The sequence below is a fragment of the Flavobacterium sp. C4GT6 genome (assembly GCF_036347315.1).
GTDB lineage: Bacteria > Bacteroidota > Bacteroidia > Flavobacteriales > Flavobacteriaceae > Flavobacterium.
In genome coordinates, this window is the sequence record NZ_JAZGZU010000001.1 from 115,344 (window position 1) to 173,014 (window position 57,671).

Sequence of the window (57,671 nt, forward strand, 5' to 3'; positions counted from 1 at the left end):
ATAGTTGATCTGTCCCAGCAATCCCTCCCGGTCAAAAAGCAGGTTGAAATTCTCCTGTTTGTCGGTACTGTGCGCGGATGCCCAGTTATCGGCCTCGCCGACGCTTAGCTTATCTAGAAAGCGGTAGCTGCTGTATTGTTCCATAAAGTCCTCAAAACTTTTGCTTAAAGTGAAGTTGCGGTGGCTCAGTACATTCCGGTATTCCCTTATAAAATCATCATTCACACTGCCCTTATGATACTGTTCGGTAATCATTATGAAATCCTCTTCCTCCATGATTTCAACCAGAAAATGCTTGGTGCTACTGTTGCCCTTTACAGCTTTAAGTACAGCTGTTGCCACAGGCCTTGCTATTGCGCATGCCTTTACAAGATTCACAAGCAGGTCGTCCTCATAATACCGAATATTATCGTTGATAACTGCATTGCTGATCATATCGGTTAAGACATCATTGTATTCCGGCCTTTCTTTGAATACGTTTTCCATATGCTCCAAAAAATCCTTCAGTACACTTTCCTTAAGGGAATTCTCCTTATGCCTGGCCAATAGGAACCGGTAAATACGAAGAAGCTTATCGGGATTGGTAATTCGGCAAAAATGCTCAAATAGTGTATCCTTAGTGGAATTTATCGAGCGCGTCCTGGCAGTAAATTTCCATTGCTTAAAACCAAGTGCTTTGTCGAGTATGCCCAAAAAGTAATCCAGATGATTCTCGACCGTAGCCTCAGGGACAGCCCTGAGAACAGCTCCAACCACTTCTTTGTGATCATCCTCCCTGACTATTTCTATTAGTTCGCCAAAGAATTCCCGGTCGTCACTCAGCCCCAGGCTCTTACTGAACATTATTATGTCCTCTTTAAGGTATATGTAATCTTCATCCATGTAATCAGCCGAAAGAACCTGTTTCACCAGTGTCTTGACACTTTCAATATGGTGGTGCGCCGTTTCCATTAGCGAAAGGATTTTGACCGCTGACATTCGGGCACGCCTGTGAATGCTCTCATCTGCAATTTTATTGAGCAGGTAGGTGATATTGGCTTCGGTCTGGCTGAAACGTGCGATCTGCCCGGCATCATTTATCCATAGGGTTTCCTGTTCGCAGTGCCTCTCAAAATAGCGGACCAGCAATCGTTCCTTGATATCATCACTGACCAGGTTGGCGTCGGCGTTAAAAAGCACTTCGTAATCATGTTCAGCCAGCCAGTCGGCAAGATCTGCATACACCTGCTGTGGCAGGTTCAGGTTCAGGGTAAAAGAAACAACGTTATACCAGGAGGGATGTACTTTATTGATATCGGTGTCGATGCGGATCAGCTCAAGAATCTCTTCGAACGAAAGTTCCACCATAAGGGTTGCTACAAAATATTCCTGAATGTTTTTATTTTCGAAAGCCCACGTACCATTGGTGTTTTCTTCCAGGAAAGGGTTTTTTGCCAATGCTGTGGCCTCCATTCCTGTAACTTTTTTAAGATCGGCGGCACTTAAGTTTGTTTTTTGAAGCGACTCAAAGGTGAAGGCAGCCCGTCTGGTATCCGAAATAATCCTGTCAATGTCAAAGCCGGCATCATTACGGAATTTATTATCCTCATCGTGCTTTAACCGTGAATTCACGAATTCACGAATCAGTGTGGCCTTATCGGTACGAAGGCTTTTATGCTGTAGGTAGTACTTTCCTATCAGTTCCAGATAGAAAGGATTCTCAAAGAGCTGTCGCTGCTGGCTGTAATCAAAATTTGGCTGGGTTCTCAGATCCAATCCGAATTTTTCAAAAAGGAATGGCGCCGCCTGAGAAAAGGCAACCTCGTTCAGGTAGTATTCGCTGAAGGCAGCTACCTGTTTGATGTATTTCCTATAGACATTGGTGCGGCAGCTGATAATGAACCTTATTTTGTATTTTTTGAGCTTGGTTTCGTGCTCATCGATATAAGCCCTGAGTTTGTTGGTAAAATCAGTAATGTTTTCCACCTCATCGACCCCGTCAAGAATGATAACAAGCCCAGCCGTACGCAGTGCCTGTTTGGGAAGCAACTCTTCAATGGAGCTTGACGTGTTAAAAGTTTTAAGCTGGACAAAAAAGCAAACGTTGGCTTTGCTGTTTCTGCTTTCCCATGAAGACACCGCAAAATTGCGCAGTTCGGTCGATTTGCCATAGCCAGCACCCCCCGGGAGGACAATACCCTTTTCAGCTGTCGCCAATGCCCTTTCCAGGCTGATTCCCGAGGGATTATACATCTCCATAAGACTCCGCTCCTTTGAGGGGCGTAGGGTACGCGATATTGTTATCGGGTCTTTAAGTAGCTTTCCGATATAGACTTGCCGGTCGGTCTCCTGTATGGTAACCTGGCTGAGCAGGTTATCAGAAAAGAGAAAGCTCCTGAAATTAGCGATAAGTGTACGGCGTTGTTCCGCATTGAGTACTAACGCCTCTTTGCGGTAGATTTTTTTATATAAGTCAGGATAAAGGCTGATATAGTCCTGTATCCTCTGGTCCGGTGTCAGAAAGGCTACAGAGAACAGGTTGGTTACAAGGGCTTCAAAGAAGGGCTTGTTCCTTGTAGGTTCCATAATATTACTGAAAGGCTGAAAAGGGGATAGGAATAGCGCCAGGTCGATATCCCTGTGTGTGGAAGCGAGTTGAGGAAGCTTTGTCATGGCCTCCGAGTAATTAAGCTTAGTTGTGTAGTCCTTGCACTCACAGTATATGGTAAAGGTAATGCCCTTTTGGTCAATAACCTGTATCAGGTCATCATAACCATCCTGACTTCCTGAGCGCTGTATACGTAATGTTGCTACCGACAGCCCCATTTCCTTGCAAATTCGCTCAAGAAAGTCAATGGCAACTGTTTCTAAATCTCCGCCTTTTTTCACATGTAAAAATTTACTACTAATATAAAGATTCACAGGGTCAGATTGGTGAAAGCGGATGAGATTTTATGAACAGTGAAAATCATTCTGTAACGTCGGTGAGGAGATATCAGAGGGTTAACTGTTGAAAAGTGGGAGTGAATGACTTTTCCGTAAAGTAATGTATCGGTTATTAAGGTAACAGCAGTCCCGCGCCGCAGGAAACCCCGGGAAGGTTCCCTGTGGCGCGGCGCCGCCTAAATCGGCAAGGGCAACGTCCTGAATTCTGTAAGGTTGACAAAGATACCCCGCTGCTCGGTAAAGCCCTTTCTAATAAGCTGCCACAACAGGCTGCAACCCATTTGTGTCAATACGGAGTTGATGAACAAATCCTGCTTTTCGAGGGCCTCGGCAAGGGAGCAGCTTGGCAGGTCTTCGGTATCGCCCTGTGTGAGCAGTTCGGCAAATTCTTTTGTAACCTGTGGCAGGCTGCCCACAGGTGTGAACTTTTCCGAAGCAGGCTGTTTAATACTGCCGATTGTGGAAAGGATAACCTGCCCCGTGTCCCTGCCATTCCCGAAATCCATCCAGTAGCGGGGCGTATCGGTACGGTGCGTACTTAAATCCAAATCGTTCAATACTTCCGCTATCTGGAAACGGGCTGCTGCGGTGTCCACGCAGGAAATATAAATCGCATTCCTGCCTGTTGCGGTATCGGCGGTAAACGGCTTTTCGACGGCTTTCCATGCTGTGCCGAAAAAACGATTGGTACGGGTAATGAGGGCGGTGGCTTTGGATAAGCCGACCTCGCATTCCGCAAATAACTGCCTGCCACGATTGGCATCAGATATTACATCATCATCCCACAGGCTGACCTGAAAGCCTGCGTGTCCCAATTGTTGCAGGCTGTGTGACATCCGTGCCAAGCCTGTCAGCACCTGTGAGCCTGTACCGCCTGCACCAATCAGGCATACGCTTATCGGGTTGGTCGGGTTCAATAGTTCGGGGGCTATAAAGTGGGCTTTTTTCGTTTCCATTACAATAAATTTCTAAGGGTTAGCGGTGTCGGTCTTAGGGTGTCGGTCGGAAATGGCTTTTCAGGGTCTGCCATCAGTTCTTTGTAGAGGTTAAAGAGGTTAACACCTACGGGGTTGTGTTCGTTGATGTGGTGGGAAAAATAGCTTTCAAAAAAATACCCCTGCCATGCCGTAATGAATTCCTCTAAGGTGGCAGCCGATTTAATGGCAACGTTTACATTACCCATACACACATTGCCTTTTTGGTAGAGGTTAAAGAATGGGGCATGGTATAGCGGTGTTTCCACTTTGGGCTTGGTCTTGCTTTTGAGCGCAAAAAGTTGCAGTTCCTTTTTAGTGGCTTTCCAAAGGAGCGCAGGCAGGGCGATTGTTCCATTGGCTAAGCTGAGGCTTTCGGCAAAGTACAGCTTTTGGCGTTGGGGCTTAGTGTACCATACTACGCTGCCATTGTCGGAGGGGTCAAGGTGCAGCACATTTTCAGGTAGTATGCCCTCGGGGTGCAGGAACGCCTTGCCAGCCTGCTCACGGGTGTCAAGGGCTTTGGCAAGGTTTTGTGCTTCCCTTACTGTTAACGGGTGTGGGTTTACAGGGCTTCCGCTTTCATCCATATCGTAATACTCAATGTATGGGGTGGCAAAACCACTTGCGGCAAAAACCACAAGGGCTGCTTTAGGCTGGTAGAGTGGGACGTTTGGTGTCATAATCGTAGTTGTTTAAGAGGTAACACAATTCATTCAGGAGTGGGAACAGTCGGCACTCAAAATCAAGGGTATCTTTGTCCTGCGCTTGCCTATCAAAAATGCGTTTTAGAACAGGCTCCTGTTTGGAGGTGCTTTCATTAAAGTAGGCATTTACCGATTGTTGTACGTTTTCATACAGCCACCCGTCGGTAGCTGCCACAAAGCCGATGTATTTTTCCATAGTGATACATTCGTAATCATCAAAATCATCGTTTTCATAGTCGGGCAGGCAGCTTGTATCAGCGTGTTTGTATATGGAAGTTTTAGGATAGTCCTGCCACAGCGTGTAAAATTTTTGGGCGATACTTTGGCATTCCCTATCCAAATCATCACAGGGCGTAAAGGCTTCGAGCCATTCCCCGAAGTGGTCAAAATGTACCGTGTTCCATATCCTGCGCAGCATGGTTTCACCGTAGTGCTGTGCAGCCCGTAACTGGCTTACATAGTCGTTGTAATCTGTTTGCTCCCAATCATCAGGGTCATCGGTTACCCATTCGGACACCATTTCATACTGCCAGTACAAAAAACCGTCCTCGGTGTAGTAGGGAATATTTACAGTATGGAACAGGTAGCTGAATACACAGAGCAAGAGCCGTGCGCCTTTACGGTACTTCTTGTCCTGCATCATATAATGCAGGGGTAGTACAGGAATATAAAACAACGTGTTTCCTGTATAACAGGTTTCTGTTGCCTGAACGGCAAAACTGCCGTTATCCTCCAACAGTTCCAAACCGATATGTTGGGAATACTTATTATTGAGCAGCCTGCGGGCATCGTGCAGGGCAACCTCCCTGCCGTAGGGGTAGGCAAAGCCTGTAGTGTCCACAGGTTTCACCTTATAATGTTCACATAGCAATTTTAAGCTGTGGTAAAAATCTTCCTTTTCTGTACCGCCTGCGATTGCCTGCCCTGTGTAATGTGGCAGGAAACGTGTTTTCAGAAAACCATAGGTAGCAGCCCCGCAGGGGCTGACCTCGGGCGGTCGGCAAGTACCTCTGCGGTGTCTTTCCTGCGCTGCAAGCCCATCAGGAACTCGGCTGCGTTTTTGTGCAGCAGCTTTTGCCTTTTGTTTTGGGACAGCCGTAACTGCCCCGCTAATACTTGTTGCATAGTCCATAACGTTAGGTTTTATTATCCTTTAGTCCCCATAGTGGTTTCAAAACGGTACTGCACGGTATCGTTGGTAATTTCAGGTCCTACCGCTTTTGCGGTGGTCAGTGTCGGGTAGGTATTCGCATAGAAATGCATCACGGCTTCTACGCTCCATTTCGGGTCGGGGTCGGTCAGGGTAAACTCATTCCCCTTGTCCTTCATCAGGAACACCCTCGGCAGTAGTGTGGTCTGTAGCATCTTGTTCGGTTTTAGGTTCAACATTCATTACTGCTGTGGCAGGCTGTCCTGCGCCAAAAAGGTCGGGGCTGAATTGAGCCGACAAGCTTGACCTGCGTTTTTGCATTTCCTCGGATTTGTCGGGGAACTCGGAAGTTTTGGGAACTTTTAACCACGCTTCCCTGAATTTGCCTGCTGCTTCGAGTTTATCGACTTCCACCATAATGCCGATATATTTCATTTCCTTGATTTCCTCGGGCGTGGTCGGCTTGTCCGATTTATCGGCTTTATCCACCTTTTCGGTTTTCTTCTTTTCCATTGCTGCATTTTTCCTGGCGGTTTCCTGCCCTTTCAGGTAGGCTTCCATATTCACGAGCAGTTTAGAAGTTTCAGTTAGCGGTGTGCTGACAGCATCAAAAAAGCCCTCACACAATTCCTTTGCGCTGCCTTTTATAATAAGTGGCGGTATATGGTTCTTTGCTGCATCCCCGCAGCCGTCATTTTGCACCAGTACAGAGGTGGTCAGTTGTTCCCCGTCCTTTTTGACGGTAATGTTCAGGCAGCCCTCAAAGGGTATGGCCGCGATGTGGGCAAAAAAATTCGTTACTGGCATGGCATTTATTTTTTGGGTTTACGTTGCGGTTCGGGGTTGCTTTCTATTACACGCCTAATCAGGTTCAGGGCAGTTGCGGTGTCAAAGGCATCGGCTGCGCTCATGGCAACATGGTCGAGCCTTTCAAAAATGGGCAGCACTTTTTTAAGGGTGGTTACTGCCTTGCGTTCTGTGGTCTGTGCTAATACGCTCAAAACATTTATTTTATGCTGCACCGCTTGGCGGTGCAGCGGTTAACTATCAGTTGCATTGCAGGGCAACCGCCCCGTTTTTATAGAAATCTCCGCACAGGTCAAAAGCTTTTTGCCCCCGTGCCTGTGCCGTACCACCCAAACAGATGCTTTTCAGTTTGTCCTCACCCGTTTTAAAGCTGCGTACATTTTGGTAATAGCCTGTAACGGCATTGTAGGCGCCAAACAACGTGCCTTTGGTGGTAACAAGGCTTTGCGAATCGTCAGCCATAGCGTACTCGAATGCCGCATCACAGGCATTTTTGTACATCGTTGAAAGTTCTTCGGTAGCCCCTTTCTTTAAAATGTTGTAGGTTTCTTTGTTGGGACATAGTGCCAACTGTATCAGTTGCTTCACCTGCTTATCTTCGATGCGTACGTTAGCCCACTCATTAAAGATACTTTCTAACTGCAACGACAGGTTATCAGCAACGCCCATCACTTTGTGCGCCTGTTCCAAACGTTCTTTAGCCCCTGCGGTGTGGCGTATGCGTACGACATTGGTCGCATTGCGCAACGCTGCATTAAGCGTGTTTTGGCAGACGATGCGCACAGGCGTAAAGGCTGCGGTAATTGACCCGCTGCCATCGTGGGAGGTGGTCAGGAAAATGTATTTTTCGGTTACATCGTCCCCGTTACCCACACGGATATAGCCGGGCAGCTTGGCGGTAATAAAAATGCGTTCCCCGTTGCCGAGTGCGCCTGCGGTCTCGTACAGTATGCCCTCGCCACCACCTACAATGGCATCGAAAAAGGCGAACGCATCCGCATTTTGTACGATTTGGTAGTCTTTACCCACCACACCAAACACGGTTTTGGTGTCGGTGCACATCGTGGCGTATTGGTCAGGTACGGGATAGGTGTCAAATAATCCTGCGCCTCTTGCAAAAATCGGGGCTTTGGTTACTTCATAATCCAAGCCTGCAACGGCTATGGCTTCACGGCTTGTAGGATAGTTTTCTACTATCTGCCCAAGCCCGTGCCATGCAGGCTGCTTTACGCTCATAAAGGCGTGTTGCCCTGTTGTTTCATTGAAATTTATATTATGTGCCATAATGTTACAATTTAAAGGTTAAACGGTTTTAAAATGGGAGGTCATCGTCAGGGGCTGTACCATTGGATACTACTTCGGCTTCGTACACGGGTGCTGCGCTTTCTGCGGTCTGGTTTACGGGCTGCGCTTTATCTGTGGCTGCCCCGCCACCGTGCAGGGTAATTTTGGAGGTGTGGAAGTTCAGCCCCGCCTTAGCGTTGCCTTCGCTGTCCACCCAAGCCCGTGCACTTACACGCCCCGAGAGTTCTACAATAGTTCCTTTGGTGAGGTACTGCGCTATGCCCGTGCCTATCCAGTAGGAACAGTCAAAGAATTCGGTCTGTGTGATACGTTCCCCGCTGCGCGCCTTGTAGCTGTCACTGACCGCCACGGAAAAATTCACCACCTGCCTGTTGTCGGACAGCGTACGCACCTGGGCATCCGCTGTCAGTCGTCCTGTAATTTCCATAATCGAAAGATTTTAAGTTTGACAAAATGTTCAATCTGCTTTCCCCAATCCCGCATACATTTTCCAAAAGAAAAAACGGAAAAAAAGAAAGCCAGCCCAAAGCGGGCGGTAAGGGCGCGGCGTGCTATAAGTCCCGGAGGGTGGCCCGCGCGGCAGCCGGAGCCATTATGCGCACGGAGCAACCGCCGCCTGCTAGCTTAGCTGCCTTTTTTGTCCGTTTTTGCATTGGAAATGCAACCTCTCCAAATCCTCATTTATTTTTTATCAATTTAATAGCCTGTTGGTACCATTTCAGATCTTTGTAAAATGTAATTTGATAAGTTGAAATTAATAGAAATTTATTGATGCCTTAAAAGCACAAATACAATTTTTAGGAGAGAGGTATTCCCGGATAAGAAATAGTTAAAATAAGAAATTAAATGCACAGGAAAGATAATTATCCAGTTATTCAAAAACTGATGTAGCAATGAAAGAAAGTGTTATTAGAAAGCCATGCTCAGGCCGTAAACAAAATTATGTGTTGATAAAAAATCACCTTTATTAAAGGCATTAGTTGTTTCAACAAACTTTATTTGCAGGATATTTTGTTAGGTAAAATTGTATTTTTGAACATTAGCCTTGCAGGCTTTCATTAGTATAGAATTGAGATATGGCAAAATAAAGATTGACAAGATTTTGATTTATGTGCGATCAAAAAATTTTTGTCAAGTTTTGTTGCAAGTGATCTAGAAGACCCGGATTGGGCTTCTATAATATGAAAAAAAATGTTAAATTTGCGAAGTGAGGCATGTTTTTCATAACTTTGCAGTAGCAATGAAAAAATGTTTTCATAAAATATCATCTTTTTGTTTAGCACTTATTGTGTTGTTGTCAACAGTTTCTTTTACTGTTGACAGTCATTATTGCGGCGATACTTTAGTGGATTCTTCATTGTTTGGACATGTAGAAACTTGTGGGATGGAAATTCAGCAAAGTAAGGCTTTTTCATCTGAGTGTAATATCTCCAAAAAAGATTGCTGTAATGATGTGCACGTAACCGTTAAAGGGCAGGAGACCTATAAAACGTCGTTTGATAAATTAGAAAAAAGCCAACAATTGTTTGTAGCGGCTTTTATTCACACGTATATACTTTTGTTTGTTGAACCTCAAACAGATTTCAATTCCTATAAAGATTATACCCCGCCGCCCCTGGTCAGGGATGTGCAAGTTTTAGACCAGATCTTCCTTATTTGATTTTTAAGTAATTAGTACCTGTAGTCCTGCATAAATTGTCTAGGATAGTACAGCTTGTTTATCACTTCTATAAACAAGATTTTATAATTATTTAAGAATTATATCTATGCTGAATAAATGTATTAAATTTCTTATACAAAATAAACTTGTTACGGTTCTTATACTCGTTGCTTTTGTAGGGTTCGGGACAGTTTACGCACCTTTTAACTTGGATACCGGGGTTTTGCCAAGTGACCCTGTGGCCGTGGATGCCATTCCGGACCTTGGCGAAAACCAGCAAATTGTATTTACCAGATGGGATGGTCGTTCGCCACAGGACATTGAAGATCAGATTACCTATCCATTGACTACAACGCTCTTAGGTATTCCAGGTGTAAAAACGATTCGTAGTTCCTCAATGTTTGGTTTTTCAAGTATCTACATCATTTTTGAAGAGGACATCGAATTTTACTGGAGCCGAAGCCGAATCCTGGAAAAATTGAATTCGTTACCAAGTGGTCTTTTACCGGAAGGTGTAAATCCAGCTTTGGGACCTGATGCTACAGGATTGGGACAAATATTCTGGTACACGCTTGAAGGGAGGGACAAGGAAGGCAACGTTACAGGTGGTTGGGATTTACAGGAATTACGGAGTATCCAGGATTATTATGTGAAGTATGCACTGGCATCTGCAAGTGGTGTTTCAGAGGTAGCTTCCATTGGTGGTTACGTAAAGGAATACCAAATAGATGTAACTCCCGAACTGATGCGCCAATACAATATTAGCCTTGCTCAGGTTGTAAAAGCGGTTAAGGAAAGCAACAGGGAGATTGGCGCACAAACACTGGAAATAAACCAAGCCGAATACCTTGTTCGGGGTCTGGGATATGTGAAATCTGTGAGTGACCTTGAAAATGCCGTTGTAACTTCTGAGAATTATACTTCTATTAAGATTGGTGATATTGCCAATGTTACACTTGGCCCTGCTACACGCCGCGGCATTTTGGACAAGGAAGGGGCAGAAGTTGTGGGAGCGGTTGTTGTGGCACGCTACGGTGCCAACCCGATGGCAGTAATCCGTAATGTAAAGGCAAAGATTGGGGAGTTAAGCAAAGGCTTACCTTCAAAAGTATTGGCCGATGGCAGGACGTCACAAGTAACCATTGTGCCTTTCTATGACCGTACCGAGCTGATACAGGAAACTTTGGGAACGCTCAACGAGGCATTAATCCTTGAAATACTAATTACCATATTGGTTATCATAGTAATGGTGTTTAACCTCCGGGCATCCATTTTAATATCGGGACTTTTGCCCGTTGCTGTACTGATGGTTTTTATTGCGATGAAATTTTTCAGTGTAGATGCTAATATCGTGGCGCTCTCGGGTATTGCCATCGCTATTGGCACAATGGTAGATGTGGGTATTATTCTGGCAGAGAATATTATAAGACATTTGGATGAGGATGATAAAAAATTGCCGATTAACACTGTTGTTTACAACGCCACGGCCGAAGTTTCGGGAGCAATCGTAACCGCTGTGATGACCACAATTATCAGTTTTATCCCTGTATTTACTATGATAGGTGCCGAAGGTAAGTTGTTCCGTCCATTGGCCTTTACAAAAACATTTGCGCTTACAGCATCCATTATTATAGCACTTTTTATTATTCCGCCATTCGCAGCGATTTTCTTTAAAAACAGGAACATTCGTAAAAACACGAATTACGGTATTAATGGCCTTTTAATTATGGCTGGGCTTATTGCTGTGATCTTCGCCTACTGGATAGGTGTAATATTGGTTGCCTTTGGTTTTGTTGGATTTGCTAAGCAACGTGGTAAATTTTCTCAGAAACGTGCCAACCGCTTTAATATCTATATTTCCGCAGCTGCAATTGTTTTTCTTCTGGCAGAATACTGGAGGCCATTAGGTGTCGATAAGAATATATTTTTAAATCTTCTCTTTGTGGGTGTTATTTGTTTTGGACTTTTGGGTGCTTTTTCATTGTTTCAGAGATTTTATACCCGAATTTTAAGATGGGCACTGGCAAACAGGTATCTCTTCCTGATTATTCCCGTTGCCTTGCTGATTTTTGGTCTCTTCATTTTTAAGAATACAGGCAAGGAGTTTATGCCATCCCTTAATGAAGGCTCCTATCTGCTGATGCCAACCTCTATGCCCCACGCAGGCGTGGAAGAGAACAAACGTGTGCTGCAACAATTAGATATGGCCGTAGCAGGAATTCCAGAGATTGAGACCGTTGTCGGTAAAGCAGGCCGGACGGAGTCAGCACTTGACCCAGCGCCATTATCCATGTACGAAAATATAATTCAGTATAAAAGGGAATATATATTGAAAGGAGGAAAACGGCAACGCTTTAAAGTGGATGATGAGGGATTTTTTATAAAAAAGGACAGTAGCCTGGTTGAAAACCCAAATAATCCGGTGGATTCTGAAAAAATAGAAAAGGTAAGAAAGAACGGCAAAAAGGTGTCTGTTACTGTCGATGTGTCTTCAGAAAAATTGATTCCTGATGACAACGGTGAGTTCTTCCGGAACTGGCGACCTGAAATCCATTCGCCCAATGATATTTGGAACGAAATAGTTCGGGTGACCAACTTTCCCGGAATTACTTCCGCTCCCAAACTGCAACCCATCGAAACCCGTTTGGTAATGTTGCAGACCGGGATGCGTGCCCCAATGGGTATTAAGGTAAAAGGTCAGGATTTAAAACAGATTGAAGCCTTTGGAGTTCAATTGGAAGGAATTTTAAAACAAGCAGAAGGAGTAAAAAAGGAAGCCGTATTTGCAGACCGGATTGTGGGCAAACCCTATTTGCTGATTGATATCAACAGGGAAAAGTTGGCTCGTTATGGTGTTACCATAGAGGAAGTTCAGAATGTGCTGAAAGTCGCCGTGGGCGGCATGGTATTGACTCAAACTGTGGAAGGCAGGGAACGTTATGGTGTTCGGATACGCTATCCGAGGGAACTGCGTGGCGACCCTTCAGATTTGCAGGGTATCTATGTTCCTGTTGAAAAAGGAAGTCCTGTTCCTTTGAGTGAATTGGCGACTATTAGATATGAGCAAGGTCCGCAGGTCATCAAAAGTGAAGACACTTTTTTGGTGGGCTACGTACTTTTTGACAAATTGGATGGTTTTGCTGAAGTGAATGTGGTGGAAAATGCACAGGCACTAATTGAAAAAAAAGTTGATAGTGGCGAACTGGTAATGCCAAAAGGAATCAGTTATAAATTCACCGGTACCTATGAAAACCAGTTACGAGCCGAAAAAACACTGTCTATCATTGTGCCTTTGGCACTGGCGATCATCTTTTTGATATTGTACTTCCAGTTCCGTTCGGTTTCTACAACGCTCATGGTTTTTACTGGGATTGCTATAGCCTTTGCAGGCGGTTTTGCCATGATTTGGTTATATAATCAGGATTGGTTCTTAAACTTCAGCTTTTTTGGTGAAAACCTGAGAGACCTCTTTAATATAAAAAGCATCAATTTGAGTGTTGCAGTTTGGGTAGGTTTCATTGCGCTTTTCGGAATCGCTACCGACGATGGGGTGGTGATGGCAACTTATCTCTTACAAACCTTTGATAAAAATAACCCAACGGATAAGGCGGAAATAAGAAGAGCCACGCTGGAAGCGGCTTCAAAACGTATCCGTCCCTGTTTGATGACAACGGTCACGACCATTCTGGCACTTTTGCCGGTTTTGACTTCCACCGGAAAAGGCAGTGATATAATGATACCCATGTCAATTCCTATTTTTGGGGGTATGCTACTTGATACAACATCATATTTCCTTGTACCTGTACTTTATAGCTGGAGGAAGGAACGACTTGCAAAGAGGGGGCTAAGAAACGAGTCACTTCCTATAACTATTAAATAATGAAAAGAGATAAAAAACATTTTAAAGTAGTCTTATTTTTCGGGGTATATCTTTTTGCTTTCAATTGCTATGGTCAAGAATTAAAGGGCTATACCGATGAGGCAGTTTCCAACAGTCCCGAAATCCAAAAGGTCCAATTTCAATATGAGACAGCAGTTGAAAAAGTGAATGAGAGCAATTGGTTGCCCAATACAGAATTAAGTGCAGGATACTTTTTAAGCGAACCGGAAACAAGGGTCGGGGCGCAGCGCGCTAGATTTTCACTGAAACAGATGATACCTTGGTTTGGCACTATTACGGCAAGGGAAAATTACACTAATGCTGTCGCAGCTTTACAATATGAAGAACTGATCATTGCCAAACGGAGATTAATTGTGTCCGTTTCCCAATCCTACTACAACTTAATGGCAAACAGGGCCAAACAGGAAGTGCTGGAAAAGAATGTAAAATTGTTGGATACTTACGAACGTTTGGCTCTGACGTCTCTGGAAGTGGGCAAAGCATCGGCAGTTTCCGTATTACGCTTGCAGATTAGGAAGAATGAATTGGAGCAGTCTAAGGAAGTCCTGCAACAGCAGTATTTGGCGGAACAGGCCGTATTCAACAATCTCTTGAATCGGAAAAGCGATATGACTGTTATAGTCGTTTCAGAACTTACAATGCCTTCAGAAACCGAAATGATTTCCGAGGAAAACCTAAAAGTACATCCGGAACTTACCAAATATGACAAGCTGTACGAATCCGTTTCGCAGTCTGAACTGTTAAATCAAAAAGAAAGCAGCCCAATGCTCGGTTTTGGATTGGATTATATTCCGGTTTCACAGCGAACGGATATGGACCCGTTAGACAATGGAAAAGATATCTTGATGCCAATGGTCACGCTTTCCATTCCCATTTTCAACAGCAAATACAGAAGCCAGTCCAGACAGAATCATTTGAAACAGCAGGAAATCACTTCACAAAAAGAAGAGCGCTTAAAGACTTTGCAAACAATGCTTTCAAGAGCAATTCATGATAGAAATTCAGCACGAATAAGTTACGATACTCAATCCAAAAACTTAAAACAAGCCGCTGATGCCGAGGAAATCCTAATAAAAAACTATGAAACGGGAATGATAGATTTTAATGATGTTTTGGATATACAGGAATTGCAACTAAGGTTGCAAATCAGTAAAATTGAATCAATAAAGATGTATTATATACAATCCACAGTCATCAATTATTTAACCAATTAAGACTATATTCTTTTGGATTAAATTGTTGAAAAAAAATGTTGCATTTATATAAAAAAGAAGATGAAAGACTTGAAAATTTTATTAATCCTACTGCTACTATCGGGGCAAACAATTACTGCCCAGTCCATTTACGAAAAATCGACAGAAGGAAATCCTGATCATTCACCTGTTCACGAATATACCATTACCTTAAAAGAAGAGATGGTCAATAAGGCTGGCAAGCAAGTGAAAGGGATGACGGTAAACGGGACCATTCCGGGTCCGACGCTAGAGTTTACTGAAGGAGAATATGCCGTCATCTATGTAAAAAATGAAATGAGCGTTGAGACTTCCGTGCATTGGCATGGAATAATTTTACCGAATTTTTACGATGGCGTTCCTTATTTGACCACGCCTCCCATAAGACCCGGCACTACTTTTAAATATGAGTTTGCAATCAGACAAAGTGGCACCTATTGGTATCACTCACACACAATGCTGCAGGAACAAAGCGGTGTTTTCGGTTCTATACTCATTAAGCCAAAAGAAAAGAACCTGGATTATGATAAAGATTTAGTACTGATGCTTTCGGATTGGACCAATGAAAAGCCAGTGAATGTACTTCGAAACCTAAAACGGGGAAATGAATGGTACCAGATGAAAAAAGGTACTTCTACCCCCTTAAATAAAGTGATTGCAAGAGGGGCCTTAGATGCACAGCTCGATTTTTGGCGTCAGCGCATGGAGGGCGCAGACATTGCGGACATTTATTACCCCGCTTTTTTGGTCAATGGAAAGGAAGTAGTTGAATATCCTGACTTTAAGGCTGGCGAAAAAGTGCGATTGCGAATCATAAACGGTTCTGCGTCATCACAATTTTGGATGACCTTTGGTGGTGACAAACCAATTCTGGTAGCCGCAGATGGAAAGGACTGCGTTCCGGTAAAACACAACAAAACCTTTATTGCTATAGCGGAAACCTATGACTTTATCGTGACTATTCCCGAAAATGGAAAGATTGAATTTCGTGCTATGGCGCAAGATGGTTCCGGAACAGCCCTGGCATATATAGGTTCCGGTAAAACTTTACCTGCGGAAATCGTACCAAAACCTGATAAGATTCAGATGATGCAACAAATGGCAAAAATGAAGATGAAAATGGGGGCGCATGCTTTAAAATTTCAACCAAAAAAAGATGAACGCTATGAAATGAAAGCCGAATATGGAATGCAGATGGACCATTCCAAAATGAATAGGAAGGACGAAATAATGAATATGAATATGACCAGGGATTCATTGATGAACGATAAAATAGACCACAGTAAAATGGACAATTCAAAGACACAGAAAGATGATGAAAAAATGAAAATAAACAGGTCCAAAGATACTATAACGGACGTAAAGACAGATCATTCAGAAATGAAAATGAATAAAGATGATCCCGAAATGGACACTATGCATATGGGCGGAAAGAATATGTTTTCTGAATACAATTACGATTATTTGAAGTCACCCGAAAAAACCAGTTATGGAAATGATATTCCCGTTAGGGAAATTTTGTTGAATCTCACGGGTAATATGAACCGCTACATCTGGAGTATGAACGGTGTGCCGCTGTCGGAAGCCGATAACATCCAAATAAATCATAAAGAAGTGACCCGTATAACTTTGAACAACCTAACGATGATGCACCATCCAATGCACCTTCACGGGCATTTTTTCAGGGTCATCAACAAGAATGGCGAGTACTCACCACTAAAGCATACCGTGAACGTACCACCGATGCAAGAGGTTACTATAGAATTTTATGGCAACGAATACGGTGACTGGTTTTTCCATTGCCATATTTTGTACCATATGATGAGCGGAATGGCAAGGGTTATGAGCTATGACACGCCAAGGGATGACCGTTTGAACGGATATCCCATAAGCGGTTTGATTTCCGAGGCAGATAAATATTACACTTGGGCAATAGTGGATGCGGCATCGCATATGACGGAATTTAACTTTGTAACCTCAAACATTCGCAACCAGTTCAATGTAATGGCCGAGTATGGCTGGAATCAAAATTTGGAAGCAGAAATAACTTACGAACGCTATTTGCACGATTATTTAAGGGTGTTTGGCGGTATTAATATTGAAAATGAAATGGAGGACAGTTTGGATGAACTATCTACCACAGCCATTGCTGGAGTTCGGTTTTTGACGCCTTATCTATTCAATCTCGATGTGCGTATTGACAATAAGTTGCGTCCACAGATAAGTTTGAGCCGTGAAATCCTCATTTTTCCAAGAACTGCCATTTTTGGCAGTTATGAATACCAAGCAGATTTTGGGTGGGTAAATGACCTTCCAGTTGGCGACAATTTTGCCAAGGAAGTAGTTTGGAATGCAGGTATCGAATATTTCCTATCAAGAAACTTTTCATTGATGGCCAGCTACGACAACCGTTTTGGTGCAGGTGGCGGCTTATCAGTGAGATTTTAATAATTCAATAAATGGTAAACTAAAACAAGTATTAATTTAAATTAAAAACAAAATGAAAAATGTAAAAGTAACAACAGCAATTTTGGCAATGGCTTTTGTAAGCCTAACTGCAATGTCCTGCAAAGACGGTAAAAAAGAAAATTTGGAAGATGCTAGGCATTCTGAAATGTCTTCTGAAGAAGGCGATCACCACGATGAAGGAATGGAACACGATGAGATGGACGGTTCCAGTGATTCGATGGATTCAAATGCGCAATCCTCTGATGCCAAACAAGTAATGGCATATTATATGGAATTGAAAAATGCGCTAGTGGCAACTAATCAGGAGGATGCCGCAAAAGCAGGCAAAAGATTGGAAAATACCTTAAATGGCTTTGATGTGAGCAGTTACAAAGCAGAACAGCAAAAAGAATTAAAGGACATTATCGCAGATGCCAAGGAACACGCAGAACATATTGGCAAAAGTGAAATGGACCACCAACGTGAGCATTTCAAGACCTTGAGCAAGGATATGATGGATATGGTAGCCATTACGGGAACTGAAAATACCTTGTACCAACAATTTTGCCCAATGTATGATGGTGGAAGTGCTTGGTTAAGTATGGAAAAAGAAGTAAAAAACCCTTACTACGGCAGCAAAATGATGGCCTGCGGTAAAGTGCAAAAGGAAATTAATTAATCATAACCCGTAAGGTATTCCCAGCATTGCGAGGTACGAAGCAATCTGCCGGGTAGCTTATAGGTTTAACTCAATGACTGAATGAAAATCCTAAAAACCATAGCGCTCATTTTATTGATTGGCTTTATAGCAATCCAATTTTTTCCAGTGGAAAGAAGCGAAAGTGATATTGTACCAAAAACCGATTTTCTGTTGGTCAACAACCCACGGGAAAATATCAGTACACTATTGAAGGAATCTTGCTATGATTGCCACAGTAACAATACCGAATATCCGTGGTACAATAAAATTCAACCTATTGCTTGGGTTTTGGAAGACCATATAAAGAAGGGAAAGGCAGAGCTTAACTTTAATGAATGGGAAAATTATTCAGACAGAAGAAAAAACAGCAAATTAAAATCCATTATCAACCAGATTAAGGATGATGAAATGCCCTTGTCGTCCTATACATTGGTTCACCAGGATGCGATTTTATCAGATGCTGAAAAGAAAACGTTGATTGATTATATGACTAAACTAAAAAATAGTTTACAGTAAAGTCCTGAATTTGGGAAGGTTATAGTTACTGGGTAGTTCTATGTTCCTTCCCTAATCAGGCACAAAAAAGAGTATACTATGGACAACTTTGTAAAACAATGGGGCGAGGCTGCCTATACAACCACTGGATTTTTTTGGATGGCACTATGGGCTTTTGCGCTTGGCTACATCATCAGCAGTATGATTCAGGTTTTTGTGACCGAAAAAAAGATGCAGGAAACGATGGGCGAAAATGAAGGCAAGGGCGTTTTGCTCGGTACATTTTTCGGCTTTATCAGCAGTTCGTGCAGTTTTGCGGCATTGGCATCAACAAAGTCACTTTTCAAAAAAGGGGCGAGTTTTGTGTCGTCAATAGCTTTTCTATTGGCATCAACCAATTTGGTTATCGAACTCGGAATTATCATTTCCATCTTTCTGGGTTGGCAATTTGTCGTTGGCGAATATGTCGGGGGAATTCTATTGATACTTATTTCTTGGCTGTTGATTCGGTTGACAAATCCAAAAAAACTCATAGAGAAAGCGCGAAAAAACCTTAAGGATAAGGGCGATGAGGATATGGACGGTTCCAGATCGTGGAGAAAGAAAATACAGTCGGAAAAAGGCTGGGCAAAGGTTTCAAAACAATATGGGATGGAATGGAAAATGGTGTGGAAAGACGTTACTGTTGGCTTTACCATTGCAGGAATCGTAGCGGCCTTTGTGCCGGATTCTTTTTTTCAAACTTTGTTTATCAATAGCGGAAGCGGCAATACCGATTTTACCTTTTTCCAAATCCTCGAGCACATTATTGTCGGTCCGGTCGCTGCATTTTTGACCTTTATCGGTTCAATGGGAAATATTCCGTTAGCCGCACTCTTATTAGGCAAAGGTGTGAGTTTTGCAGGCGTTATGGCTTTTATTTTTAGTGATTTGGTAGTATTTCCCATACTTCGCATCAATGCCAGATACTATGGATGGAAAATGTCACTTTTCATCTTGTTTTTACTGTTTACGGCATTGATCGGTGCATCACTTATTCTGCATTATTCATTCGATTTATTGAGCATTCTGCCAGACCCTTCACAAGTAAAAATTCAGAATAGCGAATACTTTAAATTAGATTATACCTTCTTTTTGAACATCGCTTTTCTGATATTATCTGGATTTTTAGTCTATCTCGGATTTTTCAAAAGGAAAGATGTAAAACAAATGAAGGAAATGGCACCCAAAAGCCAACTGTTGGAAAACATCCTGAAGTATGCCGCATTGATAAGCTACTTTTGGCTAGCGGGCGGATTGATTGTGAATTTTTTTATTAACTGATAAGGAAAAAAACTCTTCACATAAAAAAATACGGTCTGGGATAGGTGTTGATCAACTGTAATACGTGAGTTGAATGTTTTGGGTTATGACATAAAATCGGTTGAATCAGGGCAAATAATTTTAAATGAGAATATATCCAGACAAAAAAATTCCAAATTTGAAAAAAACTAAAAAACATGGATTTGAAATTATACAGGAGAAAACAGAAGTTTTTTAAAGAAATAAAGACTGCCCTGATCAAAAAAATTGAAAATCAGGATGATGCACAAATTTCTTCTTTTTTAACTCAAAGATTTAACAGATCCTATTCGGCTTTGAGCAAATTGTCCAGCAAAACCCTGAGAATGACCGATGCGAAAAATGAAATCAGTCTGAAGATTTGAAAAGGTAAAATAACTGATACAATTGGGGTAGCTTACTTTTTAAGAAATAGCATATTTCCTCAATGATAATAAAAGTGGCCATTTGACTAAACACTTTAAAAAATGTAGAGGGAATGTCGATAAAGAATTTAAGAATCTACAAAAATGGAATAGGAAATCCCCTGACCAAAGTGTATAAGGATTATCCCTACTTGTATATAAAGGGAAATTGGGGTACTTAATTCTCAATAATAATTCAATATAAGATAAAATGAAGCACACCTATCACATCCACGGAATGACCTGCAACGGTTGCCGAAACCATGTAGAGAGTACACTTTCAAAAGTTGAAGGTGTAACTTCTGCGTCGGTCGATTTGGAAAAAGCCGAAGCAACCATAGAAATGAAAAACCATATTCCATTTATAAAGTTTCAGGAGGCCTTGAAAAATGACGTTGGAAATTATAGTATCCATAATATCGGAGAACAGCATCATTCCGGAGACGCAAAGGTAGAAAAACCAAAAAGCAAAGGAACTGGAACTTTTTACTGCCCAATGCACTGCGAAGGTGATAAAACCTATGATAAACCTGGCGATTGCCCTGTCTGCGGAATGGACTTGGTGGAAGAGCAAAATCTAACAGCAACAACTTCCGAACAATGGACTTGCCCAATGCACCCTGAAATTGTAAAGGATGGACCGGGAGCCTGCCCGATCTGTGGCATGGATTTGGTGCCGATGCAGCCTGATATTTCTTCAGGAGAAAAAACCTATAAGAAACTGCTCAGGAAATTATGGATTGCCATTGCTTTTACTTTGCCCATTTTCCTGATAGCAATGAGCGAAATGATTCCCAACAATCCATTATACCAAGTAATGGAACAGAAGTATTGGAACTGGATTCAGTTTGCCTTATCGATACCTGTGGTTTTTTATGCTACCTGGATGTTCTTTGAAAAGGCTTACAGAAGTATAAAAACATGGAACCTCAATATGTTTACCTTAATCGGTATTGGCGCGGGCGCAGCGTGGTTGTTCAGCGTTTTCGGGATGCTCTTTCCCGATTTCTTTCCGGCACAATTTAAAACAGATTCTGGTGCAGTACACGTATATTTTGAAGCTGCAACTGTTATTTTAACCTTGGTTTTATTGGGTCAGGTTCTCGAAGCCCGTGCCCACAGCAAAACAAATTCCGCCGTCAAGGAATTGTTGAAGCTCGCACCAAACAAAGCTATACTGGTTAAGGATGGCAAGGAAGAAGAAGTTGCGATTGATTTAATTAAGCTGGGCGATATCCTTCGCGTAAAACCAGGCGATAAAATTCCAGTTGACGGCGTCATTTCCGAAGGAAATACAACAGTTAACGAATCTATGATTACAGGAGAACCCATTCCCGTTAGCAAAAACGAAGGCGACAAAGTAAGCAGCGGAACTATCAACGGTAACCAATCGTTTCTAATGAAAGCTGAAAAAGTGGGTTCAGACACCTTGCTTTCCCAAATCATCCAAATGGTCAATAACGCCAGTCGCAGTCGTGCGCCCATCCAAAAACTGGCCGATACGGTCTCGGGATATTTTGTGCCTATCGTTGTTCTTATTTCAATCATCACATTTATAGTTTGGGCAATTTTTGGACCCGAACCTGTTTATGTCTATGCTTTTGTAAATGCAATCGCTGTACTCATCATTGCCTGTCCCTGTGCACTCGGTCTGGCTACACCGATGTCCGTGATGGTGGGTGTTGGCAAAGGTGCTCAAAATGGTGTGCTGATTAAAAATGCTGAAGCTCTCGAAAAAATGGACAAGGTAGATACCCTGATTATCGATAAAACCGGCACCATAACCGAAGGGAAACCAACCGTTGAAAAGATTGGCACTTTCGGAAAGGAATTTTCTGAAAATGATGTATTGAAATACATTGTTTCCCTTAACAATATGAGTGAACATCCACTCGCGAAAGCTACCGTAAAATATGGAAAAGAGATGAGAACCGAGTTTTTAGAAACAGAAAACTTCGGTGCCGTTACAGGGAAAGGTGTAGAAGGAATCGTCAATGGAAAAAAATTGGATTTAGGCAATGCGAAAATGATGGCATACGCCAATGCTGAATTAACTTCAGATATGGAAACCGAAGCACAAAGGTTTCAAAAGCAAGGAAAAACCGTTTCCTATTTATCCCTAAATGGGAAAGTTACCGGGTATGTCGTTATTGGCGATAAAATAAAAGAAACAAGTGCAAAAGCAATTAAAAATCTGCAGGATATGGGAATTGCCGTAATTATGCTCACTGGTGATAATCAGAACACCGCCCAAGCCGTGGCAAAAGAACTAGACCTTGCCGATTTCAAAGCTGGAATGTTGCCCGAAAACAAACTGCAAGAAGTAGAGAAACTGCAAAGGAACGGAAGAATTGTAGCAATGGCAGGGGATGGTATCAACGACGCCCCGGCCTTGGCAAAAAGCGATGTGGGTATCGCAATGGGAACAGGAACAGACGTTGCCATTGAAAGTGCAATGGTAACTTTGGTAAAAGGCGATTTGCACGACATTGTAATGGCTAGGAATTTGAGTGCTAGTGTAATGCGCAATATCAAGCAAAATCTGTTTTGGGCATTGGGCTATAATATTCTGGGCATACCAATAGCCGCAGGTGTTTTCTATCCTGTTTTCGGATTATTATTGTCACCTATGCTTGCAGCTTTGGCAATGAGTTTCAGTTCGGTATCGGTCATTGCAAATTCCTTACGGCTAAAAAATATCAAATTATAATTAAAACTTTATAACTATGGAACTTTCAAATCAAAACAGAAGCAAAGGTAATTACACAAAATTCATTTTGATGCTGGCCGCATCTTTCGTAGCTATGTACATCACAATGTACCTTAACACATATCAAATTGACCACGTGTATTTTAGCCTGACACGATTCTATATGAGTTGTTTGGGAATAGCCTGTATGGCAGTAATAATGTGGTTATTTATGCGGAAAATGTACCAGAACAAGAAAAAGAATATTATTATATTAGTGGGAAGCCTGCTACTTTTTGTCAGCGCACTTGGGCTTGTAAGGGCGCAAAGTCCTATTATTGGCGATATACTTTGGATGAAGGCAATGATTCCCCATCACTCAATTGCAATTTTAACAAGTGAAAGAGCAGACATAAAAGATCCAAAAGTCAGAAAATTAGCAGATGACATTATTGCAGCACAACGTAAAGAAATCGGTGAAATGAAAGAAATGATAAAACGTTTGGAAGCTGCAAAATAGTATCAAGCATCAAACTGTCAGGTTTAAAATACCTTAGATATTTAGAAGTATATTGTATGGTTAAGCGCTTTAGAAACCTGTTGAATTATATATATTATGAAGAAATACATCATTTACATCGGCATTTTAGCCGTTGGTCTGGTATTGGGCTACGTCTTTTTTGGTGAGTCAGCTGAAGGAGGATCAAACACTAAGGAAGTTTCCGATGTGTCGGATAGCAAGCAGGAAAAGCAACTGTGGACCTGTTCAATGCACCCACAGATTATGCAGCCTGAGCCCGGCGATTGCCCAATATGCGGAATGGACTTGATTCCTGCCGTATCAGGCGCAGGCGGCCTTGCAATGAACGAAATAAAAATGACCGAAAATGCAATGGCCTTGGCAAACATCCAGACAACCATTGTAGGAAATGTTTCGGGAAATGAAGAAAACCAGATGAGGCTTTCGGGAAAAATTATGGCAAATGAAGAAGCCAATGCTGTACAAGCCAGTTATTTTGAAGGCCGTATTGAAAAACTGAACGTGAATTTTACCGGTGAGGAAGTGCGTAAAGGTCAGTTACTGGCCACTATTTATGCACCAAACCTTATTGCAGCTCAACAGGAGCTCTTAACAGCTTCTAAACTGAAGGAATCACAACCCGCGCTATATAAAGCGGTCCGTAACAAGCTGAAACTATGGAAACTATCTGAAAGCCTAATCGATCAAATAGAAAACTCCGGCAAAATACGTGAAAACTTTCCTGTTTATGCCACGGTATCGGGTACGGTTTTTCAGAAAATGGCAGAAGAAGGCGACTATGTAAAACAAGGGCAACCTATTGTAAAAGTAAGTGATCTGGGTACGGTCTGGGCAATGTTCGATGCCTATGAACGGCAAATTTCACAATTAGAGGAAGGGCAAAAAATAACGGTTACTGCTAATGCTTATCCCGACAAAGAATTTGAGGCAACTGTTTCGTTTATTGACCCCACGCTGAACTCGAAATCCCGAACAGTTTCTGTCCGAGCAAATTTGAACAATAAAGAAGATTTATTAAAACCAGGAATGTTCGTTACTGCAAAAGTAAATATGTCAAAAGCTGATGCAATGGAAACCAACATTACTGTTCCGGCAACTGCGGTTATGTGGACAGGCGAGCGCTCATTGGTTTATGTAAAGACCAATCCCAACGAACCCGTTTTTGAAATGCGCGAAGTAACATTAGGGCCTAAATACGGCGAGGTTTACACTATCACAGAAGGGCTTTCCAGTGGTGAGGAAATAGTTACCAACGGTACATTCACAATTGATGCTGCTGCACAGCTGCAAGGTAAAAAGAGCATGATGAATGCATCAGTTGGTAAAACAATGACAGGACACGAAAACCATATGGATATGCACGGGATTCAAGAAAGTACAGGAGATAAAATGAACAATATGGAGCTTGCACAAATCAGCGAAAAAATTGAAGTTTCTGCCAAATTTCAAAATCAACTAAAACAAATTTTTGATAAGTATCTTATTTTGAAGGATGCATTGGTAAAAGATGATGTCAATGGCGCTCAAGAAGCAGGGAAGCAGATAAATGAATTTTTGAAAAAAGCAAATATGAATTTATCATCCGATAACAAAGGACATGAACATTGGATAACCATTTTGAAAGAACTAAAAATCTCTGTAAATGGTATTGCAAACACTTCTGATATAGTAAAACAAAGGAGGTATTTTAAGCAACTTTCTGTCCATATTATACGTAGTTTGTTACTGTTTGAGTCTGATGAAAGAGGATATATTCAGTTTTGCCCGATGGCAGATAACAATAAAGGGGCTTATTGGATAAGCTTAGAAAAAGAGATTCGAAATCCCTATTATGGAGAAGTAATGGAAACCTGTGGCGAAGTAAAAGCAACTATAAAATAAGATTGGACGGAAAACCAGTCAATATATTTCCTATCGATATTGCGAGAAATGCTTTTGTTAAAGCTGTATATTAGGCCTGTTTTTCTCAGATATTTTCCTTGTTATTCTGCCTGAACGTCAAATTGATCCTCGGCAGCATCTCCTTTGCCGATTTCGGTATATGGTGTTCCCAATAGGTATTGGTAGTTCCCGACATAAGTAACAAAGTGCCGTGATGTAGGGGTATCTCAATCTGCGGTACTGATTTGTCGATTTTATGCCTGAACCTAAATGGCCTTGTCTGTCCGAAGGTTACTGAGGCAATATTGGGATTGCTGCCGATGCGGTGTTCCTTATCCGAATGCCAGGCTACACTGTCACTACCGTTACGATACAGGTTCAGCAGCACGGCATTAAAGGACAGCCCGGTTTCCTGTTCCACCTTTTTTCGAAGTAGAAGAAGTTCAGGAGTCCAGGGCAGGGAACCCTCACCGGCCTCTTCGGGTTCACCATACCAGGCAATCATCCTCGGTGCAGTGACTATCTTATCGTACATCGGCATTTGGTATTCCCGCCATGGTGTATTATGGAGTAATTTTTCATAATAACTATCCGCTTCCGCTTTTGGAATAAATCCGTCATACTGCATCAGCTCCATATCCGGCAGGTGGTAATAGCGTTTCGGAGAGTTACCAACAGTAAACAGTTCCGTATCGTCAAACAGTGTTATCATAATTTCATCCTTTCTGCTTTCGCAATTATTCTTGCTTTTCTTTCCGCACTTTTATTCTTCGACAGGCACTTCAGCCCGCAAGACCCTACCGGGATATTTCTCGGCATAGCCTGTAATAAGCTGCATGATATAGCGGTTGCTGTGGTAAGGTGTTACATAATCCTTTAGTTCGATAGCTTCTGTAATCCCCACATCTGACGGCATATAACCCATACCGTAGAAATGCCCGTTTTCCACCCAGATGCAGCTGTGTTCCTCACCGGATCGCCCCTTATCGACAATCCCGAAACTCAGCCTGCTGTCAGCAAGATAGTCTAGTGCCTCTTCCACCTTGGCATTGTGCTGTTTTACATCGGGCAGATCGGCCGTATCTTTTTTGATAATGAACTCTCCTGCATCCAGCGTCCCGTAATGGCAGAACCGGTGGTCGATACCGAACTCCCCGGCCAGGGAGAGGAGAAGGTTCACCCCCTGGTGCAGGGAAAAGAAGTGTTCCACACAAGTCTGTCCTTTGGCCAGTTTCCCAATGCCAAGGTACTTATACCCGCTACGCGCCTGGTAGTGGTACAGCCCGAACTTCGGTTCAAACTTCTTTAGTGCCCTGTTGTGCAGGGGCCACAGCTTTCTGATCTCACAGCATTCCAATAGCAGTGCCATAAACTCGGTGCCGCAGATCTCGTGGGAGATGGAGTGGATATCGCGCATAAAGTTCTGGCGCTGGGATGTGATCTTATGCCCGGAGAAATGCTGAGCCACCCTTTTTTTGATGTTCTTGGCCTTCCCGACATAGACCACTTTTCCTACCTGATTATAGAAATAGTACACCCCGGGCTTTTCGGGTAACTGCTCAAACTCGGATTGGGGCAGGTTGGGGGGCAGGTTCTGGTCGTGCGAGTTCCGCTTGATCATCTTTGCTATTTCCCCGGCCTCATCCCATAACAGTAATCGGGACAGCAGGATGGCCGTGGCATCGGCATCCCCTCCGGCGCGGTGGGCGCGGGTAAGGGGTATATCCAGAGTTCGGCACAGGTTGCCCAGGCTGTAGGAGGGCAATCCCGGGCGTACCTTACGGGCAGCCCGCACGGTGCAGAGCTTCCGGGTGGTCCATTTCAGCCCGGCATGCTCCAGTTCATGCTTTACAAAGGAATGATCGAAATTCACATTATGCGCTACAAATATCCGGCCTTCCAGCAGCTCCAATACCTTTTCGGCTATGTCGTCAAAGATCGGCGCTCCGGCTACCATCCCGTTATTAATCCCGGTCAGGGCAAAAATCGGCAGGGGTATCTCCTTCTGAGGATTCACCAGGGTTTCCCAGCGGTCGATCACCTTTATCCCGTCATGGATAATGATGCAGATTTCCGTAATGCGGCTCCCCGAGGCATTACCGCCTGTGGTCTCAATATCAACTATGGCATACTCGTTCTTTCTCATCCTGCTTATCCTGTCGTTTTCTGATATGTTGCTGTATTCATCTTATGCCTTGGCAGGCCGATCTCCTGTTCCTGCGGATAGGGCGCACGATGTGTCATCGAAACATCCTCGCGTAATCGCGCTGCAGTTCGTGTACTTTCCTCTTCGGTTTCCCTGTAGCGCGGATCGGCAATGAAAGGCAGTTTCTCCATTTTGGATATGGTAATGGTAGGGAAGTGGTAGTCCACCTCCACGGTACCCAAGAGCAGGTAACAGCCACCGCCCTTAAAGGGGTACTGCTTCAGACTGCCGGTAAAATGGGCGGTATCAAAGAATTCCCCGTTGGCATCGATCCACGTCCCGAAATACATCGCCCCCATCTTGGTGGGTACGTGCTTGCGCGAGACCAGATAGGCCAGCATCTTCACCTGCCTTTTATGGTACTGCACCAAATCCCGTGCCATGACATCCCCACGGTAGCCGGTTTTCAAAAGGTTGAAAGGGGTAACCGATACAGGGAAACCCAGCAATTCAATCTCGTCAAAGGCATCCTCAAAAGGGGAGCGTTTCAGTTCCGGGAGCCTGTACTGCTGCACCGGTTCAGGAAGCAATTGGGGCTGACGCTGTGCCGGCTTAAAATGCATCATGATACGGCGGGCGGTAACCAACAGTTCGTTCTTGTTCTTCCCAGTGCAGCGAAACGCCCCGATATAGATCAGCAGCTGCAGGCCCTCAATCCCTATAGGCACCCGGTTAATGAAATCCTCTAACGAACTATAGTCTCCATTTTCAATACGTTCGGAGACAATACAACGGGCAATTTCTCCCTGCAGCCCCTGCAGGTGCATAAAACCCAAATAGACATCCCTGCCATACAGGGTCGTCTCCACCTCGCTTTTGTTGATGCAGGGGGTATGGATATCCGCCCCGGACATCCTCGCCTCATGCACATAGACCTCGGTGCGGTAGAACCCGCCCTGGTTGTTGATGACCGCCACCATGAACTCGATGGGATAGTGCACCTTCAGGTACAGGCTCTGGTAGCTTTCCACGGCATAGGAGGCCGAATGCGCCTTACAGAAGGAATACCCGGCAAAGGATTCGATCTGACGGTAAATCTCAGCACTAAGCTCCTCGGGATGGCCTTTTTCGGCACAGGAAGCAAAGAAGTTGTCCTTTACTCTCTGTAATGCAGCTTTAGAACGCCCCTTGCCGCTCATGGCACGACGCAATATGTCCCCGTCGGCTGCGGCCAGCCCCCCGTAATGCAGGGCAATCTTGATCACATCCTCCTGATAGACCATAATGCCGTAGGTTTCACCTAACTGCTGCTCAAAGACCGGATGGAAGTACTCGAACTTATCGGGATGGTTGTGGCGGAAGATATACTCCTTCATCATCCCGCTCTGTGCCACCCCCGGGCGTATGATGGAAGAGGCTGCTACCAGTGTCTTATAATTATCACACTTTAGTCGGCGGAGCAACCCTCGCATGGCAGGGCTTTCGATATAAAAGCAGCCGATGGTCTTTCCCTGTCCCAAATAGGTATTACAAATCGTTTCATCCTTGGAAAGGGAGGTATCGCGTATGTCTACGGTAATCCCACGGTTCTTTTTAATGAGCCGTACCGATTCGTCAATATGCCCGATGCCCCGTTGGGAGAGGATATCGAACTTGTCAAAACCGATCTCCTCGGCCACATGCATGTCGAACTGCACTATCGGAAAGCCCTTAGGTGGCAGCTCCAGTGCCGTAAAATCGGTAATGGGGTCTTCCGATATCAGTATCCCGCAGGAATGCATCGAGCGCTGGTTGGGGTATTTCTCCAACAGCATTCCGTAACGGTGTACCAGCTTTACCACCTCATTGGTATCGTGCCGGTCCATCGACGTACCCGACAGGGCATCCAGTTCTTCTTTCGGAAGGCCGAATACCTTACCGACCTCCCGGAATATGGATTTGTACTTGAACTCCACATTGGTACCGCAGAAGGCCACATGATCCGCCCCGTAACGTCGGAAGATATATTCCAGTATCACATCGCGCTCCTTCCAGGACCAGTCGATGTCAAAATCCGGCGGGCTTTTACGGTTCAGGTTCAAAAACCGCTCAAAATACAGGTCCAGCTCGAGCGGGCAGATGTCGGTAATGCCCAGGCAGTAGGCAATGATGCTGTTGGCCCCGCTGCCGCGCCCGATGTGCAGGAATCCCATCGAGTTGCTGTAGCGGACAATGTCCCAGGTAATCAGGAAATAGCCGCTGAAGCCCAGCTCATCAATAACCTTAAGCTCCTTTTCCACGCGCAGGCGGGCAGCCTCATTATCGCTTCCATATCTTCGCACCAATCCCTGCCTGGCTAAGCTGGTGAGCAGTTTCCGGTCGGTTTCCCGAGTTCCGGTATAGTGCTTTTTGTTGCGGGGTACCCCAAATTCGTATTGAAAATCACATTGTGCGATCAAGGCGAAGGTATTCTCCAGTAATTGGGGATATTGGCTAAAGCGTACCATGATCTCTTCCGGTAACAGCATCCGCTCATCCGCCCCGCAATAATCCGAAGGCGAGAGCTTGCTGCCCAGGGTATTCAGGTCAATCGCCCGCAATATGCGGTGCAGGTTGTACTCGGTCTTGTCTCGGAAGGTAACTGGTTGCAACACGACCATACGATCCAGCCTGCCTTTCCAACGCGATTGTATAAGTAACGATAACTCGCCGCTGCGCACCCCGATGTATTCAAATGCCCGCAGGGTATCCGGCGTGTTATCCATCGGATAGATGACCACTACCTCCTTAAAATCAGGAGCCTGAGCAGGTAAAGGCGTACCCTCCAGGTTATGACAGGTACGGTGACGGTTGATCTCCGCGATGCCCGCACGGCTTTTAGCCAGTGCGATATATAGTAACTGATTCCCTTCACGGAATTCCATTCCGACCAGAGGCTTGATACCCGCTTCCCTGCAAAGCCTGTAAAACTCATAGATGCCTGTTACCGTATTAACATCGGTCAGTGCCATAGCTGTTACCCCTAGGCTTTTTCCCAGTGTAACTAGCCCATCTATCGGGATGGTACCGTAACGCAACGAGTGAAAGGAATGACAGTTCAGGTACATACTACTATTAACAAATAAATTAGCTAACTAATCTTAGGTTTCACAAATGCCCCGCTGCAGCGCATCACGGCGTTGGCCCCGAAGCGGTTTTTGATCTTATCCATGGCCTGGTAGAGGGACATCATCTCCTGGGTATCCTCAAAGAGGTTGATCTGGTAGGAGCCCCGTACCAGCCTGCCGAAACGCACCCCGACAAGGCGCAGGCTCATGCGGCGCTGGTATAGCTTTTCGAAAGCTTCCAGTACGGCACGGGTCAGGGTATGGTCTGCCGAGGTATAGGCGAGTGTCACCTGACGGGTTTCGGTATCGAAATTGGAATAGCGGACCTTCACCGTCACATTGGAGGTCAGCCACCCCTCGCTGCGCAGCTGGTAGGCCAGCTTTTCCACCATACCCGAGAGTACCGCGCGCAGGAACACCATATCGGTGGTATCCTGATGAAAGGTATCCTCGGTGGAAAGGGATTTACGCTCCCGGTAGGGTTCCACCGGGGTATTGTCGATACCGTTGGCCTTTTTCCAGAGCTCCAGACCGTTAAGCCCGATCATCTCCTGCAGCACCTTTGCCGGCATTTCAGCCAGGGTACCGATACTGCGGATACCGATACGGGAGAGCAGGGTAAAGGTGGCATTGCCCACCATAGGAATCTTTCGGATGGATAGAGGGTTCAGGAACGGCTGTACCATCGCCTGGGGTATTTCCAGGTTGCCTTTGGGCTTGCCTTCCCCGGTACCGATCTTGGAGACCGTCTTGTTGACCGAGAGGGCAAAACTGATGGGCAGGCCGGTCTCACGGGTTACCAGTGAGGAGAGTTCATGGGTCCATTTGTAGGAACCATGGAAACGGTCCATACCGGTAATGTCGAGGTAAAACTCATCGATGGAAGCCTTTTCCATCACAGGGGCTTTCTCTTCGATGATTTGGGAAACGGTATGGGAATAACGGGAGAAGAGTTCCATATCCCCCTTAACGATACGCGCTTCGGGGCAGAGGCGGAGTGCCATTTTAATCGGCATGGCCGCGTGCACGCCAAAGCGGCGGGCCTCATAGGAGCACGAAGCCACCACCCCACGGTCACCACCGCCCACAATGAGAGGAATTCCTTCTAAATCACTATTCTGCAGCCTCACACAGGAGACAAAAAAAGTATCGAGATCCATATGTACAATCGATCGCACCATAACTATTCCTATTTGTACTGAACAAAATTAGGACAGATATTCCCAAAATTTTTTATATTTGTTGCGATAAATAATCCCAAAAACGCTATGTCTTTATTTTCCGACAACATCAGGCACCTCAGGATGAAAAAAGAGGTTTCTCAGGCGATCGTGGCAGAAAGCCTTGCCATAACGCGTGACAGGCTTGCCAAATATGAGGAAGGCAAGTCTCAGCCGCCCTTTGAGATACTAATCAAAATCTCACATTATTACCATGTGAGTATCGACCTGCTTTTGACAGCCGATATTCGAAAAATAGATATTGATGGTTTGATGCAGTTGGAAGATAACCGCATCCTTTTGCCCATTACAGTAGACCGGGAAGGGGAGAACACTATTGAGATCATTCCCCATAAGGCAAGGGCCGGTTACCTGAACGGTTACAGCGACCCGGAGTTTATCGAAGGGCTGCAACAGGTTTCCCTGCCATTCCTAACGAATGGCAAATTCAGGGCCTTTCCCGTATCGGGGGATTCCATGCCACCCCACAGGGACGGATCGTTTATCGTGGGAAGGTATGTGGAAAACCTGGGTGAGGTACGGGACGGCAGGACCTATATCCTGCTGACCAAAGAAGACGGTATCGTTTATAAGCGGCTGAATAAAAACGGTAAAAACAGCCTAATGCTGGTATCGGACAACAGCTTTTATGCGCCTTATACCATAAAAGCCTCCGATATACTGGAGATATGGGAATATGCCTGCAGCATTGCCACCAAGGAGGCGGAACCCGAGAATCTCGACCCGCAGAGTATCCGTGAGCTGCTTTACGGCATCCGTGAAGAAGTAAAAGCCCTGAAGCCCTACAAGCAATAATCAAACTGTTATCCAAATTAGCAACCCCATGAACACGACCATCCGCCTGAGGATAAGAAAAGAACTTGACCCTGCCACCGAAAAGAAAATCATCCGGCTGAAAGGTGGCCTGATTGCCGGAAACTTTACCGATATTATCTATTTTGATGATGATGAGCAAGAGTATTATATACATCATTTTACCGTGGAGACTGCACGTAAAAAAGAGGCAGCCGACTATATAGCCGGCTGTATAATGGAAGGGAATCTTTCCGATATTGTAATGCTGGTTGAAAATTAAAGCACCATCTTAAGAGTCAGTTGACTAATCCCATTTTCAGTCCAAATCACCGAGCGCCTGTTCCAGATCTTCCTTGATGAGTTCCCAGTAATAGCCTTTCAGGCTTATAGGGTCAAAATCATCATCGGCGAGTGTAAAGTAGGTAAAATTAGCAACAATACGTTCCCTTTCGTGGGTATAGGGATAGCGCTTTTCATGGAATTCTATCATTTGGGAAACCGCATGTGAAGCTAAAAGCTCGTGCAGGTCCCAGAAGTCCTTTTTCCTGCCGCCACGCTGTACAATGTCCATTTTCATGGCAATGATCTCTTCGGGTGTTGCCATACGCACGCCCTGCACCTCAAGTGCCGGCATGATAAACGTATCGGTATAATAGAGGTCCAGCTTTACGGCATTCTCTTTATCCTTACCGATAAGATAGGATTTTCCCATACCGATTGCCGTACCGAAGCCTTTGTCCAGATACGGGAAGGTAAGTTCCAAAAAAGACTCTATCGCCCTAAAATCAACCGAACCGTATTCGGCGTCGCTGAAAAGGTCGATGTCCACCGATATGCGGTGCCCCAACTGAAGGCTGAGCGCGGTACCGCCCACCAGGCGGAACTTCTTTAGTGCATCGGACTGCATCAGCAGGAGCAGTGCCTCACGCAAGGATTCGCTTACTGTATTCCAATATATCATACCGCCTTATTCCATTGAACTGCGCCGGCAGCGTTATTGTTATCCCGGAGTACCTGTCTTGTTTTCTCAGACCCGTAAAAGCGCAGGATTTCCTTTTTCTCGGTGAGGTTACCCCTTTCAAATACGCGCAGGATTACCGCGCGTGCCTGTCTTGTCCAGTCGATAGTTTCACTATCGGTATCCCAGAAAAGGCTTTTACGAAGCAGTTGCATATTTGGCCTGTTTTCCTGCAGCAGTTTCCTTTTTTCTTTTTCAATCTCATAGTACGTCTGCAACAGTGCCAGGGTACCTTCCTCTATATTTAGTTCATGGTCAATCCTGAGTGCGGCAGGCAGCGGCAGGCTTCTTTTGCCCTTGATGATCTGGTTAAACGATTGTCGGGCCAGCCCTACCGATAAGGCAAACGGACGCTGGGCGAGGTTTCTCTTTCTGAGTTCCCGCTCCAGTATAATGCCCGGATGGATGCCCCGGTATTTTTCAAATCGCTTTTCCATATCACAAATGTAAGCATTTTTGCTTACAAATACAATTTGTTTCGATGTTAAGCTTTTTACGTTCATTGCTATAAAAAAAATAGATTAATAATACACATACATAAATTATTTACGGATGACTAGGTAGGACAGGGCAGGGTCGGCCAATAGGCGTTCCATTTCCGATTGTATGATCTCCTGAACGTCCTGTTTTACCTGCATGTAGTTCCGCTGTACCATCAGCGGGTCGATTTTGCGTACAGGTTTGATTTCCTCATAACCCGCTTCCTCTTTTTTGATCGCTTCATGGTCGTTGAGTATCTCACAATGAAAAGCCTTGAGTTCAATCTTATTCAGGGGATCATCGGCCACCATCCCCACAAACTCCCCGGAGCTCAGTGCGGCAATCTTGGAAGGTGGTATGGCTGCTTCCAGCTGTTTGGATTGGCTGATGGAGGTATCGTTGCTGTTAATGGACAGGCTCTCGCGGTCCTGCATGATCTTACCAAAACGCTCGGAGAGTTGCTTGGCCGTATCACCGGTAACCTGCCCACTGATAATATTCCCTGTGATGTTCATGATTACATCCGCCTGTTCGCGCCCGTAGTCCTTACGGAGCTGGCTGAAATCCTGTATGCCCAGGCAGGTCGCCACCTTGTTGCTCCGTGCCGTGGCAATCAGGCTGTCCATGTTATTGAGGTAGATGGTGGGGAACTCGTCGAATACCAGGCTGCTTTTGAGTTTGCCCTTTTTGTTGACCTGTTTTACCAGACGTGTTACGTACAGGGAAAGTACTGCCCCGTAGATCTGTATCTTCTGCGGGTTGTTGCCCATACAGACAATCTTTGGGTCGTCGGGATTGTTGATGTCCAGCAGAAAATCATTCCCAGAGAGTACATAATACAATTGTGGGGAGGACAGCCGTGCCAGGGCAATCTTGGCCGATGCAATCTGCCCCTCCAGCTGTTCCATGACGTCCGAAAGGTAAGCATTGACAAAGGGATTAATCAGTACCTCAATTTCCTTTTCGGTACGCAGCAGGGTAAAAAGGCTGTCGTAGTCCACCTGCATCAGTTCGATGACATGTGGCAGGGTACAGAACTGCCCGTCTTTGTACTTGCGCAGGTACCAGATGACGGCGGTAAGAAAATTGATCGGCGACTCCACAAAGAAATCTCCCTGCTTTTTGATCCATTCCCTATTCAGCCCCATCAGTATGGTACGCGCCGATTCCGCCGCATCGGTAATATCGGTCATGGAGGAGGGCTCGAGCGGATTGCAGCGGTGGGAGCGGCTCAGGTCATCAAAATTGATTACATAAAATTTGGCAGGTACGGGGTATTTGTCCCTGTTTTTCAACCAGGCGTTGTAAGCGATGCGCGAGAGGTCGTCGAATTTAAAATCATACACGAACATGGTAAATCCTTTGGCAATGTGCTGGGTAATGACATGGCGGATAACAAAATAGGATTTGCCCGAGCCGGGTGTCCCAAGTACCATCAGTGCCCGGAAGGGGTTGATGATGTTGATCCAGCTTTCGCGTACCTTGTCCCTGAGGCGGTAGCGGGAGGGAAGGTTAACCGAATATTCGTTCTCCAGCAGCCGCTCTTCCTGGGGGAAGGTCTCGTTCAGGGCGTTGAAGATATCCCTGCCATCCAGCTTGCGGGTGATGATGCGCGAGAGCCGCATGCCTCCCGACAGCACCAGCAGGAAACCGAGGGTACAGACCACCATATACATCAAAGACTTAGCAACGATTCCCAAACTCAAAACCATAATTACCACAGCACCAAAATACAGTCCCAGCCCGATACTGATACGCCAGAGTGCCTGCCTGGCTTTCAGTTTTTCATCCTTTCGTCCTTTTGCTCCCAGAAGGGATATGCATAAAAAGCCCAGGGCAATCAGTTTGGGTTTGTGAAACCATCCGTACAATCCTGTAGCACGGATATTGCCCAGTATCCTGTCGGTGAATTCGCTATGCAGCCGCCAGTGATTAAAAAAGCCATAGCACTCGTAGTAGAAGTGCAAAAAAAGCAGTACCAGGCTAATCAGCCGGGTCATGTCCAGAATCTTGCGCAATGCCTGTTCATTCTCTCCTGTATTCATAGCGTCAGTTTTTAATCCAAAGGCCCGCGCCTTTTTCGTTTTTTCCTTTTTCGGGTATAATGTTTCGACACGTATTCCGGTGCGCGTTCTACTGCTACCAGCTTGTCCAGCACCCCGGCGATTTCACGTATAATCCCTGATGCAGAGCCCTCCGGGTCACGAAGGGAGAGGTCGTCAGCGATTTTATTTAGCCTCCGATCCTTTAATCCCATCGACGACAACCTTGTTTCATCAGAAGTGCCACTTAATGGAAAACGTTCCTGCATGCCCTTGGCACTGTAGGGTTTTCCCAGGCTGCTGCCATTGCAGACCACACCCGTCTTATGGTCCACATAGGTGAGCCCATAGATAAAACCCTCGCTGTTGCGGCGTGTCACAAGAGTAATACCCTCCTTGGCCAGTGCCTGTTCCACATCCGTGAACCCGGCAGCTTTTTTAGTGGTTTCCAGTAGGTCGATGCTATTCTTTATGGGGAGTGTCTGTCCTTTACCTGTAATCCTGTTCCGGACAAATTTGCCTTCCAGTCGCTGCAGTGTAGGCCTACTGTAAAACAGGCTTGCCTTAACGGGTACCCCTACGGGTTGGCTCGTATCGTCCAGGATGCGGTACTGAAGTCCCTTGTGCCGTTCCATCCGAGAGCCCTCACCGCCACGCTCGGCGCGCACGTTATAGATGCCCAGCACGGCATTCAGCTCGTGCAGGCTGGTATATTTGTAGCGGTCCAGCACCGCATCCAGTACGTTCTGGATGGCTGCCCGTGTTTCCACCTTACCATAGTTGGCTGGACGGAGTATTTTCTCCGGCAGCGCCTTTTTGTTTTTACGATCCTCTGCGCGAACCAACCCAAAGCTTTCTTCCAGTTTTTTCCGAGCCGGTTCGGACTTCCGTATTCCCAAATGATGCAGGTCTATACGTTTACCATCCGCCAGTATATTGGTGGTGACCAGGTGCAGGTGCGGGTGTCCTGCATCGTGGTGGCGGTACAGCAGATACGGCTGTTCCCCAAAGCCCAGTTCCTTCATATAGGCATGAGCGATTTGTGCCATTTTTTCATCACCCAATCCCTTTTCCGAGGTATCAAAATTCAGGGAGATGTGCAAGCTGTTCCGTTTGGTATTGGTGTTGAGTTCCATGCGCCTTGTAAAATAATTCAACCGCGCGGTAAAGGATAAATCAGCTGCTTCCCCCGGAAAGTTGTTGCCGCCAAGGCAGACCGCTTTTTGCTGCGTTACCTTATTCTCATTATAGTTCAGTATACGGTTAATGGAACTGCTGACCTTTATCACCGCAACCATCGCTCGGCCATGGTATTGAGCAGCGCCTTTATCTCTGTAATCTTATTCAGCAGCTGCTGCGATTCGGAAGCGTATCGTGCCGTCCAGCCCACCACTTCGCTTTCCTTTAGGGTATGCAACCTTTTTACCGTCTGGTTAAGGTTATTTCCGATACTGTTAAGTTCCCCGGTAAGTGCTGCCATTGCGCTGAGCACATCATCCTGTGAAGCATTTCGGTAGGTGGTTACCATTGGCCGATCCAGAAGAGCAGTCCTGATAAACTGACTGAAGCTTCGGCAGGTCGTCCTGGAAAATTTAGTATGCAGTTCTTTATATTCAATTGGGGTCAGCCGAAGGTGTACCCACCTGATACGATTGTTGTTTGCTGCTTTCATCTCACTTCATTTATCCGTCGTTCATTATGCTTTATGTCCTGTTGTCCTATCCGCTCCCGAGTTCCGAGGAAAGGGCGGCAAGAATGCGGTTGTGATACAACCGTTCATCTTGCCGATTGCACCAGAGACGGCAATCTCCCTTAGAAATGCCCATCTTTTAAAAACGGTTTCCATTATGGTCAGGACAGCATATCGGAAAAACAGCAACTTTGGGAAAGAATTGTCCGCTGTCCCTGTCTCCTCAAAACCTGTTTGCGAAAGTGAATCCATGGAGTGTACGTAATGGATTTTTTTTCGCCCGTTACTCCCTTAAGGGGGCACTGTACTGAGGACCGGTCCGAAGGGCTGTGCACCCGCTGTAAACCATTTCATGCGGAACCTAAACCTATACGTCTCAATACGATTACCGGGATAGGACAAAACAAAAGTATAGGGAAGGGAGAAGGTATCCAATCATGGGGAAATTTTGACTATGATAATTCAAAGCCCCCTTTTTAAATTTGTTTTTTAGATGTCTAATTAAAAACCAAAACGTATGCTGACAACAAATGAAGTGGGGCAGGTATTTGATACCATATTAAGTAGCCCCGGGATGAATGATGCGGTACGAATCGACATGCGCATTTCAAGAAAAAATGTATTATTACTGACCCATGTGATTGAACAGGGGCTTACCGAAAAAGGGGAGGGTAAGGGTAGTCTGTTTGCTTCCGCCCCGGAAGAGTCGCGCCAGGAACTCAGGGACATCTCCCATGACTTTCTGGACAAGGCCGGACTGACCGAACTCAGCGAAAAGCTGAAGAGCCTCGCCAGTACCAAGTAAACCTATCAGGGCTACCCTAAGCAGGTAGCCCTTCTTGTTTTTAAACAAGCCTGCTTTTTAAAATTTTCGGAACGGTTTGAGCAATCTCTTTTTTATACTGAGACAGTAATTTAGCCTGTAAACCAAGCTTAAAGAGTACTGCATCATGAAAATCAAAAGCGCCATCCGGTCTCTTATTATTGAAACGGTCTGTTGCCTTTACGGTATACTCTTTGTCTATGCAGCGGCCAGCAAGCTGCTGGACTTTGAAAACTTCCGGGTGCAGCTCGGACAGTCCCCCATCCTGGGGGCATTTGCAGGCCTGCTTTCGTGGCTGGTTCCGATTCTTGAAATCCTGATCAGCCTCTGCCTTTGGATACCCCAAGTACGAAGGGTGGCCCTATACGCAGCTTTCACGCTTATGCTGATGTTCACCGCCTATATTTATACCGTATTGCATTACAGTAGTTTTGTACCCTGCAGCTGTGGTGGGGTCCTTGAAGATATGGGCTGGACTGTCCATCTTTATTTTAATCTCCTCTTCGTTATCCTCGCAGCTGTTGCCCTGTTGTTAATGCCTTCCCGTCCTTCGAGGCGCAGCCTTTCCTCACTACCTCTTCTGGCGTATTGCAGTGTGGGTGGTCTGCTTACAGTCGCCCTGCTTTACCTGAGTTCCGATACCATCATCCATAAGCACAATACCTTCATTCGCAGCTTTGCTTTCAGCCCACAAAAAGTACATGAGGCCCATCTGGGTTACAATTCCTACTACCTTGCCGGAAGCAATGCTTCCAGCATTTTCCTGGGCAATCCTACCGTACCGTCTTTACTAAGCGAGTTTGACTCTCAGCTAAATAAACACGCCGACCACAGGGTTGTACCCGATACCGTGTACCCCGGCAGCTCCCTGCACTTTCATGTCATTGGCGACGACCTTTTTGCTACAGACGGGAACCTACCAGTCATCTATCGCGGCAAGGCATCAGGGGCATGGAGAGCAGCACCGGTATGGCTGGGACACCTAAGGTATACACAGATCAAATTTACCGGCCCGGATCATGCCGTAGTACGCGGGTACAACCATGAAGGGGAAAGCATTCTCGCAGCTATTGATTTTTCCTCCGCCGATGCCACCTTACATGAGGGCTTGCTACAGCGTCAGATTGACGGACTTTTCGATGTGGACGGGATAGTTTTATACGATACACACACAAAGGAGATCATCTATGTGCATTACTACCGCAACGAAATGATCATTACCGACAGCCACCTCACACTCCTGCGCCGCAATACAACAATAGACACCATTAGCAAGGCACAGATAGAGGTCGCACAGCTCCGGAAAAGCGGCGACCGGATGCTTTCGGCACCGCCCCTGACCGTCAACCATTCGGCTGCCGCGGACTATGGGTATATTTTCGTCCAGTCAGGGCTTATGGGACGGTTTGAATCAAAGGAAATGTGGCAGGAGGCTTCGGTAATTGACGTGTACCAATCGAAAGGCAACCGTTACCTGTTCAGTTTCTATGTGTACCACATCGATGGCAGCAAACTACGGAGCTTTATCGTAAAAGACAATCATCTCTATGGGCTGATCGGAAACTACCTGGTCGATTACCAGTTGCATGATGCGATGTTCAGTCCCAAGGGAGTCAGAGCTATACAGGCCGTATCAGGGAATCGTCGAAAACCTGGAATAGAGTAGACGCCAATTTTAATTCTTTACATTATGAGAACAAATCTAATGAAAAGCCTTTCTGCCTTAGGGGTATTTGCCCTTGGACTGGCAGGAGCCTTTGCAACGGAAGCGGGAAGGGGCAACCATGCCGCTGGCACACCTATCGATGCCTTTCAGAAAGGCAATCCGTTAGGCACGGTGTGTAACAAGATCAAGTCCTGTCAGGTGGAGTTTGATGAGAAGCTGTGCAGGGTGGATCACGATGACCCATCCTCAATCCAGCTTTGGGGTATGCAGGGTTCAACCTGTACCCGCACACTTTATCGCTATGTGCCGTAAAGATCCGCTAAAAGCGACAAATGCAGTTCCCAAGGGAACTGCATTTGCATTTTTAACTAACTCAATCGCACCATCATTCTGCCTTTGCCCAATCCGGGCGTGGCAATCCTTTAAGGTGGTGGTCGAACCACTCCATAATTTTTAGCGTCAGGTCTGCCTGATGTTCCCTGGATGTAATGATGTGCCCTTCACCGGGATAGGCCAGCATCACATGATCCTTACCCATTCTGCGCATTGCAAGATAAAAAGCTGTAAGCTGAGAGGGGTCGATCTGCGGGTCGTCTTTACCGCCCCAAGACAGCAGCGGTGCACTGACGCCGGCAGCACCGTATAGCGGCGAGGCCTCAGTATAGGCAAGAGGCTGTTTGAAATAAGGTGCCTCCATACGGAACTGGCCGTTTTCAAGGTTCGAAAAATTCGGCCTGAAAACCCCGGGTACCACATAATGGTAGAAGGATACCAAGTCGTTGATGGGGGCGCCACTTACTGATGCCGCAAAACTTTTTGAATGACCCATAATATAGTTGGCCTGGTATCCCCCGAACGAGTGGCCAATAAGTCCAATCCTGTGCGGGTCGATGTTTTTGTTTTCCTTTATTTTCAGAATTCCCGCCTCCACACAGGCAAGGGCATCCTCCCCGGGGTTGCCACCGTCATATTCTATGTCCGGTAGGAATACGAAATACCCTGCTCCTGTATAATTGGTTATACAGAAACCCGCAGGGTTGTATAGCGATGGATTGACATAGCGGTTGGTCTGCCAGCTTTGGTCCTCATAGATGTGTACCATAACGGGGTAGTGGGCTGTACTGTCAAAACCGAGCGGGTAATACAGCATGCCCGATAGTGCCCTGCCTGAAGCTGTCGCATAGGATAACCGTTCGGCGCGCTGCACCCCGTAGGTGCTGTACTGCGTATTGGACTGGTAGAGTAGGCGCTGCACCCCATCTGTATTACAGCGTAAGAGGTGGGGTGGCCTGTCGTAATTCTGGCGCATGCAGACCATAACATCACCCTTTTCGGAAAGGATGCCCTGACTGTAAAAATCCGTCCCGCTGCAAATAGGTTTGACCCTGCCTTTTGGGTACAGGACAGCATAACCCGACCCTGCTTTACTTACCTCCAGTAATACCGGTTTTTCCAGGTCAATCAGCGGCGCCGCTGCCCCGTTATAGTTCGAACGGCTGGGGTATTCCTCGGTTGGCACGGCAATGCGGTAGCGCATGCCCTGTTCGCGCCCACCGGTCAGCCGTGTGGCCTGCTTTCCGGGCTGCAATGCCCAGATATCGTATGTATCGTAGATAATAAACCGCCCCTTTTTGTCCCATCCCGCACTGCTGAACGGGATGTTGGTCAGCCGCCCGTCTTTCTCGGTGCCGAAAGTCACCGGCAACCCGTGTGTAAGGTTATGGTGAACCCCGGAGGAAAATTCAAAAGCTATCCAGTCCCTGCCGTCAAAATAGGTTACAAAACGCCCGTAGGGCGAAGTCTCCATGTAGACCGAAAACGTGTCAGGGTTTTTCAGTAAAGGTTTTTTGGCACCATTTTTCCTGTCCCACAATGTGTAACTGTATGCGCGACTGTCGGTAGGGTCAGGTTCACGCTCCAGCGGGTTCCACATCAGGGCGTACCTGTAATCCGGTGTCAGCATAAGGTTTGGGTTTATGGAATCGGTCAGTATCTGTAGGTGGTTACTCCCGATGTCCCATATCGCAAGTACCGGGTGTCGGCCCGCCTCCCTGCTGGCTATCCTTGCAGGATACAGTTCCCTGTCGAGCGCGTTCCAGACTTCCGGCGCTGTATTATCTACTGAAATTCCACTGCCTTTTGGCTGCACGTAAAAAGCCAGGCTTTTACCGTCTGCACTATAGGCCGGCTTTTGGGGGACGGTCGTCAACCTGGCCTCATTCGCAGCCGGATAGTGCACGGGTATAACATAGCGCTTCCTGCTTTTAATATCCACTGAGGTGACCCGGTCGTCTTCCGTATCCCGTTCCGCAAAAGCCAATGCGCCGCCGTCCTGCCTAAATACCAATGAGCCGTTGATTAAATCCTTTCCCCTGTAAACGGTATCCCGTTTTCCCGTGCTCACATCCAAAACGACAACGGAAAATTGCGAACCTGTGGAAGCGACCGCAGCGAGTTTACGGGAAGCCCTGCTGTACTGATAGTTTGTGATGCTGTCCAGTATGCTTTTTTTCATGGTTTCCGGCTCCAATAGTGTAATACGGAACCATCCGTTTTTAAAAGGGGAAGTGAACAACAGTTGGCTGCTTTGCGGTAACAGGCTCAGGCTTTCCACCATACCCATAGTTTCCTGCTTTCCCGTTGTAAGGTCCAGGAGCTGTAACGTACCGGCAACGCTGCAGGCATAATGGGTAGTTCCGGCAAAAGTGCCCTGCCTTCCCTGGGGATATGCAAAAGTCCTGTCACCTGCCGTTTCCTTTATAAATAAGGTATCGGCACCTGTACTGTAGGCCATTGAATAGCTAACCCATCTGCCGTCTGCGCTTAGTTCCCGCAGTTTCAGCCGCCCCCAGCGCTCGTAGTCCGAAGGCTCCAGCTTTTTCAGGGCCTGCTGTCCGCGGCATGGATACATCGTCCCCAATAGTAGCACCATCAGGCCTGCCATATGCTTTATTTTCTCGAAATATATCATACAACTGATTTAATAGCCCGGGTTCTGGGGCTCAAGGTTAGGGTTCAGCCTCAGGTCATTCTCGGGCAGGGGCAGTAGTGCGTCGTTCCCCTGCCAGCCCGGCTTGTTTACGGTCAGTACGGTATCAAGCAGCCCCAGCCTTTTAAGGTCAAAAAAGCGGTGACCGTGTTCGGTAAAGAACTCGACGCGACGCTCCTGCACTATAGCGGCCAGTATTCCTGCCGCATCTATTGCCTCACTGTCCGGCAGGCCTGCGGCATTCCGGATATGGTTCAGGTCTTCCCGTGCGCCAATGAGTTCTCCCTGCGCCAGCCGCGCTTCACTGCGAATCAGGTACAGCTCCGGCAGCCGCAACACAATAGAATATTCCAGGGAGGTATCAGTAAAGCGTTCCCTGTACTTGTAACTGTGGTACCACGGCCCGCCATCGCCCTGTACTTCCGCTATCCACAGCACCCTTCGCTGGTCTCCCGGTTCAAACGCCCCCAGCAGCCCGGCACTCAGTGCCGCAAACGGGGGTGGTCCCGATGTGAAGATAAAGGATTGCCCTTCATAGGAGTTTGTCCCTTCAGCCGAAGGGGAGAACTGCCACAAGGTGGCAGGGCTGTCCTTAAGGAAAGCAACAGCTGTCCCGGCATCCTGATACAGCGCGGTGTTGTTCAGCACAGCAGAAGCCGCATCGGCAGCCTGCGCATAGTCCCCGGCGTAGAGGCACACCCTTGCCAGTAAAGCCTTTGCCACGCCTTTGTTGACCCTTGTCCGTCCCGCAGCAATGTAGTCCTGCGGCAGCAATGCATACGCATGGTTCAGGTCCTCCATCAACAGGGCGTGGATTTCGGAAGAGGTCATGCGGCCCACCCTGGAATTAGCGGTATAGTCCGTGGTAGTAATATAGGGGATGTCGCCATAAAGGTTGTGAAGGTAAAAATGCACCAGTGCCCTTATAAATAAAGCCTCACCCGTTAAAAGTTCTTTGTCCTGCTGCTGTATGCCTCCAGAGCGTTGCAACCCTTCTATAATGGCATTGGCCGAATACACCACATTGTAGCCGTTGCTCCACCAGGAGGCGGCCTGCATATCGGAAGCCAACAGGTTGTTATTGTAATAGCCTGCACCGAAATGGGAGGGGGAGCCGTAAAAAGTAAGTTCGTCCGTATAGAGCCCCATAAGCGCAGACAGGCCGCTGGTCCTTCCTGTAAGTAGGGAAGATTCCCGTAGTTTGGCATATACATCCAGCAGTGCCGCAGTGGCGGTACTAACATCACTGAAAACCGTTTCCGAGGTCAGCTGTGTGGTTGGCGGGTCCACAATCACGTAGTCTTCACAACCGCAGGTGGAAAACAGGAGCAGGGCAGGCAGTAGCAACCTTGTGACCCTTGTACATAACTTTGTTATAATCCCTTTCATATCTTTTTGTTTTAAAAATTAAACTGTATCCCTGTAGTGACCACCTTTAGTGGGGGCAGGTAATTCACGGGCCCGAATTCCGGGTCACGCCCCTTGTACGAGGTTATGGTCAGCAGGTTCTGCGCTTCGACATTGATCCTGCAGTCCACACCGCCAAGCCACTCCTTGGGCAGGGTATAGGCCAGTGAAATGTTCTTCAGGCGTATGAAGGACGCATCGGTTATCGCTCCCGTGCTGGCACCGTAGCGGCTATCGGCTGTAACAGCGGCGCTATTCACACCGGTGGTAAACTGTTGGTATTGGGAAAGGTCGCCCTGTTGCTGCCACCTGTCCAGCACGGTAACCGGCTGGTTATAGGCAGCCCCGGGCAGCCCCGAGGTAACCGTTTCACTGTAGTTATCCTGTTTTACGAACTGGAACAGGAAATTAAGGGATAGGCCCTTATAGGAAAGCTGGTTGGACAGGCCGCCGAAAAACTTCGGCGTAAAATCGCCAATGGCTTTTTTATCCTCGGCAGCAGTAATCTGCCCGTCGCCGTTAAAATCGTGAAAGCGGTAAATGCCCGTTTCGGGATCCACACCCTCAAACTGGTATAGTTTTACGACGCTAACGGGCTTGCCAATCTGGTAATAATCGTTGTAGGTGGATCCTTCCAGTCCCGGGAAAGCAATCAGCCTGTTGCGTGCCACGGAAAGGTTAAGCGAGGTGGTCCAGCTGAGCGTCCCTTTCTGCAGGTTATGCGAGGTCAGGGTAAATTCCCAGCCGCTGTTCTCTACTGTGGCATCCAGATTGGCCTGCAGCGAGGTAAAGCCCGTTGTGGAGGGTAGGGGAATACCTACCAGCTGGCTAGCGGTACGGTTACGGTACCATGAGGCACCGAAGAACAGGCGGTCTTTGAAAAATCCCGTTTCGACTGCCAGCTCCAGTTTTCTGTTGATTTCCCATCCAAAATCGGGATTGAACAGCCTGGCCGGCTGTAGTCCGGTCTGCCCGTTATAGATGCGCCCTGCCGAGACATAGGCGTCCATGAACTGGTAGTCGCCAATCTGGTCGTTTCCGGCCGTACCGTAGCTGCCCCGTATTTTGGCAAAGCTGACCAAACCATTCGTAAAAAAGGCTTCATTGGAGATTAGCCATGCCACACCCACCGCACCGAAGTTGGCAAACTGCCTGCCGGAGCCGAAGCGGCTAGAACCGTCCCTCCTGCCTGTAAGGTTCAGGATGTACCTGCCATCGTAATTGAGGTTGGCCCTTGCAAATACGGCCTGATAGCGGTAGCGTGCGTCCTGCTGCGCATCCACATAAATCATGTTGGCAGAAGGCAGGTTGTAGATGAGGCTGTTGCTGCTAAAACCCGCGCCGGTCTGGGCGAGGAGGGTGCTGACCTGCTGCTGGAAGGTGGTTCCTACCAGCGCCTGAACACCGATTTTATCCCATTTGTTGGTATAGTTGAGCTGTGGCTCCACAATGTAGGACTGTCGTGCCATATTGCTCAGGGTTACGCTGGAGAACTCGGGGCCGGCACCATAGGCCGGATCGTACATGGTATTGGGCTGCGTCCGGTCCTCCCGGTGGCGCGTATCGGTAAAGCCCAGGCTTGCCTTAGCCTCCAGTCCCTCCAGCAACCGGTAGGAGAGCAGCGTATTGGCAGTAAGGTCATAGGTGCGCGCACGGTATTTCGCCTGAAAGTCCGCCAAGGGATTGGCCCAGGTGCTGCCTTCCCAGTTCAGGTTACCCTGCTCATCATATAAAGCGGGGGCATTGGGGGCAAGCGTGGTAATCAGGGCGGTCGGGTCAGTAGCGGGCTGCCCGTTGCGCTGTGCGCTGTAGCCTGCCGAGGCATTCACCCTGAAGCGCTTGTCTGTAGATTCGTGCCCCAGCTGCATTCGTACGTTGATCCGGTCGTACCCGAAATCCCCCGGAAAGACGGTGGTTTCCTTATGGTAGGTACTGGCAATGAGGTAGCGGGTGGTTTCCGAACCTCCCGAGGCACTGGCCTGTACGTTGGTAATATCCGCTGTACCACCCAGGAATACCTTTTGCCAGTCGGTGTAGCGGTCCCTGTCCCAGGTGCCGTTCACATCGTAGTCGGCAGGCCCCGGTGTGATGCCGTCATTGGCGAAAGCCTCCTCGCGCATTTTAAGGTATTGGGCCGTATTGAGCATGTCCAGGAACCGTGTCACCCTGCCAAAGCCGCGGGAGTAACCCACGGTAAAGTTTGTTTTGCCTGCCTTTCCGCGTTTGGTGGTAACCAATAGCACCCCGTTCGCCCCACGGGAACCGTAGATGGCCGTAGCATCGGCATCCTTCAGCACCTCAATGCTTTCTATCTCGGCGGGATTGATGCTGTTCAGCGGACTTGCTGGTACCGGCAGCACGGAAGAGGAGGGGCCAAAGCCTATCGGGTCTGCGGTATAGGGTACCCCGTCAATTACATATAAGGGGTTGTTCCCGGCAGCCCGCAGGCTGTTAACACCCCTGATCCTGATCTCAAACCCACCACCGGACACCCCAGTGTTCTGTACAATGTCCACCCCGGCCATACGCCCCTGCATGGTGCCCAATACGTTGGCCACCGGCTGGTCGCGAATCTCCTCAGCGGTGATACGGGCAATACTGCCCGTACTTTCCTTTTCCTTTACCGAGTAGTACCCGGCATTGATAACCACCTCCTGCAACTGGGCGGCATCCTCTGCCAGTATTACATCAAGGGTACTACCACTCACGACATATTCCACCTCTTTATAACCGATAAAGGAAAACACGAGCGTATCCCCGAGGGCTGCATTTATAGTGTACTGTCCCTTTTCGTCCGTGATGGTGGAAACAGAAGTCCCTTTTACAAAAACGGTAACACCGGGCAATGTTCCGGCAGCATCTGATACCGTACCCGAGACGGCTGACTGCCAGTAGGAAATAGTTTTATCGTAACTAAGATAATTGGCATGCATATGGCTGCACCAGAGCAACAGCCCTAAAATAAAGGCAAAGCAGCCCTTATCCAATGAAATTATTTTCATAATTTTGAATTGTTAAATGAAACGAAAGTTTTGTTATCACGGCCTTCTGCAAGCACCACCAAGTAACTGCAGAGGGCTTTTTATTTGTGTTTGGTCCAATAGTTTACTGGTCTGTCATGGGCAAAAAAATGGTTTGTAGGTTAGTATTCAGGCTAGTTATTTTCTTTCCAATAGTTCCGGAGCCTTCTCCGGGTATTGCGGCATGAGTGACGGGATCCAAAGGATAAGGACCGAAGAAAGGAAAACGATGAATTTTCAAACACGCACCCATACTATAGTATTGCTTAGCGCGACACCAGGGAAACATTGCTGAGAAGTAAGCTGAATAAAAAAGAAACCATCCCCAAAAAGGAGGCGTGGGTTTCAACTCAACTTACTACTCTCTGGGTACTGGTATACCTTACGCGTAATAAGTGAGCCCACGCCGTATGGCGTGAGCATTTACACTTATCATCCTGCGCGAAATAAAATTACCAGTTTTAGAGAGCAGGTTCAAAGCGAATGCTTCAATTTATTGTCTGAAGTATCGCAAATATATTATCTATTGCAAATATAGCAAAATTTTTAATAATTCGGATTTTAGTCCGAATAAAATTAAATTTTAACAGGTTCCTTTGTTAATATGAAGGTAAAAAATCGTTTAATCGTAGAATACATTGCCCGAGAGTGGGTTGAAAAAGCTTCGTCGCAGAATAGTTTTGCTACTGAGCATGGTATTGACGAAAAAACGGTTCGTCGCATAAAATATGATGAAGAATATCAGATCAGTTTAGTAACTATCATGAAAATCTGTGAGGCTAGAGAAATTAAGCTTTCTGATTTTTTTAAGCAGGTTGGTTTATAGTCATTCAACATCATTCTAACTCTAAATAAAATATTTTGAATAGGATAGAACAATTATTTCTACAGTTAGGTTACGATAGAAGCAATGGCCTTTTCTATTTAAACGAATCGGAATCGTGGTTAAATAAATTTCCATATAGAATAAGTAAAGTTCTTCGAGATATTATAAAACCTTATGCTTTTTATAGTTTACATCATGAAGGACAGGACAACTCAGATCATCCGGAGCCTATAAATAATCCAATAATCTTATTCTTTAATAACCCTGATGAGGATACTTTAAAGGAAATACCTAGATGGACATTTTCTTTTGGACAAGCTCCTGTTGTAATTATTAATAATGAAATAAAAAATACTATCGATATCTTTCATGGATATCAGTTTGAGTCAGATTATAACTATACTTTAAGAAGTATTAATGAGGATATCAATATATTTTCTCTGATTAATTTGACAATTGGAAGCACTTGGAAAATTTTATTTGAACAGTACTTTAAAAATGTTCCAAAGGTTGATAAATATTTACTAAATAACATAATTGATGCTAGGAGAATTTTAATAGCACGCGATGGATTAAATCTATCTTCAAAAATTGCCAATAGATTAATTGGAAGATTGCTTTTTATCAGATACCTTATAGACAGAAGAGTTGAATTTAAAGACCAAGAATATTTAAAAGGGAATGACAAGAATAGTAGGCAGCAAAGTTTAAATGATATTATTAGGGATAAAGAAATTTTATATAACTTTTTTGACTATTTAAATTACAAGTATAGTGGTGATTTGTTTCCTTTACGAGAAGTATTAGTCGATGAGGAGACTGGTGAGATTTACGATGAAAAATTTTTTGTAAAAGCTGAACATTTAGAAGTCTTATATCATTTGTTTTCTGAATCTTCATTCTTTAAGACAGGATCTGCTTACAATGGCTATATAGTTCAGAAGTCTTTGTTCATGGTTTATGATTTCGAAATTATTCCTGTTGAATTAATCAGTAATATCTATGAAAATTTTATTGGCAAAGAGGAAGAAAATAAAGATATTGTTTTAGCCGATTTTAAAACAAAGTCTAAGCAGTTTAATATAAAAGCTTACTATACACCTCCCTTTGTTGTAGATTATATTTTATCACAGACAGTAACACCTCACTTAGCTAGACAGACAGTAGCGAGTTGCAAGGTTTTAGATCCTTCTTGCGGTTCAGGTATCTTTTTGGTAGAATCGTTACGCAAAATCATTGAAAAAGAAATCTCTTTAAATAAGGGCGGAAAATCTTTATCCAATACTCGTTTATGGGATATAGTTAAAGAAAATATATTTGGAATTGACATAGATGAGGACGCAATTGAAATCACTATATTTTCTATTTATGTTACTCTTCTTGATTACAAAACTCCTATAGAAATTGAAAACTTCAAATTTCAAAGATTAAAGCAAACTAATTTATTCGGCGGTGCTCACTTTGACTTTTTCAATGAAAATGCGAGCTTTAATGATTTGTTTAAAAATGAATTAAAGCTTGATATTATTTTTGGAAATCCACCGTGGGGAAAAGTTAAGCAAAGTAGATACGAGGCCTATATAAGGGAAAGAAACAAACTACAAAATGATAACAAAAGTAATTTAATTGAAAATAATTTAAAGTTAGAAATTGGAAATAAGGAGATTTCGCAAGCATTTTTAGTTCGAGTTAGTGACTTTGCACGTAATCCAGATTTAAAAGTAGCGCTTGTAGTTACAGGAAAAAGTCTCTATAACTCGGAAAAAACATCAAAAGTTTGGAGAGAATATTTCTTTAGAAATTTTGTCGTGACTGAAGTGCTTGAACTGTCAGGTGTTAATAATAAAATCGTTGGAGGTAGTCAAATTTTTGAAGGAGCGAAAATGGCTCCTGCTATTTTATTTTATCATCTAGCTAAAGATCACAATGAAATATTAAATAATGTTATAAAGCATATAACAGTAAAACCTAATAGATTTTTTAATTATTTTAGAACTATTGTAATAGAGAAGCATGATATTAAAAAAGTCTTGCAGAAGAAATTTGTACCATCTTTGGGAGGTCATGATTGGTTATGGAAAGTTCTATTGCATGGTAATATATTGGATTACTTTTTTCTCTTAAGATTAAAATCATTTAAAACAATCCATGATTACATGGATAATTATAACATCGACTTTAAAGGTGGTCTTAAAATTAAGGATGGATCTAATAAGAAGGATACTTCTGTTATAAAGAACTACAAATTTTTAAATGTTGAAACAAAGAAGGAATTTCAACCATATCAACTTAAATCGTCATTAACATGGGGACAAACAGTAGATGAATTTGTAGAGAAAACTGAAAAAGGAAAATCTATTCGCAATATAATAGACTCTGAAGGAAATGTTGGATATCTACCAGATATTCATTATTTCAAAGGTGAAAAGGTGCTTGTCAAAAAGGGTTTATTGGCGAAGGAGGATTTTAAAGCTGTAGCGGCTTATTCAGTAGAAGATACTGTATTCACTTCTACGGTTTGTTCAATTAAAACGAAACCAGGCTACCAAAAAGATTCTAATACAACAATTTTTTTAAAATCTCTAACAGGTATAATTAATTCTAATTTTTTTACTTATTACCTACTAAATACCAGCTCATCAGCTGGTATAGATCGAACAAGAGTTGATTTTGACGAGATTTTTTCAGCACCTTTAGTTCTGGATAGTGATTTGGTAAATATTGTAGATAAATTACATCAAAAATTTAAAAAGTTAAATTCTATTATTCTTAAAGATGAACACTATTACAAAACTGAACAAGAAATAAAACAGTTAGAGAACGAAATCAATAAAAGAATTGATATAGCATATAATATCTCAGATATTGAAAGGTCTTTAATAGATTATTCCAAAGATATCGCACTTCCAGTTTTGAAAAGAGCTGAGGAAACAGGATATGGAAAGCAGAATATTTTTAGGCCTTTAGGAGCCTCTTCCGAAAGAGATGTTAGTTATCTAAAAAAATATGGAGAAATTTTTCTAAAACATTTTAGACATCGTTTCAATAGTAAAGAGAAATATTTTTATATAAAAATTTACATTTCGGAGGATTTTATTGGTTTTCATTTTATAGTTGATAAAAAAGATAATAGTTTAGGAGATATAACTATTATCGAAACTACCGATTCGAAATTATTCACTGATCTAGGAAATTTAGGAATAAGTAAAATAACCAAAGATCTTTATATTCAACAAGATGTTCGAGGGTTTAGTAAAAATACATTTTATATTATTAAACCTAATGAGTTAAAATGTTGGCATCCAGCCATTGGTTATCATGATTTGAATGAATTTGTAGAAGCATTAACGCAGGCTGAGATGTCAATATCTAAAAATCCTCAACTATGATGAATGCTTTAGAATTTATTACAGCTACTGATGGAAAACAATTTTATATTGAATCTTTTCTACAATCCATTTTATATGGATACAAAAGTCTAATAAATAGTTCCAAAACTTACAGTAGGACGGTGATTCACGAAACAATTAAAAGAGTTCAAGAATCTGAAAAAGCTCATAATGAAGTTGAAGATTTCTTATGCACTGATCTCATTATAAATTATGTTAAACCAAATTTAAATTTATTTGGTTTAGAAAATTTGATAGTTAATGTAGGAGTTAGAGAAACAAAAATGAATGTAACAGTTGGACATTTAGATATCAAATTTCAAGTTCCAAGTCTTAGTTCTGAAGATTATTATGCTTTTGAAGCAAAAAGATTAGATAAAAATAAAACAAAAAGAAAATACTATATTAATGGAGGGATAGCAAGATTTACTAAAAGAATATATTATCCTGAAACAAATACTATTGTAGCAGGAATGATAGGATTCGTTGAAATTGAAAATATGTCTGGACGAGTAGCTTTAGATCAAATTAAAGACGGAGTAAATGAACTAATAGGAACCTCTACAGATATAAATACAACACAAACTCTTATGCCTCTAATAATTGAAAAGAACTCATTGTTGGAAGAAGAACATTGTAAATATTTATATTTATCAAAACATACACGGGATGATGATAAAAAGGAATTGAAAATATATCATGTTTTTCTCGACTATTATGATGTTTTATTAAATTAGTCTTATTGGAGAGGCAATTTATATTATGAAAACCTTCGGAGTAGCTGGAGCCGCCCGCCTTTTTAAAAAAGATGTTGAAACCGTAAAAAAATGGGCTTACTATTTTCAAACGTATCTCAGCCCATCCGCTAATCCTGAAAAAGGTAAACCGAGGTCTTTCACTATGGAAGACATCAGGGTCTTTTCCTATATTTACATGTATTGGGAAGAGGATCCTAATATTGAAAACATAAATATGGGGCTTAATAGCAGTGGGCATTATGATAATAAACCTATAGATGATTTCATTACCAGCCTGACACCAATCTTTATACCCATACCACCAGACATTGATGCAACCTGGACAGGTGTTGTGTTTGGTGGCGAATATGAATTAGGTGGACTATATGAATCAGCCAATTCCTTTAAATTGGCTGGAGACCGCCTGATAGAAATTGGATTAGAAAATTATGAAGAACGTGATTTATTCCAGCCTGCCATGTATTCTTACAGGCATGCTCTGGAATTGTATATTAAATCAATTATTGGGGAAGAAATCAATCATAACCTTAACGACCTTCTAGGTAAACTTGAAAAGTTCATTAAGGAAAAATGGTCTCTGAAACTTCCTGGTTGGTTACATGATCTTATATTGTCTTTCGATAGCGTAGATCCTTTCAGCACGGCATTCAGATACGGGCAGACGCTTCCTGCCGAGGAATTATATATTGATATGGGACATATCAAGAACCTGATGGGTTGGGCAGCGCAGGCTTTTGCCAATATAAAAAAGGAACAGGAAGGTCTTTATTTTTAGTATTTACAATAATTTGCTAAACCCATTATTCGAAGCAATCGCTATCAGGGGCGCGATTACATCCCTGAACCTTTCATATTCAAAGTTTATATTCTTATCATTACCTGAGAATAAATACCAGTACTCTTCCAGTAATTTGGACCTTGGGCTGTGGTGTGAAATAATCTCAAACGCTGATTTCTGCAGGCTGTAAAAACCGTCGAAATGCAAGTCCATATTTGGCAACTTGTCACTCTTTACCGAATTGAATGTAGTATCAATAGGCACAAGATTCCAGATCAGGTCGTGCGAGACAAAGGCATGCGGTACAAAATGATCCAGGGCGTATTGCCCGGTTGTAAGGCGGGTATTGGTAAATATGCAGTCGATACCATCTAATTCATTAATAGCTATATCCCAGTAGTCCCTGCGTTGTTTTACCAGAGTGTTACGTAGTGGCGGCTTGATAAGCTTGCCGGGAATATTAGGAACATTGGGATTCCGTACCTGAAGGAATAACGATAGGTTCCAGTAGCAATAGTCTTTCAGTAAACGGGCATTGGTTTGCAGGTAAGCAATCCAAACAGGGTTTATTGTAATACTATCGGAGAACAGGGCATAGGGGACCTGACCTGAGAACTGTTGCGACTGCTTATAAATATTATTTCTATAGGAACTGTCGTTTTCATCCCGGTTCCGTGATATCCATGGGGTCAGGAACCAGTGTGGAACATTCTTATCAAAATGTTTCAGCAGATTTACCGTGTTAGGATCTTGAGTATTCAGAAGTGTCTGTAACAGGTTTTCCTTGCGGATATTCACAGGAATGTTTTCCGTGTCACTAATTATATGAATGGCTCTTTGTATAAGATCCTGGCTTCCGAAGGAAACATGAAAATAATTTACGGTATACCATGCATTGCCCAACATCCGTGCAAACAGTTCCCTTTTCGAAATATCTGTCTTGCCTTCCTCACAGGTTTCAAGGATGGCAAGTAGCCAATAAAATTTATAGGTAGCAGAAGTATTATTGAATACACCGGCCAGCCTGCCGATATCAAGATTGTTTTCGTAAGGTAACTCCATAGACCAAAAATAAACTTTTCTTAGGATGGAATAACATAAAAATTAAAAAGCAGGCTTTTAAGCCTGCCTTGTAACGGTTATAAAAACACCTTACCTTAATTATAACCGCAGGTAATACTGTTTTATTTTTTAGATTCCTCCACAGAAACCTTACGGAAATCCTTCATCAGCTTGCTCACCTCAAGCGCTGCCTTGCGCGCACGGGTCCCCGCTGCCTTGTTTCCTTTTTCAATGTGCTGTTCCGCCTCTGCCTTAAACGCCTCGTATTGTGCGTTTATCTGGTCAAATAATTCTTTCATGGGATATTTTTTGTTTTATTGAACAGCAAAGATAAAAGTATCCCGAATTGTGTCAAGTAAACCGGCTACTTTTTCCCTTCCGTTTTTTCGTATTCTTCCACAAAATAACCCGGTGGCATTCCCGTTTTCTTTTTGAACGCGGTCACGAAGTGTTGTGCCGTGCTAAAGCCCGCTTCATCGGCCAGTGCACCGTTGGTGTATTTACGTATCTGCGGTTCTGCCTTCAGACGCGCGACTAGGTAATCAATTCTTAAGTCGTTGATATAGTTGATAAAACTCTTGCCACGGCGCGTATTAATTACCTTGGAAAGGTACTTGCTGTTGGTATCAAAAGTTTCTGCCAGCTTTGTGGCTGTAATGTCCTTTTTCAGGAAACCGTGCTTTTGCTCAAATCCTTCGAGCTGTCTTACGATATGATTGACAATGACCGGATTGATATCCAGCGTTTCGGCAGGGGTAGATTGCGTCTGCGTAACTGCCGGAGGTTCGTTTTTTAATAATTCCTCAAACCGCCTGCGGTACTGTTTGTGCAGCATTTTGTGCCTGTAGTACAAAATTCCCAAACCAAGTACAAGAACGATTATCGTGGCTTTCAATGCCATACTAAGGCCCTGGGTATGGTTCAGTTGTGACTGTATCTGCTGCTTCTCCGAGAGCAGTTCCGTGGTGTCGTATTCTTTATATACTTTCTTGATCAGGTACCGGAATTCCTTACCCAAAACGCTGTCTGCCTGCAGTAGCCGGTCTACATATACCAGCTCATGGTTGGGCATTTCCTTTTGGTTATAATATTTTATGAGATATTCATAACTGCGCCTGAGGTCGGGACGCAGGAATTTTTTGGTAAGGAAAATGGTATCCACTTTCTTAAAATGCAGCGCCGCCGAATCCAGGCTGCCTAATTCCCAATAGGCTTTCCCCAGGTTAAAATGTGCAATCGATTCGTTGGCATAATCCCCATCTTTCTGTATCAGCGGCAGGGCATAGGTGAGATGCTTGACCGCGGTACCGTAGTTACTTTTTTCCAGCTCAATAACTCCCTGTGCGCTCTCCAGGTAGGGAAGCAGGTCCTTGATACGCAGCCGAGCACTTTCAGCCAGTGCCAGCCAGGAGGTTTCCTCCGCTTTTTCGAGATTCCCGACAAAGGTATAACACACGGTTAGACAGTGCAGGGACTTAAGGTAGGGAAGTGGTTCCTCTTTTTTGAAATACGCAATGCATTCATTAAAAAGGGAAATGGCCTCATGGTAATAGCCCAGGTAGTATTTAATCTGAGCGATACTGTATTTGACCTTGTTCTTCAGATAATCGTCTTTGGTAGCGACTAAATAGCTGTTCGCCCTTATGTAATTGTCGAGTGCCATCTGGTGACTGTTGCGCTGGTAGTATACGATGCCGCGTGTGAGGTAGGCATCACCGATAAGGTCATTGTCCCCTGATTGCCGGGCGGCGGCAATCAGGCTGTCGGCGTACACAAGTCGGAGTTTTTCGGGGCACTCGTGCAGCATTTCCCTGTAGGCAAAAACAATCTCAGGCGCATTATTTTCCTGTTTGGCTTTACGCAGGTAGGTTTCCAGATAGGGCCAGACTTTTTGGGTTCCCTGATACAGGTCAATCTGTTGCAGCAGGGCATCATAGGAAAGGGCTTCCGATGGCGGTTGGGCAAGGGCTAGTACTGTGAATAAAAGGCTTATAACAAATCCCGTGATTTTCATTTTCATAACATTCTTGATATAGCTGTACGCTATAGTAAGGTGCATGCGATATCATTGGGAGACTGCTTTTCAAATGTACTTTAAACTTTGTTAATAAAAACTTAACAATACGATAAAATTAGGCTGTGGAATTCGGGAATTCCACAGCTGCCATACCGGAATGGCACAGCCAAACAGTTGTGACCCTTGGTGATGTAAAATAGATTTGTCCTGAATTCAAAGCGAAGGGGAATTAAAAATTTCCTTGTTCCGCTCCCCGGGCGAATGGAACTGAATAACTGATTCAGGAACATTAAACGTTACATTATGAAGGTATTTACTTCACTTACATTATTGCTGATACTGGCGGGTTGCAGCCCTGACGGCATTGCACCTGCACAACAGGAATTATCCGCATCGGGCCTCTCACATAAAAATGCGATTGCCTTACCGGCAAACCCGTCCAATCCCGAGGATTTTATCGGGACCCTTTATGCCGAACTGCTACAGGAATACGAACTCTTAAATACCAAACCCGCCACGCTGCCGCTGCTGATACAGCAGGGTGAGACGCTTGCCTGGGCCAACGCCGATTTCCTCGCCATGGAAGACCTTTCGGCTTATGACCCGATCAGCGTCGCCGATGTACAGGCCTACCAGAATATCGATGCAGCCGACCTGCGCTCCCATCTTTCCGCAGGCTACAGTACCGTTGCCAAAGACCTGTATGTGGCACTGGCTGCCGAGCTGACGGCGGTCAAAGCCAATGATGGCACCTATCAGGAAGCCTGTGAGGCTATCATGGAAACCGAGGGATTGATTATTGCCGCACCTAACCTTATGGCAACCGAACGCAATGCCATGCTTATGGCGGCTTCCATAATGCGCAATGCCGTATATGATGACGGACGAAAAAGAAAAAGGGACCGGGACTGGGAGTGGATGACCGGTCACTATGCTGCCACTGCCAATGGTGCACTGGAATCGTCCCCACAGGCCTTACTACTGTCCTTTGTGACCGATCTGTATAACGACTGACTGTTGCTCCCGGAGGTTCGCTTCCGGGTTTTTTATTAAAAAATTACTGCCATGGTGCTGATTACAGCTTTTATGGATACCGGAGTTCAGATACGTCGCCTGCAATTGCGGGGCGATGCTTTTACGCTGGCTTTTCTCTACGGGGTGCAGTATTTCCGTTACCATATCATTGTGGTAACCGAGGGACAGCTTCAGATAAACAGCGATACTCAAGGCTTAAAAGCCGTAGCGATGGATGTCTGTATAGTACCGCCGGACAGTTAT

The 57,671-nt window shown here is 44.8% G+C and carries 46 protein-coding genes (2 of these 46 cut by a window edge); 22 read left to right on the top strand and 24 right to left on the bottom strand.

Going from position 1 to position 57,671, the window contains the following annotated elements:
- The 9 genes from V3Z67_RS00445 to V3Z67_RS00485 all read right to left on the bottom strand — a co-directional run.
- On the bottom strand, positions 1-1,755 hold the 5' portion of the coding sequence (locus V3Z67_RS00445; protein WP_330441461.1) for a hypothetical protein. 1,395 nt of this gene lie to the left of the window's left edge; only the first 1,755 of its 3,150 coding nucleotides appear in the window; its start codon is at positions 1,753-1,755; the stop codon falls past the left edge of the window.
- Between the two features lie 1,346 nt (positions 1,756-3,101).
- A complete protein-coding gene (locus V3Z67_RS00450) occupies positions 3,102-3,881 on the bottom strand; it encodes a PRTRC system ThiF family protein (protein WP_330441462.1) in 780 nt (259 codons plus the stop codon).
- A complete protein-coding gene (locus V3Z67_RS00455) occupies positions 3,881-4,582 on the bottom strand; it encodes a PRTRC system protein B (RefSeq protein WP_330441463.1) in 702 nt (233 codons plus the stop codon). The genes V3Z67_RS00450 and V3Z67_RS00455 overlap by 1 nt, the downstream gene beginning before the upstream one ends.
- Positions 4,551-5,738: a hypothetical protein gene (locus tag V3Z67_RS00460; protein WP_330441464.1), complete on the bottom strand. Its 1,188-nt coding sequence runs from the start codon at positions 5,736-5,738 to the stop codon at positions 4,551-4,553. Before V3Z67_RS00460 ends, V3Z67_RS00455 begins: the two co-directional genes overlap by 32 nt.
- Before the next feature lie 14 nt (positions 5,739-5,752).
- Positions 5,753-5,971: a PRTRC system protein C gene (locus V3Z67_RS00465; protein WP_330441465.1), complete on the bottom strand. Its 219-nt coding sequence runs from the start codon at positions 5,969-5,971 to the stop codon at positions 5,753-5,755.
- Complete coding sequence (locus V3Z67_RS00470; RefSeq protein WP_330441466.1) at positions 5,916-6,563, bottom strand: prtrc system protein e; 648 nt, start codon at positions 6,561-6,563, stop codon at positions 5,916-5,918. Before V3Z67_RS00470 ends, V3Z67_RS00465 begins: the two co-directional genes overlap by 56 nt.
- A gap of 5 nt (positions 6,564-6,568) precedes the next feature.
- Complete coding sequence (locus tag V3Z67_RS00475) at positions 6,569-6,757, bottom strand: hypothetical protein (protein WP_330441467.1); 189 nt, start codon at positions 6,755-6,757, stop codon at positions 6,569-6,571.
- Positions 6,758-6,803: 46 nt separating this feature from the next.
- Positions 6,804-7,847 carry a DUF932 domain-containing protein gene (locus V3Z67_RS00480; protein WP_330441468.1) on the bottom strand — a complete coding sequence of 348 codons (1,044 nt, stop codon included), beginning with the start codon at positions 7,845-7,847 and terminating at the stop codon, positions 6,804-6,806.
- Positions 7,848-7,875: 28 nt separating this feature from the next.
- Positions 7,876-8,295: a single-stranded DNA-binding protein gene (locus tag V3Z67_RS00485; RefSeq protein WP_330441469.1), complete on the bottom strand. Its 420-nt coding sequence runs from the start codon at positions 8,293-8,295 to the stop codon at positions 7,876-7,878.
- Positions 8,296-9,108: 813 nt separating this feature from the next.
- Between V3Z67_RS00485 and V3Z67_RS00490 the strand changes: the two genes are divergently transcribed.
- The 11 genes from V3Z67_RS00490 to V3Z67_RS00540 all read left to right on the top strand — a co-directional run bounded on the left by V3Z67_RS00490 (position 9,109) and on the right by V3Z67_RS00540 (position 25,160).
- Positions 9,109-9,528: an HYC_CC_PP family protein gene (locus tag V3Z67_RS00490; protein WP_330441470.1), complete on the top strand. Its 420-nt coding sequence runs from the start codon at positions 9,109-9,111 to the stop codon at positions 9,526-9,528.
- Between the two features lie 106 nt (positions 9,529-9,634).
- Positions 9,635-13,408, top strand: a complete 3,774-nt coding sequence (locus V3Z67_RS00495; protein WP_330441471.1) for an efflux RND transporter permease subunit — start codon at positions 9,635-9,637, stop codon at positions 13,406-13,408.
- On the top strand, positions 13,408-14,643 hold the full coding sequence (locus tag V3Z67_RS00500) for a TolC family protein (protein ID WP_330441472.1): 1,236 nt from the start codon (positions 13,408-13,410) through the stop codon (positions 14,641-14,643). The genes V3Z67_RS00495 and V3Z67_RS00500 overlap by 1 nt, the downstream gene beginning before the upstream one ends.
- 60 nt (positions 14,644-14,703) lie before the next feature.
- Complete coding sequence (locus tag V3Z67_RS00505) at positions 14,704-17,109, top strand: multicopper oxidase domain-containing protein (protein WP_330441473.1); 2,406 nt, start codon at positions 14,704-14,706, stop codon at positions 17,107-17,109.
- Between the two features lie 52 nt (positions 17,110-17,161).
- Positions 17,162-17,788 (top strand): DUF3347 domain-containing protein, encoded by a 627-nt coding sequence (locus V3Z67_RS00510; RefSeq protein ID WP_330441474.1) that lies wholly within the window; start codon positions 17,162-17,164, stop codon positions 17,786-17,788.
- 81 nt (positions 17,789-17,869) lie between these two features.
- Positions 17,870-18,325 (top strand): heme-binding domain-containing protein, encoded by a 456-nt coding sequence (locus V3Z67_RS00515; protein ID WP_330441475.1) that lies wholly within the window; start codon positions 17,870-17,872, stop codon positions 18,323-18,325.
- 78 nt (positions 18,326-18,403) lie between these two features.
- Positions 18,404-19,627, top strand: coding sequence for a permease (locus V3Z67_RS00520; RefSeq protein ID WP_330441476.1), 1,224 nt, complete (start codon positions 18,404-18,406; stop codon positions 19,625-19,627).
- 176 nt (positions 19,628-19,803) lie between these two features.
- Positions 19,804-20,010 carry a hypothetical protein gene (locus V3Z67_RS00525; RefSeq protein ID WP_330441477.1) on the top strand — a complete coding sequence of 69 codons (207 nt, stop codon included), beginning with the start codon at positions 19,804-19,806 and terminating at the stop codon, positions 20,008-20,010.
- A 250-nt stretch (positions 20,011-20,260) separates the two neighbouring features.
- Entirely contained in the window at positions 20,261-22,759 is a 2,499-nt protein-coding gene (locus V3Z67_RS00530) for a heavy metal translocating P-type ATPase (protein WP_330441478.1), read from the top strand.
- A 16-nt stretch (positions 22,760-22,775) separates the two neighbouring features.
- Complete coding sequence (locus V3Z67_RS00535; RefSeq protein WP_330441479.1) at positions 22,776-23,258, top strand: DUF305 domain-containing protein; 483 nt, start codon at positions 22,776-22,778, stop codon at positions 23,256-23,258.
- A 96-nt stretch (positions 23,259-23,354) separates the two neighbouring features.
- Positions 23,355-25,160: an efflux RND transporter periplasmic adaptor subunit gene (locus V3Z67_RS00540; protein ID WP_330441480.1), complete on the top strand. Its 1,806-nt coding sequence runs from the start codon at positions 23,355-23,357 to the stop codon at positions 25,158-25,160.
- A gap of 85 nt (positions 25,161-25,245) precedes the next feature.
- On the opposite strand, the gene V3Z67_RS00545 is transcribed toward V3Z67_RS00540, so the two are convergent.
- Genes V3Z67_RS00545 through dinB form a run of 4 tightly spaced genes read right to left on the bottom strand, consistent with a single transcriptional unit; the run spans position 25,246 to position 31,573 of the window.
- Positions 25,246-25,872: an alpha-ketoglutarate-dependent dioxygenase AlkB family protein gene (locus tag V3Z67_RS00545; RefSeq protein ID WP_330441481.1), complete on the bottom strand. Its 627-nt coding sequence runs from the start codon at positions 25,870-25,872 to the stop codon at positions 25,246-25,248.
- Positions 25,873-25,923: 51 nt separating this feature from the next.
- Positions 25,924-27,306 (bottom strand): exonuclease domain-containing protein, encoded by a 1,383-nt coding sequence (locus V3Z67_RS00550; protein WP_330441482.1) that lies wholly within the window; start codon positions 27,304-27,306, stop codon positions 25,924-25,926.
- A 5-nt stretch (positions 27,307-27,311) separates the two neighbouring features.
- Positions 27,312-30,392: a DNA polymerase III subunit alpha gene (locus tag V3Z67_RS00555; RefSeq protein WP_330441483.1), complete on the bottom strand. Its 3,081-nt coding sequence runs from the start codon at positions 30,390-30,392 to the stop codon at positions 27,312-27,314.
- A gap of 23 nt (positions 30,393-30,415) precedes the next feature.
- Positions 30,416-31,573, bottom strand: a complete 1,158-nt coding sequence (gene dinB / locus V3Z67_RS00560) for a DNA polymerase IV (protein ID WP_330441484.1) — start codon at positions 31,571-31,573, stop codon at positions 30,416-30,418.
- 87 nt (positions 31,574-31,660) lie between these two features.
- On the opposite strand from dinB, the gene V3Z67_RS00565 reads away from it, so the two are divergent.
- On the top strand, positions 31,661-32,428 hold the full coding sequence (locus V3Z67_RS00565; protein ID WP_330441485.1) for an XRE family transcriptional regulator: 768 nt from the start codon (positions 31,661-31,663) through the stop codon (positions 32,426-32,428).
- A gap of 28 nt (positions 32,429-32,456) precedes the next feature.
- The gene (locus V3Z67_RS00570; protein WP_330441486.1) at positions 32,457-32,708 is read left to right on the top strand and encodes a hypothetical protein; all 252 of its coding nucleotides are present in this window, start codon (positions 32,457-32,459) and stop codon (positions 32,706-32,708) included.
- Positions 32,709-32,744: 36 nt separating this feature from the next.
- On the opposite strand, the gene V3Z67_RS00575 is transcribed toward V3Z67_RS00570, so the two are convergent.
- From V3Z67_RS00575 to V3Z67_RS00595, 5 genes are read right to left on the bottom strand one after another with little or no spacing between them, the layout of a single operon-like run.
- On the bottom strand, positions 32,745-33,389 hold the full coding sequence (locus tag V3Z67_RS00575) for a nucleotidyl transferase AbiEii/AbiGii toxin family protein (protein ID WP_330441487.1): 645 nt from the start codon (positions 33,387-33,389) through the stop codon (positions 32,745-32,747).
- On the bottom strand, positions 33,386-33,949 hold the full coding sequence (locus V3Z67_RS00580; RefSeq protein WP_330441488.1) for a helix-turn-helix transcriptional regulator: 564 nt from the start codon (positions 33,947-33,949) through the stop codon (positions 33,386-33,388). Before V3Z67_RS00580 ends, V3Z67_RS00575 begins: the two co-directional genes overlap by 4 nt.
- A 39-nt stretch (positions 33,950-33,988) precedes the next feature.
- The gene (mobC, locus tag V3Z67_RS00585) at positions 33,989-35,971 is read right to left on the bottom strand and encodes a conjugal transfer protein MobC (protein ID WP_330441489.1); all 1,983 of its coding nucleotides are present in this window, start codon (positions 35,969-35,971) and stop codon (positions 33,989-33,991) included.
- Between the two features lie 11 nt (positions 35,972-35,982).
- A complete protein-coding gene (locus tag V3Z67_RS00590; RefSeq protein WP_330441490.1) occupies positions 35,983-37,266 on the bottom strand; it encodes a relaxase/mobilization nuclease domain-containing protein in 1,284 nt (427 codons plus the stop codon).
- A complete protein-coding gene (locus V3Z67_RS00595) occupies positions 37,254-37,640 on the bottom strand; it encodes a plasmid mobilization protein (protein WP_330441491.1) in 387 nt (128 codons plus the stop codon). Before V3Z67_RS00595 ends, V3Z67_RS00590 begins: the two co-directional genes overlap by 13 nt.
- A gap of 535 nt (positions 37,641-38,175) precedes the next feature.
- Between V3Z67_RS00595 and V3Z67_RS00600 the strand changes: the two genes are divergently transcribed.
- The 3 genes from V3Z67_RS00600 to V3Z67_RS00610 all read left to right on the top strand — a co-directional run bounded on the left by V3Z67_RS00600 (position 38,176) and on the right by V3Z67_RS00610 (position 40,459).
- Positions 38,176-38,463 (top strand): hypothetical protein, encoded by a 288-nt coding sequence (locus V3Z67_RS00600; protein ID WP_330441492.1) that lies wholly within the window; start codon positions 38,176-38,178, stop codon positions 38,461-38,463.
- Between the two features lie 145 nt (positions 38,464-38,608).
- Positions 38,609-40,147 carry a MauE/DoxX family redox-associated membrane protein gene (locus V3Z67_RS00605; protein WP_330441493.1) on the top strand — a complete coding sequence of 513 codons (1,539 nt, stop codon included), beginning with the start codon at positions 38,609-38,611 and terminating at the stop codon, positions 40,145-40,147.
- Between the two features lie 24 nt (positions 40,148-40,171).
- A complete protein-coding gene (locus V3Z67_RS00610; protein ID WP_330441494.1) occupies positions 40,172-40,459 on the top strand; it encodes a hypothetical protein in 288 nt (95 codons plus the stop codon).
- Positions 40,460-40,532: 73 nt separating this feature from the next.
- On the opposite strand, the gene V3Z67_RS00615 is transcribed toward V3Z67_RS00610, so the two are convergent.
- Genes V3Z67_RS00615 through V3Z67_RS00625 form a run of 3 tightly spaced genes read right to left on the bottom strand, consistent with a single transcriptional unit; the run spans position 40,533 to position 47,545 of the window.
- A complete protein-coding gene (locus tag V3Z67_RS00615; RefSeq protein WP_330441495.1) occupies positions 40,533-43,118 on the bottom strand; it encodes a prolyl oligopeptidase family serine peptidase in 2,586 nt (861 codons plus the stop codon).
- A gap of 9 nt (positions 43,119-43,127) precedes the next feature.
- Positions 43,128-44,525: a RagB/SusD family nutrient uptake outer membrane protein gene (locus V3Z67_RS00620; RefSeq protein WP_330441496.1), complete on the bottom strand. Its 1,398-nt coding sequence runs from the start codon at positions 44,523-44,525 to the stop codon at positions 43,128-43,130.
- 11 nt (positions 44,526-44,536) lie between these two features.
- Positions 44,537-47,545 (bottom strand): SusC/RagA family TonB-linked outer membrane protein, encoded by a 3,009-nt coding sequence (locus V3Z67_RS00625; RefSeq protein WP_330441497.1) that lies wholly within the window; start codon positions 47,543-47,545, stop codon positions 44,537-44,539.
- Positions 47,546-48,167: 622 nt separating this feature from the next.
- On the opposite strand from V3Z67_RS00625, the gene V3Z67_RS00630 reads away from it, so the two are divergent.
- The 4 genes from V3Z67_RS00630 to V3Z67_RS00645 are packed head-to-tail and all read left to right on the top strand — an operon-like array spanning position 48,168 to position 53,311.
- A complete protein-coding gene (locus V3Z67_RS00630; protein ID WP_330441498.1) occupies positions 48,168-48,389 on the top strand; it encodes a helix-turn-helix domain-containing protein in 222 nt (73 codons plus the stop codon).
- 35 nt (positions 48,390-48,424) lie between these two features.
- Entirely contained in the window at positions 48,425-51,778 is a 3,354-nt protein-coding gene (locus V3Z67_RS00635; protein WP_330441499.1) for an Eco57I restriction-modification methylase domain-containing protein, read from the top strand.
- Positions 51,775-52,515, top strand: coding sequence for a hypothetical protein (locus tag V3Z67_RS00640; protein ID WP_330441500.1), 741 nt, complete (start codon positions 51,775-51,777; stop codon positions 52,513-52,515). The genes V3Z67_RS00635 and V3Z67_RS00640 overlap by 4 nt, the downstream gene beginning before the upstream one ends.
- A 25-nt stretch (positions 52,516-52,540) precedes the next feature.
- On the top strand, positions 52,541-53,311 hold the full coding sequence (locus V3Z67_RS00645) for a hypothetical protein (RefSeq protein WP_330441501.1): 771 nt from the start codon (positions 52,541-52,543) through the stop codon (positions 53,309-53,311).
- A gap of 3 nt (positions 53,312-53,314) precedes the next feature.
- Here V3Z67_RS00645 and V3Z67_RS00650 read toward each other — a convergent pair whose 3' ends face one another.
- From V3Z67_RS00650 to V3Z67_RS00660, 3 genes are all read right to left on the bottom strand, one after another.
- Positions 53,315-54,376 (bottom strand): HNH endonuclease domain-containing protein, encoded by a 1,062-nt coding sequence (locus tag V3Z67_RS00650; protein WP_330441502.1) that lies wholly within the window; start codon positions 54,374-54,376, stop codon positions 53,315-53,317.
- Positions 54,377-54,498: 122 nt separating this feature from the next.
- Complete coding sequence (locus V3Z67_RS00655) at positions 54,499-54,675, bottom strand: histone H1 (RefSeq protein ID WP_330441503.1); 177 nt, start codon at positions 54,673-54,675, stop codon at positions 54,499-54,501.
- Positions 54,676-54,740: 65 nt separating this feature from the next.
- Entirely contained in the window at positions 54,741-56,396 is a 1,656-nt protein-coding gene (locus tag V3Z67_RS00660) for a helix-turn-helix domain-containing protein (RefSeq protein ID WP_330441504.1), read from the bottom strand.
- A gap of 300 nt (positions 56,397-56,696) precedes the next feature.
- On the opposite strand from V3Z67_RS00660, the gene V3Z67_RS00665 reads away from it, so the two are divergent.
- The gene (locus V3Z67_RS00665) at positions 56,697-57,407 is read left to right on the top strand and encodes a hypothetical protein (protein WP_330441505.1); all 711 of its coding nucleotides are present in this window, start codon (positions 56,697-56,699) and stop codon (positions 57,405-57,407) included.
- A 51-nt stretch (positions 57,408-57,458) separates the two neighbouring features.
- Positions 57,459-57,671, top strand: the 5' end (the start) of a protein-coding gene (locus tag V3Z67_RS00670) for a helix-turn-helix domain-containing protein (protein WP_330441506.1). The gene runs 642 nt beyond the window's last position; 213 of the gene's 855 nt are visible here — the first part of the coding sequence; its start codon is at positions 57,459-57,461; the stop codon falls past the right edge of the window.

Coding starts and splice junctions, on each gene's coding strand:
- V3Z67_RS00480 (WP_330441468.1), bottom strand. CDS start 7,847: ATGGCACATAATATAAATTTCAATGAAACAACAGGGCAACACGCCTTT.
- V3Z67_RS00625 (WP_330441497.1), bottom strand. CDS start 47,545: ATGAAAATAATTTCATTGGATAAGGGCTGCTTTGCCTTTATTTTAGGG.
- V3Z67_RS00465 (WP_330441465.1), bottom strand. CDS start 5,971: ATGCTACAGACCACACTACTGCCGAGGGTGTTCCTGATGAAGGACAAG.
- V3Z67_RS00520 (WP_330441476.1), top strand. CDS start 18,404: ATGGACAACTTTGTAAAACAATGGGGCGAGGCTGCCTATACAACCACT.
- V3Z67_RS00530 (WP_330441478.1), top strand. CDS start 20,261: ATGAAGCACACCTATCACATCCACGGAATGACCTGCAACGGTTGCCGA.
- V3Z67_RS00600 (WP_330441492.1), top strand. CDS start 38,176: ATGCTGACAACAAATGAAGTGGGGCAGGTATTTGATACCATATTAAGT.
- V3Z67_RS00505 (WP_330441473.1), top strand. CDS start 14,704: ATGAAAGACTTGAAAATTTTATTAATCCTACTGCTACTATCGGGGCAA.
- V3Z67_RS00555 (WP_330441483.1), bottom strand. CDS start 30,392: ATGTACCTGAACTGTCATTCCTTTCACTCGTTGCGTTACGGTACCATC.
- V3Z67_RS00665 (WP_330441505.1), top strand. CDS start 56,697: ATGAAGGTATTTACTTCACTTACATTATTGCTGATACTGGCGGGTTGC.
- V3Z67_RS00630 (WP_330441498.1), top strand. CDS start 48,168: ATGAAGGTAAAAAATCGTTTAATCGTAGAATACATTGCCCGAGAGTGG.
- V3Z67_RS00490 (WP_330441470.1), top strand. CDS start 9,109: ATGAAAAAATGTTTTCATAAAATATCATCTTTTTGTTTAGCACTTATT.
- V3Z67_RS00570 (WP_330441486.1), top strand. CDS start 32,457: ATGAACACGACCATCCGCCTGAGGATAAGAAAAGAACTTGACCCTGCC.
- V3Z67_RS00540 (WP_330441480.1), top strand. CDS start 23,355: ATGAAGAAATACATCATTTACATCGGCATTTTAGCCGTTGGTCTGGTA.
- dinB (WP_330441484.1), bottom strand. CDS start 31,573: ATGGTGCGATCGATTGTACATATGGATCTCGATACTTTTTTTGTCTCC.
- V3Z67_RS00645 (WP_330441501.1), top strand. CDS start 52,541: ATGAAAACCTTCGGAGTAGCTGGAGCCGCCCGCCTTTTTAAAAAAGAT.
- V3Z67_RS00450 (WP_330441462.1), bottom strand. CDS start 3,881: ATGGAAACGAAAAAAGCCCACTTTATAGCCCCCGAACTATTGAACCCG.
- V3Z67_RS00550 (WP_330441482.1), bottom strand. CDS start 27,306: ATGAGAAAGAACGAGTATGCCATAGTTGATATTGAGACCACAGGCGGT.
- V3Z67_RS00595 (WP_330441491.1), bottom strand. CDS start 37,640: ATGAAAGCAGCAAACAACAATCGTATCAGGTGGGTACACCTTCGGCTG.
- V3Z67_RS00605 (WP_330441493.1), top strand. CDS start 38,609: ATGAAAATCAAAAGCGCCATCCGGTCTCTTATTATTGAAACGGTCTGT.
- V3Z67_RS00640 (WP_330441500.1), top strand. CDS start 51,775: ATGATGAATGCTTTAGAATTTATTACAGCTACTGATGGAAAACAATTT.
- V3Z67_RS00525 (WP_330441477.1), top strand. CDS start 19,804: ATGGATTTGAAATTATACAGGAGAAAACAGAAGTTTTTTAAAGAAATA.
- V3Z67_RS00655 (WP_330441503.1), bottom strand. CDS start 54,675: ATGAAAGAATTATTTGACCAGATAAACGCACAATACGAGGCGTTTAAG.
- V3Z67_RS00510 (WP_330441474.1), top strand. CDS start 17,162: ATGAAAAATGTAAAAGTAACAACAGCAATTTTGGCAATGGCTTTTGTA.
- V3Z67_RS00485 (WP_330441469.1), bottom strand. CDS start 8,295: ATGGAAATTACAGGACGACTGACAGCGGATGCCCAGGTGCGTACGCTG.
- V3Z67_RS00590 (WP_330441490.1), bottom strand. CDS start 37,266: ATGGTTGCGGTGATAAAGGTCAGCAGTTCCATTAACCGTATACTGAAC.
- V3Z67_RS00610 (WP_330441494.1), top strand. CDS start 40,172: ATGAGAACAAATCTAATGAAAAGCCTTTCTGCCTTAGGGGTATTTGCC.
- V3Z67_RS00580 (WP_330441488.1), bottom strand. CDS start 33,949: ATGAACGTAAAAAGCTTAACATCGAAACAAATTGTATTTGTAAGCAAA.
- V3Z67_RS00470 (WP_330441466.1), bottom strand. CDS start 6,563: ATGCCAGTAACGAATTTTTTTGCCCACATCGCGGCCATACCCTTTGAG.
- V3Z67_RS00545 (WP_330441481.1), bottom strand. CDS start 25,872: ATGATAACACTGTTTGACGATACGGAACTGTTTACTGTTGGTAACTCT.
- V3Z67_RS00495 (WP_330441471.1), top strand. CDS start 9,635: ATGCTGAATAAATGTATTAAATTTCTTATACAAAATAAACTTGTTACG.
- V3Z67_RS00460 (WP_330441464.1), bottom strand. CDS start 5,738: ATGGACTATGCAACAAGTATTAGCGGGGCAGTTACGGCTGTCCCAAAA.
- V3Z67_RS00615 (WP_330441495.1), bottom strand. CDS start 43,118: ATGATATATTTCGAGAAAATAAAGCATATGGCAGGCCTGATGGTGCTA.
- mobC (WP_330441489.1), bottom strand. CDS start 35,971: ATGAATACAGGAGAGAATGAACAGGCATTGCGCAAGATTCTGGACATG.
- V3Z67_RS00660 (WP_330441504.1), bottom strand. CDS start 56,396: ATGAAAATGAAAATCACGGGATTTGTTATAAGCCTTTTATTCACAGTA.
- V3Z67_RS00575 (WP_330441487.1), bottom strand. CDS start 33,389: ATGATATATTGGAATACAGTAAGCGAATCCTTGCGTGAGGCACTGCTC.
- V3Z67_RS00500 (WP_330441472.1), top strand. CDS start 13,408: ATGAAAAGAGATAAAAAACATTTTAAAGTAGTCTTATTTTTCGGGGTA.
- V3Z67_RS00535 (WP_330441479.1), top strand. CDS start 22,776: ATGGAACTTTCAAATCAAAACAGAAGCAAAGGTAATTACACAAAATTC.
- V3Z67_RS00620 (WP_330441496.1), bottom strand. CDS start 44,525: ATGAAAGGGATTATAACAAAGTTATGTACAAGGGTCACAAGGTTGCTA.
- V3Z67_RS00565 (WP_330441485.1), top strand. CDS start 31,661: ATGTCTTTATTTTCCGACAACATCAGGCACCTCAGGATGAAAAAAGAG.
- V3Z67_RS00650 (WP_330441502.1), bottom strand. CDS start 54,376: ATGGAGTTACCTTACGAAAACAATCTTGATATCGGCAGGCTGGCCGGT.
- V3Z67_RS00515 (WP_330441475.1), top strand. CDS start 17,870: ATGAAAATCCTAAAAACCATAGCGCTCATTTTATTGATTGGCTTTATA.
- V3Z67_RS00455 (WP_330441463.1), bottom strand. CDS start 4,582: ATGACACCAAACGTCCCACTCTACCAGCCTAAAGCAGCCCTTGTGGTT.